Source organism: Pseudoalteromonas sp. PPB1 (genome assembly GCF_015356275.1).
In the GTDB taxonomy this organism is placed as follows: domain Bacteria; phylum Pseudomonadota; class Gammaproteobacteria; order Enterobacterales; family Alteromonadaceae; genus Pseudoalteromonas; species Pseudoalteromonas rubra_D.
This window is the reverse complement of record NZ_JACEQV010000005.1, coordinates 115343-173013: the sequence shown is the minus strand read 5'-3', so window position 1 is coordinate 173013 and position 57671 is coordinate 115343. Positions and strand designations below refer to the sequence as shown.

Here is a 57671-nt window from a genome sequence, read left to right as displayed (position 1 = left end):
GATTGCCAGTAAAGCGGAATATGATCAGGCACTAGCAAACGAACAAGTTGCCGAGTCAGCATTCAAAATAGCCCAAACCAACCTCGAAAATAGCGAGCTCAGAGCCCCATTCGACGGTACGATTGCCAAAGTTTTCGTGAAAAACTATGAAAACATAGTCGCAAAACAGAATATTTTACGCCTTGAGACACGAGACCGTATGGATGTGATCATCCAGGTGCCTGAAAAACTGGTTGCTCGGGTTAATAAAGATCTCGAATATCATCCAACCGTCATTTTTGATGGTTACCCGGATAAATCTTATCTGCTGAATATTAAAGAATGGGATACGCAAGCCGACCCTGCGACGCTGACCTACAAGGTTGTCTTCTCTCTGCCCATCCCAGAGGACTTTAATTTGCTCGCCGGGATGACAGGTCATGTCTATGTCGATCCCAGCAAGATCACCAACCACAACACATCGGAAATCATAGTACCGAATGAAGCGGTATTTTCCGAACAAACGCAAGCAGCGAAAGGCAACCATTACGTTTGGATATATGATCCTAAGACCCAACTGGTGTCTAAACGTGCTGTCCAGCCTGGTCAGTTGCGCCAGCAAGGTTTCGAAATCAAGAGTGGATTAAAACCTGGCGAGGTCATTGTCTCGGCCGGAGTCCATCACCTTAGGGAAGGCCTGAAAGTACGCCCATGGACCAAAGAGCGAGGCCTGTAAAATGAGTCTTGCCAAATGGTCTATTGAAAATAAGGTGATCAGTGCAATGTTCGCACTGCTGTTGCTTTTAGCAGGCACAGTTTCGTACTTTGGCCTGGGGCAACTGGAAGATCCGGAGTTTACACTCAAAAAAGCCATGGTGATCACAGTGTATCCAGGTGCATCACCGCAGCAAGTTGAGGAGGAAGTCACCTATCCCATAGAGAATGCCATCCAGAGCCTGCCTTATGTGGATTACGTTACCTCTATCTCATCACCGGGCCAATCGCAGATCACGGTGGAGATGAAAAGTACTTACCGAAAGGAAGACCTGAAACAAATTTGGGATGAGCTAAGACGTAAAATAAACGACTTAAAACCAGACCTGCCTCCTGGCGTATTCACGCCCAAAGTAATGGATGACTTTGCGGACGTATATGGCGTGTTATATGCGGTAACGGGCGATGGCTATTCTTATGAAGAGCTAAAAGAATACGTAGATTACCTGAAACGAGAACTGGTACTGGTGGATGGCGTCAGTAAAGTAACCATAGCAGGAGAACAGCAAGCGCAGGTGGTTGTTGAAATTTCAAGTCAGAAGCTGTCACAATTGGGGATATCCCACAACCGTATTTTTTCACTGCTGCAGACCCAAAACAGCGTGTCTAACGCGGGTAAAATCCGTGTTGGAGACGAATCTATCCGAATTCACCCCACAGGCGAGTTTAGTCAAGTTTCTGAACTCGAAGACTTACTGATCTCTAAGCCCGGTGCCAAAGAGTTGATCTACTTAGGCGACGTTGCCACCGTAAAACGCGAGTACGCTGAGATCCCAACGCATATTACCCGTTACAATCGCGATCAATCTTTGCTCCTGGGTATTTCCTTCAGCTCTGGTGTTAATGTGGTAGAAATCGGTAAGGCCATAGAGAAACACCTAACGTCAATGGAATATCAACGCCCTCATGGTATGTCAGTCCACACCGTTTACAACCAGCCAATGGAAGTGGAGAAGTCCGTAGACGGATTTATTGTCAGCTTGCTTGAAGCCGTTGCCATCGTCATTGTCGTGCTATTGATCTTTATGGGTGTTAAAAGTGGCATTCTTATTGGCGGTATCTTGCTTCTAACAGTGCTCGGCACCTTCATTTTCATGAAGATGTTCGCAATTGACTTACAACGTATATCACTTGGCGCTTTGATCATCGCGCTGGGTATGCTGGTCGATAACGCTATTGTGGTCACAGAAGGGATCCTAATCAACCTCAAACGTGGACAAAGCAAGATAAAAGCAGCGGTTAATATTGTAGAGCAAACCAAGTGGCCTTTGTTAGGTGCAACTGTGATTGGTATTACCGCTTTCGCCCCAATTGGGCTGAGCTCAGATGCCAGTGGAGAATTTGCTGGCTCGCTGTTTTGGGTACTCCTGATCTCGCTACTACTCAGCTGGGTTACTGCCATTACCCTGACCCCCTTTTTTGCCAACATGCTGTTCAAAGAAGACATTCAGCGAGGCAAAGAGACGGATGACCCTTATCAGGGTATGATTTTTACCGCATACAAGGCTCTACTTGGTGTGTGTTTGAGGTTCCGCTGGACCACTGTTATCGCGATGCTCGCGCTCCTTGGCTGTGCGATGGTTGGCTTTAAGTCAGTAAAGCAATCGTTCTTCCCTGCTTCCAATACGCCCATGTTTTATGTCGATTACTGGCACTATCAGGGCGCTGACATTCGAAGTACAGCAGATAATCTGGAAAAGCTGGAAGCATTTTTGCAATCCGACGAGCTGGTTGAGGAGATCACAACGACCATTGGTCAGGGTGCCCCCCGATTTATGCTGACTTACAGCCCGGAAAAGCAATATGCATCCTATGGTCAGCTGATCATTCGGGTGAGTGACAGAGAAGCCGTTGCGACTATGATAGCGAAAGTAAGAGAATTTTCTGCCCACAACGAGCTGGATGGAAAGCTTAAAATCAAACGCATGGAAATTGGCCCGTCTACAGATGCAAAAATCGAAGCGCGTTTCTCTGGTCCCGATCCTGTTGTACTACGCAGGCTAGCTGATCAAGCTAAAAACCGCCTGGCACAAGACGCCGGTGCATTTAATATTCGTGATAACTGGCGTCAGCGTTCTAAAGTACTTGAGCCAGTCTTTAATGAGCAAAAAGCGCGGCGACTGGGGATCAGTAAATCTGACCTGGACCAGCTGTTGCTGACAAGTGTGTCGGGCAACACAGTAGGTTTATATCGGGATGGCACTAAAATGCTACCGATTGTGGCCAGAGCACCCGAGGTTGAACGTCGCAACGTTGAAAACCTGGTCGACCTGCAAATTTTCAGCCCTGTGCTCAATGTATATGTGCCGCTGGGCCAGATCCTCGATGACGTTGAAGTCATTTGGGAAGACAGCCTGATCATGCGTCGGGATCGCAAACGCACAATTACCGTCATGGCAGATCATGATGTGATTGGCAATGAAACACCGGCTAAACTGTTTGCCCGGATCCGCGCCGACATTGAAGCAATCGAGTTACCGCAAGGCTATGAAATGCAGTGGGGTGGTGAGTTTGAGTCGTCCAGTAAAGCTCAGAAGGCCATTTTTGGCTCACTCCCGCTTGGATACTTATCCATGTTTATCATCACAGTGTTGCTATTTAACTCAGTGCGTAAACCATTGGTCATCTGGAGCACTGTGCCGCTGGCTATTATTGGCGTAACCGCGGGGCTGGTCATATTTCAGGCACCATTTAGCTTTATGGCACTGCTGGGACTGCTCAGTCTGTCTGGCATGTTAATTAAAAATGGCATTGTTTTGATGGATCAAATCAACCTGGAACTGGATAGCGGAAAAGCCCCCTATCAGGCGGTGTTTGATTCCGGGGTCAGTCGTGTACGGCCCGTATCGATGGCGGCCGTGACAACCATTTTAGGTATGATCCCGCTCCTATTCGATGTATTTTTTAAATCCATGGCAGTCACCATTATGTTTGGCCTAGGTTTTGCCACCGTGCTCACTTTGATAGTACTTCCCGTAATTTACTGTTTGTTCTTCAAAGTAACCGCACCAAAATAAAAAAGGGCCGCAGTGAGCGGCCCTTTTTTTAGTTATTTTTTGAGAGACAAAGTCCCTTTCACCCTGCCTTTTGGCTTAGCGCCCGAGCGACTTTTCGGTCTATCACGATTTGCTGTATTATCACCATGTGAATTGTCTGAGCGCTTACGCTTTTGCTCAGACGCAGACTTTCTGCTTTGCCCTCTGCTAGCTGTTTCACCATCTTGACGCGGTTTCGCAGTGTGACGCTGCGTACGTTTATACGTATCCACAGACGCCTCTTCGGTCTTCGATGAACCTTCAATTGAAGCATTAATCTCTGCCATTTCAGACTCGCTCAGGTGGCGCCACTGTCCAGGTCTTAAACCGTTGAGGTTCACATTCATGATCCGCACACGCTTCAGTGTTTGTACTTCAAAATCAAAGTATTCACACATACGTCGGATCTGACGATTCAGCCCCTGAGTTAAAACAATGGTAAACTGTCTGGCCCCGGTCTTTTTGACAAAACACTTTTTAGTCACAGTGCCAAGAATTGGCACGCCCGAGCGCATACCCTTTATAAACGCATCGGTGACAGGCTTATTGACGGTTACCACATATTCTTTTTCATGATTATTGCCAGCGCGCAATATTTTGTTGACGATATCGCCCTCATTGGTCAAAAAGATCAGCCCTTCTGAAGGCCGGTCTAAACGGCCAATAGGAAAAATACGCTCCGGATACTGAATGGCACTGACAATATTGCTTTTTATTTTTCGCTCTGTTGTGCAGGTCACACCAACGGGTTTATTGTAAGCGATGTACACCCGCTTCGGCTTGGCTTTGAGCGGTTTATTATCAACCAAAATGGTGTCTGCATCGCTGACTTTCAGACCCATTTCGGCAATCTGACCATTAACACTGACACGGCCGTCACTGATCAGGGTGTCCGCCTCTCTGCGGCTACAAAACCCGGTTTCGCTGATGTATTTATTTAGTCGCTTAGGTTCATTCATAAAGGGGCACTTTTCTTTTTCTGTGCAATGAGTCAATACTGTCCGATATCCGGCACATGGGCTCAGAGTCGGGGCTGCATGACCAACGGGCAGTTACGGGGGGCGCATGGTAACAAAATTTCATCGCCAGTAGAAATATTTCATCAGCTAGTGGCGGCTCTAACTTAGCTAACGTTATAACTTGCTCAGTCGCCAATGACGCCTGGGGCATTGTCTTTGGCTAAAAACGTCGGAGACACCAAGTAATTTGATTGTTTATTGTTAAGCAAGCTAAACCCGCTGAAGTCCACGCCTGTCCAGTCAATTTTCTCGGCCAGCCATATGTAGCGATGCACATTGTGTTCATTAATGACCACGAGAGGATAAGTAATCGATTGGTTGGTTTGCCAATAGGAATGGCCATGAAACTTATCATGCAGAGACAAAATAGCCAGCCCACCCATGATGAAGTGACCACCGACCGAGGCCTGCAATTCACCCTTTTCTATCAACCTGAGCGTGTCATTGAGCCAGTCAAATCCGCCTATGGCTACGAAGGTCTGCTCCTTCTCGCCGCGCTGCTTAACCGCACTTAGTGCCCCCATCGCCATCAGATCTGATGCACTCCAGATTATATTTGTATTGGGGTAACGTTTGAGTAAACGCTGCGTTTTTTCCATCGCCTGGGTTTTTGACCAGCTTGCATAAATGGATTGTTGCAAAGCAACGCCCTGGCTACCAAAAAAAGACTGCGCGCCTTGATTTCGGGCATCCGACTCACTGCCATAATGGCCATTGATTGCAAGAGCCTGAGGTTTAACTGAAGGCCTTTTCTCGCGCAATGACTCGGTCAAAGCCTGGGCCAGGTCCGCTCCTGCCCGGAAATTGTCAAAGTAAATCTCGCCCAACCAATTTTTATATCTTTGTCCGGGTTTGCCAACCTCCACCTGCTCAGGCCCATTAATGGTTTGTTCTAAGGTTAAGTACTGTATTCCGTACTTTTCCAGCAAATCCAGATGTTGCTCAGCATTGCCGGGGTATAGCATCAAAACAACAAAATCAGGTGTTGCTCGATATTCTAGGTATTTCTGTAGTTCTTCCAGCTGAATGTAGCGACTGCCATCACCGTAAATCACGTCCAGTTTTACATTCAGCTGCTTACTGGCGGCCTGAGCAATAGATTCGACTTTTTGCCAAAACGGCTCACCGGAAATAGAAGGGTTCACTAAAAGTACTGAAAAATCGGCCTTAGCCCAACTCAAAGGGGCAAAAAACAACCCCCAGCTCAATAAAATACACTGCAACAACTTCACAATAAACAGCCTTTTAAATGTTACATATCACTAAGGCGCCGCACGCAACGCTTCAATAAATACTCAGCAGGGCCAGTTTTCTTTGCCCTATCAAGCAGTATAGCTAAAATCACCTGAACCAGGGTCAGCGCCAGGAAAAACCCAAAATACTCGACGCGAGTAAAAGACACCCTGGTCGCAGGAAAAAGAAAATGAAATACCAAAATCCCAACCACTGATTGTAGCAAGTACAAAGACAGGGAATAACGCCCCACTATCGCAAATACCAAGCTAAGCTTGGGCCAAAGTTGGCGGATGGCTTGTAACAGCACCAAATAACATAAGGCCATAGGTATTGCAGCCAACCAGTTCAATGTTTCCAGCATGTGCCCCACAGTGGTTTCGTTATTTGACCAAAGTAGCAAGGATGCAAGCACACTTCCCCACCACCAAGTCCACATCATCTTACCAGAGACAAAACGCTGCCCTGAAAACCAACCTCGTTCAAAAAGTTCCATCCCTAAAAGCATCAAACCTAGTGTATTCCACAAAGTTGCCAACGGGATAAGAATGATCATCATGTTGAAATGGGTGATATTCTGGCTCAGCAACTGGGCATAACTTACCGGCAAAGAACTCAGTAAAGTTGCATACTCGGCACTTGATCTGTCAAAACCAGGTTCACCGACAAGGATGCTGAGTATCACCAGCAAAATAACCGGAAGGACTGTCAGTAGCGCCGCGCTTAGCAATCTATCTTTTGCATCCAGCCACATTAGCGCCAGCAACCCGGACAACGCATAATTCAGCAGAATGTCTCCGGGCCAGAGTAAGTAACCGTGTAGCACACCAAACAAGCCCAGCACACATAAACGGGATTTGATAACAAAGAGATTATCTTCCCCCTTGTTTTGCGCTTTATACTGAATCACTAAGGCTGCACCAAACACCAGGCAAAACAGCGTTCGAAAACGACCGTCGGCAAACAAAGTGGTTAAAAGCGACAAAGCAGATTCCATCCCGTCGCGTGTAACTGGGGGAACATAACCATAGGCAAAGTTTGCCATAAAGAATAAGTTTGTCAGGCTCAGCCCCAGTAATGCAAACCCTCTCAGGCTATCAAGGTATTGATTTCTCACATTAATAAACGTGGTCGCGATACATGTCAGCCCAGGTAACAGCAGATGCATGAAACTCTGGTAAGCTTTCATCTTCCATATTTAGCATCGCACAGGCTTCCTGTAATGCCCACCAGCTGCCGCTTTCATAAGCCCTGACTACATTTAAGATATAATACAAAGTGTTTGATTTACCCAGCAGCGCATCATGGATCATCTCTGGAAAAGGTAATCGGCCAACTAACAGCTCCATTGGCTTATCCAAAATAGCATCCAGTAAGGAGAACAACCCGGCCAGAAAGCTCATACCGGCTATGCCCGGCGCAATTTGCTGTGCGATGAGCTCACAAAAACGTGAACGAACGATGCTGAGACGAGTTAGCTCGGTTGGTTTATTCGTTGCTACATGAGCTGTCATAATCAGGTTCACAAACTTGAGTACACGTTCATTCCCCAGATACACCAAAGCCTGCTTGAGAGATTCAATGCGGCTCTTTATTGGAAAAACCCCTGAGTTGATCAACCGCAACAACTTGTAAGCCAGGGCCGTGTCCTGGGCAAACAGCTCCGAAATCCGCCCCAAATTCATATGTGGCTTCAATACCTCTGCGTAGATCAACATGACTATAGCATAGTTTATTTCAATGTCTTGTTGAGAAATCATCGTGGGCTTTGCAAAGAAGTAACCCTGGAAAAAGGTGAAACCCATCTTTTTTGCCTCGACGAACTCTTCTTCGGTTTCTACTTTTTCAGCCAATAATTTAAGGTTTTTGCGTGTTTTCAATTGCTCAACGAGCGGGCCGATTGTATCCAGTGGGCTTTCAACCAAATCAAACTTGATGAGGCGGACCAGTTTAAGAAAGGGCTCCCAGTCTTTAGAGTAGGTGAAATCATCCAATGCCAATCGGTAGTTATTGTGAAACAGCGACCTGACTCGTTCGTAATTGTCTTTTGTCGGGGGGATCGTCTCCAACAACTCCAGGATCACATCACTGCTGGGCAGAAAATGCGCGAGCTCTTGATTAAGCGACTCTTCTCCGATATTGATAAGTGCCTTTTTACCAGAAGTCAGATATCGAGTGCCCAGATTGAGCTGGTTGTCCATGATGAGCCGCGCTGTCGCGGCATCGTCAGCAATGTTGGGGAAGCAATTTTGTTTACCATCTCGAAACAGCAATTCATACGCAACCACCTGTTTCTTCCTGTTAAAGATGGCCTGCCTTGCCACAAACACTTTCAAATCACTGCTCCCAGCTATCTACTGCTCAATTAATAGCACTTTTGTTTTATTAGTTTGTCTTAATGGGGAATATTTTAACCCCATTTCATTAGAAAAAAAATCAAACTAAAACATTAATGTATTAGAATAGTCGATAGCAGAGCGAGCAGGCAAACGCCTACTCATACAATTTTTCGATATATTGACTGGCAATGGTATCCCAACTGAATCGTTGCGCTTTTGCATTGTCCTTAATATCACGGTACCTTTGCGGTTCATGCCTATGTATATCGAGCGCCTGCTTTAAGCCTTCAAGTAACTGCTCTGCCTGCTCAGACAGGTTACGTCCACCAAACAGAAAGCCTGTTTCTTCATGTGCAATGGTGTCTTTTAGCCCACCAACCTGATGGGCAAGACAAGGCTGCCCGGCACGCATAGCCAACATTTGACTGATCCCGCAGGGTTCAAACGAACTGGGCATCAGGAACAAGTCACCGAGGTCATACAGATGATCGCCCAATGCTTGTCCATATCCTTGTAAATACATAACATTACTGTGACGGGCCATGACCTGAGTAAACAGATACTCAAGATGCGGATCGCCTGAACCCAGAATAACCAATACACCGCCGTAATCATTTATCAAGGCTGCCACCTTATCCAGGATCAGTTGACCCTCTTTTGGTTGTCTGAGCAAAAGCGCCTTCTGATCCGTTAAACGTCCAACACTGGTGACCAATGGGCGACGAAATTGACCATGTTGACGCCACTGAATGACACGCTGGTGAGCAATGTAATGAGCAGGCATTAGTTCTGATCGCTTGGACATCCATACGAGCAGCGCCTGCTCCGCCAAATCACAGTAGTGGCTCAGCGAGATTTCTGCGCCCTGTTCAGTATCCTGAGAATAAATACACCCATTGAGAATGCCTGCCAGCCGACCTGCTCTGTCAGCAGCTTGCATATCATGCTCCAACCCTTCTCCCCCAAAGAAGCCACTTTCGTGATCGCTGCTTAGCTGTACTTCCTGGCAATAGGTTGGTGAGACCAAATGTACTTTATCTACCAGGTTTATTGCAGCGCGCATAGGATTAAAACAATGGGGGTAGATGTGATCACATATCCGACTACCATCATAGCTCAGAGTTGGAAACCAGGATTCCAGACTGGAGTCATCATGCTTAAAAGGCCGGATCCCCTGCAAAGCGAGATTATGCACCGTATAGACAGTTTTGATCTGTTTTAAATTCACAAAACGAGGGCTGAACGTTTTCAGGACTGCCACCACAGCGGCATGCCAATCGTGTAGATGCAGCACATCAACCGGCCCTATCATCTCATGCTCAAGCAGCTCGCTGACTGCGGCACAGAATAGTGCAAACTTATTGGCATCAGTTGCAAATGGCTGATCGCCATCGTTACAATAAATGGCTCCACCATGTTGTGAGAACAACGAATGTGACACAACATATTGCTCCACGCCTGAGTCACTTGCGACCCGCCAGAGTGTCGCGGTTTCTAAATGCTGTTTAAAAGGTACTGCAATATCTGCAACAAACTCCCGATTGAGTTCGAACTGGCCATAATCTGGCACGATAACAGAACAGCGAATTTGCTGCTCTGCCAATGCATAAGGAATGTCACGGATCACATCCGCAACACCCCCAACTTTACAACTCGGCAAGCGGTCATTTTCCGCTGCCACCATAACTACATGCATGATTGTCCTTTTACGCCGTTTCCTGGTTCTGACCTGCCAACAGCTGTTGCTTTTCTAGTGCAACAAGCATATCACGGGTCACCAGCACTATGCCGTTTTTAGAGACTCTGAAGCCATTTCTTTTATCTTGCTCCTGATCATAACCAATCTCCATGCCTTCCGGTATGTGGCAGCTGCGATCAATAATGGCATTTTTGATACGACAATGGCGCTCAATCACCACACCTGGCAGAACCACTGCGCCTTCTATTTCACAATACGAATGTACATGAACATTTGAAAACAATAGAGATTTTCGTACTCTGGATCCAGAAATAATACAGCCGCCAGATACCGTTGAATCCACAGCCATACCACGCCTTTCGTCGTCATCAAAAATAAACTTCGCCGGTGGTAACTGCTCCTGATACGTCCAAATTGGCCAGCTCGGGTCATACAAATCAAGCTGTGGTTGCGGAGATACCAGCTCCATATTCGCTTCCCAGAACGAATCTAGTGTGCCCACGTCACGCCAGTAAGGTTGACCCGGGTGGCTGGGATCACGAAATGGAAATGCAAATACATTATGCTCTTCGATAATGGCCGGAATGATATCATGACCAAAATCTCTGCCTGAACCTTCGCGCTCCGCGTCTTTCTTTAGCTGCTCAAACAGAAACTCCGTGTTGAACACGTAATTGCCCATTGAAGCTAAACAGACGCCAGGTTTACCCGGGATCTCACTTGGCGAAGCCGGCTTTTCATCAAAACGTCGGACTCGCTTGTTCTCATCAACTGTCATCACTCCAAAGGTATTGGCAGCATCCTCACACGGTACTTCTAGGCAACATACGGTCATATCGGCACCGGTTTCGACATGCTTTGCCAACAAAGCACCGTAATCCATTCTATAAACATGGTCGCCTGATAAAATCATCACATATTTAGGCAGCTCGTGACGAATAATGTCCATATTCTGGAATACGGCATCCGCTGTACCGCAGTACCACTCGTCACCATAACGCTGAGACGCCGGTAAAATCTCAACTGACTCTCCCAGCTCTTTCTTAAAGTGACCCCAAGCGCGGTTGACATGGCGGATCAAAGAGTGCGATTTATACTGTGTCGCTATGCCAACCCGGCGGATCCCCGAGTTAATGCAATTTGATAACGGAAAGTCTATTATTCTGTGTTTGCCTCCAAAATACACCGCGGGCTTTGCTCTCCAGTCGGTCAGCTCATGCAGCCTACTACCACGACCACCAGCCAGGATCAATGCATAAGTTTCTCTGGTCAGGTTACTAATATAACGGTTTGCATAACTGGGCATTCATTATCTCCATTAAAAAGTCTATCTACGATCTACTGCATTGGGGTTAAGCGCCAAATATCGTCACAATATTGTTGAATAGTGCGATCGCTAGAAAAACTGCCACTAGCGGCCGTGTTAAGTATGCTCATTCTCAGCCACTGCGACTGGTCCTGATAGGTTTCTGCTGCACGTTGTTGTGCATCCAGGTAGCTGTCAAAGTCGTGTGCAACCAACCAAGGATCGTGAGGGCTGCGGATCGCGGCAATGATGTCGTTGAAAATGCCGGGTTCAAATAAGTTGAAATGGCCACTTTCCAACAGCGCCATAGTATTACTTAGTGCCTGACTGGATTGAATGATGGCATTTGGGTCATAGTGCTGGCGCACTTCCTCTGCTTGTTGTGCGGTAGCACCAAACAAGAAAAAGTTATCTGCCCCCACTTGTTCTCTAATTTCAATATTTGCGCCATCCAGAGTGCCAATGGTGAGTGCACCATTCATCATAAACTTCATGTTCCCGGTGCCAGATGCTTCTTTGCCCGCCGTTGAAATTTGCTGTGACAAGTCCGTCGCGGCGCAAATTGTTTCCATGGCCGTTACATTATAATTTGGGAAAAATGCGACTCGAAGAAGTGATTTGGCCTTCGCATCTTTATTAACGACATTCGCAACATTATTGATTAGCTTAATTACCAACTTAGCCATTGCATAGCCAGGTGCAGCCTTACCACCAAACAACACGCAGCGGGGCACCATGCCTTGAGTATCGCCACGGCGAATGCGGTCATATAAAGAAATCACATGCAGAATATTCAGCAGTTGGCGTTTGTACTCATGAATGCGCTTAACCTGCACATCGAACATCATGCTGGCGTCAAATTCCACATCGCAACGTTCCTGCACCAACTTAGCAAGTTTTGCCTTATTACTTTGTTTAACCGATTGCCACTGACTCTGGAACGCTTTGTTATCGTAGTAACGACGCAATGACTTGATTTCAGCGTAGTCCGCCTGCCATTGTTCACCAATCTTGCTGGTAATTAATTCAGCCAACGCTGGGTTACAGTAAGCAAGCCAACGTCTGGGCGTTACACCGTTCGTTTTGTTATTAAATTTTGCAGGCCAGAGCTGATAAAAATCGTGAAATAAACCAGATTTAAGTAGCTCTGTGTGCAATGCAGCAACACCATTTACTGAAAAGCTTCCTACTATTGCCAGATAAGCCATGCGGATCTGCGGATGATCACCTTCTTCTATAAGTGACAACGCACGCTGCTTTTCCATATCTCCAGGCCACATCAGTGCCACTTCCGATAAAAAGCGCGCATTTATCTCATAAATAATCTCCAGCAGGCGGGGTAACAGACGAGCAAACAAGGACACAGACCACTTTTCTAATGCCTCCGGCAACAGAGTGTGGTTAGTATAGGCCATGGTTGAATTGGTGATTGACCATGCCTGCTCCCATTCGAGTTCATACTCATCAATCAGGAGCCTCATCAGCTCTGCGACTGCAATACTCGGATGGGTATCATTAAGCTGGAACACATGTAAGTCGGAAAATTCACTAAAATCAGTGCCGTGTTGCTCAACCCACTGATGCAAGATATCCTGTAAACTGGCACTCGACAGGAAATACTGCTGTCTAAGTCGAAGCTCTTTCCCATTTTCACTGCTGTCGTTCGGGTACAGCACCATAGTGATCTGCTCGGCGAGGTTTTTCTTGGCAACCGCCTCGGAATAGCTCCCGGCATTGAATTCCTTTAAGTTAAATTCATCCGTCGCTTCCGATTTCCATAGTCGTAAGGTGTTCACAACTCCATTTCGATATCCCGGAATAGGCACGTCATAAGGTACCGCCAGAACATCCTGAGTATTCACCCACATACGATGAGTACGACCCTGTTTATCCTGGTGTGCCTCAACGTGACCAAAAAACTTGATCACTCTGGCTTGCTCTGGTGCTGGCATTTCCCAAGGGTGGCCTTCACGTAACCAATTGTCTGGCTGCTCCATCTGAAACCCCTGCTCCATTGATTGGTTGAACATACCGTACTCATAACGGATCCCATAACCAATAACGGGGAGAGCTAGCGTCGCGCAACTATCCAAAAAACACGCGGCAAGACGACCCAGGCCACCATTACCCAGCCCGGCATCATGCTCTGCCTGCTCAACATATTCAAATTCGGTGCAATATTCTTTTAGCGCTTCGCGCGTTTGTTTCTCCAGATCCAGACTCAACACCGCGTTACCTAACGCTCTGCCCATCAAAAATTCCAATGACAAGTACGCTGCACGTTTACACTGGTTGTCGGCAAGGTATTGGTTAGTTGCTCTGCATCTTGCTACCAGCCTATCTCTGACTGTCAGCGCTAACGCCTGAAACAAATAATGTTTTGAATCTCCAACTTTGTCACGTCCCAGGGTATAGTAAAAATGCCGCATCAAATCATCAGCCAGCGTGCTTTCATCCAGTTTTGGGGCTTCCTGCCAATGCTTTACAACACACACATTTGACGTTTTCTTAGTCATTCTTGAGATCCTCATTATGAGATTGATATACCCAGGCACTGTGTGCACTCAGGGATTGAGTCTGTTGACTTTTTTCGATGGTTTCGGTGGGATGTACAGAGCTGAGTGAAAGCTGCCAGACAACGCCCGGAATAACCGGTAATTTAGCCTCAACGTCGTCACTGCCGGCATGTAATATCACCAATAAATTTTGCTTTCTGAGCGTATCCGTCAACATATAGATCAGCGTTTTGTTATTGCTGTCATGCCAGTCACCCTCAGACATTGGACGTGCATCCTTGTTGAACCAGCTAATGTTAAATCGTTCATCTTGAGTATGAATATAAAACGGGTGATGGAATATCGCATAACGACACCTGATTTCCTGAAGCTGAGCTATCAAGCACACAAGGCACTTTCCTGGCCATCATCCCAGTCTCTCTTTACACGTCGGCTGTGAGTCAGTCGCTCGGTAATGGTTTGCGGCCAGCTCAACCAGTTAATCTCATTGTCCTGACAATACGCGTTATTATTACCTTGCTGAGAATGCGCAATTTCCGACCCCGCGGCTAGCATCGGTACACCTTTTGACATCATTAGCGTAATCAGAGCGCTTTTTTGGATTTGATGTCTCAGTGCCAGTATGTGTGCTTGTTCCGTCTGGCCCTCTATGCCGCAATTAAACGAGATGTTCTCACTGTGACCATCTCGGTTCTCCTCGCCATTGGCAAAGTTGTGCTTTTGTTCATAACTCACCCAATCAGCGAGCGTAAACCCGTCATGACTGGTGATAAAATTAACAGAATTAAGCGGCCCGCGTTGGTTGTGTTCAAACAACTCATGAGAGCCATGCACACGTTTCGCAAGTTCCGACAGAGTACCGGCATCTCCACGCCAGAACCGTCTCACCGTATCTCGATATTTGTCGTTCCATTCACGCCACGGAGAGGGAAATCCACCTAATTGGTAGCCACCCGGGCCAACATCCCAGGGTTCGGCAATTAACTTAACTTTACTCAGCACAGGATCTTGTGCGATCGCCTGCAAAAAGCTGTGCTGCGAATTGAAGCCGTGCTCCGTGCGGGCCAATATCGTTGCCAAGTCAAATCTAAATCCATCGACCCCCATATACTCAACCCAGTACCTTAAGCTATCCATAACCAGCTTTAGCGTATAAGGATCATCGATATTAAGGGTATTTCCACAGCCGGTATCGTTGATATAATGGGCCTGCTCTCCCACCATCCGATAATACCCGGTGTTATTTAGTCCTTTGAGTGATAAGGTTGGTCCGTCTAGCCCGCCTTCTGCTGTGTGGTTGTATACAACGTCCAGGATCACCTCAATGCCTGCAAGGTGAAACTCGCGAACCATTTGCTGAAATTCGCTGATCTGTCCTTCTACCAAAAACGCTTTATGTGGCACAAAAAAGCTTAAAGAGTTGTAGCCCCAGTAGTTCTTCAGCCCCTTAGTCGTTAAAAACTGCTCAGAGATAAAGGCGTGACATGGCAACAGTTCCACCGTCGTGACCCCCAGACTGGCAAGATGAGCAATAAAGTTACTATGACTTAAGCCAAGGAACTTGCCACGCAAAGGCTTAGGCACAAACTCACAATGCTTAGTTGCTCCGCGTACATGACATTCATAGATAAGGGTTTTTGACCAGGGTACATTTGGTCTCTGACCATCGTATCGGGCAATGTCTGTGACACTGGATTTTGGCATATCTACCGCATTGTCACTTTCGTTAAGGGTGCCAACGGGCAAATGACAAAAGTGGCGCTCACTCCAAGTAAACTCCCCCTGAAAATCTTTGCAATATGGGTCTAACAATAATTTATGTTGATTAAACAGCTGGCCCTTTTCAGGCACATAAGCACCATCTGCACGATAGCCGTATAATGTTCCCGCACGCAGCGGAGAAACAAATACAGACCATAGCCCTCCCTCATGACGGTACATAATGACCTTAGCAATTTCACTATGGCCACTTTGATCAAACAGGCAAAGTTGCATCTGGGTAGCCGCCGGTGCATACACAGCAAAGTTGACCCCTTGTTCATGCAAAGTACTACCTAATGGAGAGGGTTGGCCCCTGTGCGACGTTAACATGGCGTAGCAGCACTCAAATATTGTAAATAGGTAGTGCTCAATGGGCCTATGGTGATTTCAATACTGTGTTCAAAGCCATGACTGGCAATGGCCTTGCTTTGTATCATTTGCTGTTGATGCGCAACTGGCGTGGTCCCACTCCCATACAGGCTACTGTCATCGGAGTTAAACACCACCTGATATATGCCACTTTTGGGGACACCAATCCGATAACTATGCAGCACCTGCGGCGTAAAGTGACTGACTACCACGACAAGATCAGCACTGGATTTACCGAACCGCGCGAAACTCAAAATTGACTGGTCACCATTATGACAATCTATCCACTGAAACCCACAAGGCGAATTGTCTAGCTCATACAAAGCTGGGGTGTTTTTATATAAATGATTGAGCGATTTGACGGTCTGATAAATCCCCTGGTGAGCGGATGATTCCAGCAATGACCAGTCCAGTGTCGTGTTATGATCCCATTCAGTGCGGGGTGCCAATTCGCTGCCCATAAACAACAGTTTTTTGCCCGGGTGAGCATACATAAAGCCATAATAGGCCCGCAAGTTAGCAAATTGCTGCCAATCGTCACCTGGCATTTTACTCAGCAATGCCCCTTTGCCATGTACGACTTCATCATGGCTAAGCGGTAAAATGTAATTTTCCGAGTACGCATACGCCATAGAAAAGGTCATTTCATGGTGGTGATACTTCCTGTGGATTGGGTCTCTTTGCATATAGCTCAGACTGTCGTTCATCCATCCCATGTTCCATTTAAAGCCGAATCCTAATCCATTGTGATCAACAGCTTGAGTGACTCCAGGCCAGGCCGTCGACTCCTCAGCCACCATCATGATATGTGGATGCCTGCCATAGCTGCGGGTGTTGACCGATTGAATGCAGTCGATCGCTCCAAGGTTTTCCCTGCCCCCAAACTGATTAGGGACCCACTCGCCATCATTGCGCGAATAATCGAGATACAACATGGAAGCAACAGCATCCACTCTGAGGCCATCCAGCTTAAAGACATCAAGCCAATAATTTGCATTAGAAAGCAAATAACTTTTTACTTCCGGACGTTCATAGTTGTAGATAAAAGTGTTCCAGTCGGGATGATAACCTTGACGACTATCTGCGTGTTCATATAAGTGCGTGCCGTCAAATCGGTGCAAACCGTGCGGATCCGATGGGAAGTGGCCCGGCACCCAATCAATCAATACTCCCAGCTCCAGCGCCGTACATTGAGTGATAAAATAGCGAAAATCGTCAAGGCTGCCGAAGCGGCTAGTTGGCGCAAAAAGCCCTACTGGCTGATAACCCCATGAACCATCAAATGGGTATTCACTAATAGGCATTAGCTGAACATGCGTAAAACCAAGCTCCTTAACGTAAGGCAATAAGTCGTCAGCCAGCTCACGATAAGTCAGATAACGGTTATTCTCTTCTACTCTGCGTTTCCAGGAGCCAAGGTGTACTTCATATATCGAAATCGGGGCATCAATGGCATTGCGCTTTCGGCGTTGTACCTTATCTGCATCACTCAGTATCATACACGGCTGAGCAGGCTGAATTACACTTGCGGTACCGGGCGCTTGCTGCATCTTAACAGCATACGGGTCTGCGCGTTCAGTCACCTCACCATCGACTCCGACGATGGCATATTTGTATCCCTGCTCGCCTGTGAGATGAGGTATGAAGAGATCCCACACTCCACTGGCAGGATGAAAACGCATAAAGTGCTGCGAAGGCTGCCAATGGTTAAACTCGCCAATGACAGAAACACTACGCGCATTGGGTGCCCAAACGCAAAATTGCGTACCATTACAGCCCTGATGGGTAATAGCCCTTGCACCGAAATGAAGGTAACCATGTTCTAGAGAACCTTCATTAAATAAATACATCGCGGACTCATCCAGCGCACTACTGAAGTCATAAGCGTCTCGGCTTGTAATCACCGTATCAATAAATTCAACTGTCAGGTGATACCCCGACGAAACGTCGCGGCTAAACTCAACGACAAACAGAGCAGATTGCCCGATGCGTTGCATGGCTGTGGTGTAGCGTCCATCATTTACTGATACGGCCAAAGCTCCAGGCATGTACACCCTTATAATTGAGCCTTGCCCGGTACTGTGTAAGCCCAGAAAAGAGAAGGCGTCACGAAAACACCCGGCATCTAATGCCGAGATTTGTGCTGCGTAGTCGAGGGTTACAATGGGCGATTTACTTGCTGAATTCATGCCTGCTCTCTAATCCTTTTTATCTCAGCCATTAAATGACTGTTCTGTTCTAAAGTCTGTTCAGCTGGTGTCGCCAGACGACGACGCCAATTGGGGTACTCACGATCGGTGCCGGGAATATTCACTGGCAATTGTTGTTGCTCAAGATCGTCAAGTTGGACAGCAAGCAACTTACTAGGACTGGCGGCGAGTTTTTTGAGGACTGCACCATATATGCTGTGAACATCCGAACCCTGCTGCGCAGCGGATATGTCATTTGCCCCCAACCAAGCCAATAACTTAGCCTTGTCGTCTTCTCTAGCCATCGACATTTGTGTGGCTTCTTGTTCGCTGCACAGCTGGTAATCTTTTCTGAGTAAAATATCATTATGCGTCCACCAGGCATTAAACGGCGCCACATCATGATTAGCAACCATTAATAACGTGTCAGCACGATACTGCTCAGAGGGCTTAAAATGACCCTGCTGATCTTTGGCAAAATACATCAAAATATTTCCGTATAGATTCGCGTCACTCATAGCTGATGACACCTCAGGCGGCACGATACCCAGGTCTTCTCCTATCACCATGGCCTGATTCAGATGAGACTCAATTTTTAAAATTGCTAAGAGGTACTCAAAGGGATAATACACATAACAACCGTCTGGTTTGCCCTGAGATTCAAAACACCACCATAACCGTCGAATAGCCATGACATGATCGATGCGAAGCGCGCCAAACGAAGCCATGTTGCTTCGCACCAGTGCACGAAAGTAAGCATAATTTTGTTGTTTTATTTTAATCGGGTTGAGCGCAGGTAACCCCCAATTCTGGCCTGTTACAGCCCAAGGGTCAGGCGGCGCGCCTACATCTGCACCGTAAGCAAAGAGTGACTCATTTTCAGCAAACTCATAACCTTCTTTAGCACAGCCAACCGCCAGGTCATTAATCAGGCCAATAGCCATACCCACTTGGGTAGCATGCTGCTGACAGGCTTGAAGCTGTTGATGTGCCAGCCATTGCACAAACCACTCACGCTCGGTCAGCGCGCTGACATTCAGGTCATGTATTTTATCGCTTTTAAATTTTCGCACCGCCTGCCCGATATCAGGCACACTGATGCATTCATTGTACAGTTCGGTCAGTGTGGCGTATTTCACTTCAGCCACCGCACTGTAATCTATGTACTGTGCCTGAGAATCGCAAGGTGCCGGGCAGCAAGCACTGCTCACGTTAACTTGATATTTCTCGCTAAGTATTTCAACAGCCCAGTCCAGTGCAATATACAAAGGATTAATCAAACAACGATGCGATGGACTGTAAGGGCTGGCACGCTCGGGCTGAGATTCGAACAGTAAATGTAGCGGGTTCAGTAAAACAAAATCGCAGTGCCTTGCTGCAGCGCTACAGAGTAGTTGATATAGATCACGGAAGTCTCCTACACCATGATTACGTAAACTCCGCAGTGTATAAAGCTGCAACGACAGACCCATTCGCTTAGACTGCTCATGCTCTATAGCATAGCAACGCTCAGGGACCGACCACAGCTCGGTCGTTTTAGTCTCAAACGGACCTTCTATTTGCGTTTTATAATAACCAACAGGCAGCTGCCCTATTTCGATTCTCACATCGAAATAAGTCTCACCATTATAGCGATAATCCCCAACAACTTCGGCGTCTGACAAAGCGCAGCAGTGATATATTGATAATTCAGGTATCTGAATGACTACGGATGCATTTCGAGCTGACTCGGGGATTTTTAGCGAGAACCCCCCTGACTGGGCATCAGCCACCAGCACTTCTCCAACAACGTCAAGCCAACACTTAATATCCAGCGCAAAGTTTAACTCAGCGATATCCGAGCTATCCTCAGTGTTTATGCCACAACAACGCAATGCGTTGACCCTAGTTGCATGATCGAAATAAACATGTTCACCATTATATTTGGTGTAATCAAAGCCTATTCCATGCAAGTAAAATAGCTGCTCCAGCCCTTGCATTACATTAAGCCAGCTTGTGAGTATCTACGACGCTGTTTTGCGTACCAAAGCCATTAGGCACATAGCCGTCTGCCTGGTCATCGTTGTCCCAATGCTCGCCATTGATCAAATACCTGAAATGATACTCTTGCCCTGTTGGTAAGCGGTGTTTTAGCTTAAATCGTTTGTCTTTTTTATTAAATTTCATCGTTAAAGGCTGCCAATCGTTAAACTCTGCAACGAGTTCCACCTTGATAGCTTCAGGATGAGTGATTTCAAACGTGACTTCTGCTTCGTTTTTTGTTTTGAAAAAACGCTTAGTTAACATTGTGGGCTCCAAAAAACCGCTAGGTTGTTTATCCTTGCCACAGTGCCGTGCCCGTTACAGCTAGACTAACGGTTGCTGTGAAACTACAAAGCATAATTGCTTATTGTCTGCGTACAGTGTGTACGCTTCATTACAGTGCAGTGACAGTCCAGCCTTGCACTAATATGGTGATTTTCACTTAGAAAGCTGGCACAACTGCCTGTATATTAGTATACGGGCAATAAACGCGCCAAAACTTGTTAAAAAGTTAGGTGAGAACTATTCTCGTGTAAAGTGAATTTAATTGATACTTGATCTTAAACACACCACAGCTGTATTAATTTATTAGAATATATGCGGGCACTGAGCTGCGATTGAAACCACCATCAATTAGGTGTAAAACATGTCATACTTAGGGCTTATTTATAGTATACTTACTGCTCCTGGCAGGGACGAATTTCTTTAGGTAGGTGGATACGCTCAATCATGCAAAGTGTTTTTAAAAATATAGCAACCTGTATTGTCTGTTTTGTTGTGATTGGCATTGTCGTTAGCTTGCTGTTTACAAAACACGTGGTCGACATCCAGACTGGTCGCACCACTATGGCGGTATATAATCAACCCACCAACTCCCAGTCAGAACATACGCCCTGGTATGCTTTCCTGTTTGCTGATCAGAGGTTTTTGTTGGTAAAAAACGAAACACATGTATTGCTGAAGCACGATCAATCAGCATTCACCTCAGCCCCCGTAAAGCAGGTCATGAAACGTGTATTTTCTTCCCCTGTCTTGCTACTGCTTGTTATGGTGATGCTGCTCTTAACACTAAACAGGCTGCGAGAGTTAAGACAACAGCATGCCCGAGCTAAAGCACTTACAGACATTGACCGGGATCTCAAAGACATAATTAGCGGCCTCGAAATTGATTACAAAGCCTTGCCGATCGGTGGCTCTGTTGCTCAGATCAGCCACGCTGTTCATACCATTGCAAGTAATATTCAACGTATCAAAATTAAAACCGACAGCCATGTCTTTCAGGACAAACTAACAAAGCTGATAGACCGCCATGCCTATATCGAACACATCAGTAACGAGTTAGCCATGGCAGAACAGCAGCAAAGTAAATGTGGTCTATTGTTTATCGACCTGGATGGTTTTAAGCAAGTTAATGATTCATTCGGGCATAGTTTTGGCGATGAAATACTCATACAGGTTGCCGAGCGTTTGTGCCAGGTTGTACGCCAATACCAATTGCAAGCACTGCATGCCGTGCATGGGCTCGATCAAAACCTGTCCAGACTCGGCGGAGACGAGTTTTCTATTTTTATCCCGGAACTCAAAGACACGGGCTTTTGCACTGAAGTAGCGCAAACCATACTTGGGGAAATTGAACGCGATTTTGTCCTTGGCAATAAACTTGTAAAAATCAGCGCCAGTATCGGTATTGCCGTATACCCCGACAGTGCAGCGACGCCGAATGCATTGCTACAAATGTCTGATGTCGCTATGTACCGAGCCAAAACAGATGGTCGCGGAATTTTCCGCGTTTACTCCCCGGAAATGGGCAATAAAATCCGCCGCTACCATTACCTGCTGGAAGAATTACGTCTGGCCATTGCTTCTCAGAATTTTCATCTATCATTCCAACCAATTGTGCATGTTGAAGATTGCTCCATTGACTACTTTGAAGCGCTCGCCAGATGGCACCACCCCATTGAAGGCCTGATCCCGCCGTCTGAGTTTATTCCCATTGCGGAAGAATCCAACCTGATTTTGGATCTGGGAGACTGGATCCTGCTAGAATCTTGCCGGCAAATGTCCGCCTGGCACAATGCAGGTATGAAGCGAGTGAGAATTTCAGTAAACGTCTCTGGGATTCAACTCAAGCATCGCGCTATTTTTGATTGGGTAATGGCTGCGTTAGAAAAAACAGGCTTACCACCCACTTCTTTGATGCTTGAAATCACCGAATCAACACTCATAACCGCCAGTAATGAGATCATTGCTCAGCTCGAGCGTTGTCGCTCTGCCGGTGTGACTATTGCTATCGATGACTTTGGCACCGGATTTAGTTCACTCAGCACGCTTGCCGATCTGCCAATAGACGTCATTAAAATTGACAAACTGTTTATTTCACAAGCCAAAGACAACCCTAAATACTACAAGATCCTTAATTCAATCAGTGAGCTGGGTGCACAACTTGACCTTAAAATTGTGGCTGAGGGTGTTGAACAGGTCGACCAATTTGAGTTGGTCAAGCAAATGGGGATCCGCTGCGTACAAGGATACCTGGTCAGCCGCCCGGAAACCTCCAGTCGCGTCGGCAACAAAGTACTGAAAAGCAATATGAACCACATTGCATCCACCGGCACTAGCGTATGGCTGCCGGAGTCCAGCTAACGATGTGGGCTCCCCTCAGCGCTTAAACTTAGTCTCTAAAATCACCGACGACGTTGTCCGCTCAACGCCTTCAAGGTTCCCTATGTCATCGAGCAACTGACTGAGTTGCTCCAGGCTTTGCGCCTCAACTTCTGCAATCATGTCGTATTCACCACTGATGGCATATAAAGCTGAAATGTTGTTAATTTGCTTCAGCGCATTATTTGTTTGCGCAGTCAACTTTTGTCGGACCTTAATAGAGACATGGGCCGCAACCTGAGATTCCTGATACTGCCTGCCCAATTCAACACTGTAACCCTGAATAACACCACTATGCTCTAGTTTTTGCAATCGACTTTGCACTGTGGTTCTGGACATATCCAGAATCCGTGCGAGCTCTGAGATGCTGGCACGGGCATTTTTCCTCAGCTCAGAAAGTAAACGTTCGTCTTGTGAATGGATCATTGTGAAAACTTAAATCGTCATTTTGACTGTTATTTTAATCATTTTATTTATTTTTGCACTGCAAATTGACAACACAACGCGTAATAATGACAAAAAAGCGGGGAAAGCGAGTTTGTCTGTTGCAGATGAGCGCTTAATTCAACCCTGAGATGTAAAGTTTTTTAAAGAGGAAGTCGTCATGCAAGTGAATCGCGAACTGTTTAACGAAGTAATGGTACCTAACTACAATCCGTCTGAAGTAATCCCAGTTAAAGGTAAGGGTTCACGTGTTTGGGACCAAAAAGGCGACGAGTACATCGATTTCGCTGGGGGTATCGCCGTAAACTGCCTTGGTCATTGTCACCCCGCACTCGTCAACGCGTTGAAAGAGCAAGGTGAGAAAATTTGGCACCTGTCTAACGTTATGACTAACGAACCAGCCCTTCGCCTGGCGAAAAAACTCACTGACGCAACCTTTGGTGAGCAAGTTTACTTTGCAAACTCAGGGGCCGAAGCAAACGAAGCAGCATTGAAGCTGGCACGTCGCTGGGCCATTGATAATTACTCAGAAGAAAAGACACAAATCATCGCCTTCAACAAAGGCTTCCATGGTCGTACCTTCTTTACTGTCACCGTAGGTGGCCAGGCAGCATACTCAGATGGTTTCGGTCCTAAGCCGCAAGATGTTACACACGTTGATTACAACGATCTTGAGACCTTCGCTAAGCTTATCTCTGATAAGACTTGTGCGGTTATGATGGAACCGCTGCAAGGTGAAGGCGGTATTATCCCACCAACGAGCGAGTTTATTCAAGGTGTCCGTGAACTGTGTGACAAGCACAACGCGTTGTTGATCTTTGACGAAGTACAAACAGGTGTTGGACGCACAGGTGATCTTTATGCCTACCAGGGTCTTAACGTCACTCCAGATATCCTGACCACAGCCAAAGCACTAGGTGGTGGTTTCCCAATTGGCGCAATGCTAACAACAAAGGAAATCGCTAAGCACCTGAAAATTGGTACTCATGGCTCAACGTATGGCGGCAACCCGTTGGCATGTGCTGTTGCAGAAGCAGCATTTGACACAGTCAACGACGTGCAGCTGCTGTCTGATGTAAAGCGTAAAGAACAACTATTCCGCGATGGTTTGGCTGCCATTAATGAAAAATACAATGTATTTAGCGAAGTACGCGGTAAAGGTTTGTTGCTTGGCGCTGTGTTGAATGACAAATTTAACGGCCGTGCCCGTGACTTCCTGGTTGCCAGCGGTAAACATGGCTTGATGGCACTGGTTGCAGGTACCAATGTTGTTCGCTTCACACCGTCTTTGGTCATCCCGGATGAAGATATCCAGGCTGGTCTGGCTCGCTTTGAGCTGGCTGTAGCGGATGTTGTAAACGGTTAATTATGAAGGGCGCCCCTGCGCCCTGTTCAAATTATGCAAGTACTCAGACCCATTTCAAACAAAGACTTTGCAGCTTTGAAAACCATTGCGATTGAATCTGGTCATGGATTCACGTCGCTGCCGGTAGACGATGATTTGCTGAGCAGTAAAATTGCACGCTCAGAGCAGAGCTTTGATAAAACAGTTAAGCAACCGCAGGACGAAGGCTATTTATTTGTCCTTGAAGACAGTGACACGGGTGAGATCCTGGGCACAACTGCAATAGAAGCCGCGGTTGGTATGCAAACACCTTTGTACCACTATCATTTGGGCAAAACAGTCCACCATTCACGCACTCTGAATGTTTACAACACAGTAGATATTCTGAGTATGTGTAATGATTATACTGGTGCATCCGAGATCTGTACGCTTTTCCTCAGGGAAGCGTTTCGTCAGGGTCTTGCTGGTCGTTTTTTATCTCGCTCTCGTTTTAACTTTATGGCATTACATGCCGACCGTTTCAGCGATACGGTGATTGCAGAGATGCGTGGTGTCAGCGATGAAGATGGACACTCTCCTTTCTGGCAATGGCTACAGGAACATTTCTTCAGCATCGAATTCCCGCAAGCGGACCACCTGGTTGGACTAGGAGACAAAGTATTCATCAGTGAACTGATGCCTAAATACCCAATTTATGCCAACTTGCTTAGCAAAAAAGCGCAAGCTGTCATCGGTCAGGTACACGAGAAAACTAAGCCTGCCCTGCGCCTGCTGGAAAAAGAAGGCTTTGAACATCGGGGCTACGTAGACCTGTTTGATGCTGGCCCTACCGTCGAGTCCAGATTACATAACATTAAAACAGTACGAGAAACCAAACGTGGCAAAGCACAAATTGTGGAGTCAGGTGAATTAGACACCGTGAATGGTGAAACCTGGTCAGTATCCAATTGTCGTTTAGCAGATTTTCGCGCCACCTTTGATACTCGCGTCAGCTGGTGTGCTGAAAGCAGCTCATTCAGGATCACTGCCGACATTGCATCTGCACTGAAGATTGTCGACGGTGAAGAGATCAGCGGATTCTTACTGTGAAATACTTTCGAGCGTCAGGGCAGTAAAACACATTTTGCACTAACCTGATGTTCCAACCGAATTAAACAATTGCGTCGTGCTTAGTCGTAATATTTAACGCGGCTAAGCCGCCTTTTTAAGGATTGTCATTATGCACAACAATGTAGATAGCTTATTTGAAAAACTATGGAATAACTACCTTGAAGTTACTCCATCAGCCGTAAAGGTCCATGAACTACTTGGCTCTACGCAACAAGATGATGTGATCAACGACCACATTGCTCTGCGTACCTTTAACCATGAGAAAATTGGTCTGGAAAAGCTGGCTGCGCATTTCAAAGCGGTGGGCTATACAGAATGCGGTGAATATCACTTCGAAGCCAAAAAGTTATACGCCAAACACTTTGAGCACAGCGATCCGACTAAACCAAAAGTATTCATTTCTGAGCTTCTGGTAGAAAAGTGTTCACCTGAGCTGCAAGCTATCGTTAACGAGCTGGTCGAACAAATCGATGAGCAAGCAGTTAGCGCTGAAAACTTCCTATATTCAGGCACGCATTGGCAAGTTAGCCATGAAACCTACAAACAACTTTTGGCTGAGTCTGAATATGCAGCATGGATGGCAGCCTGGGGCTACCGTGCAAACCACTTCACGGTGAGCATCAATCACCTGGCTAACTTTGAAACCATCGAGGCCGTTAACCAGGCTCTGAAAGATGCCAAATTTGAATTGAACGCATCAGGTGGCGAAATCAAAGGTTCACCAGAAGTGTTACTTGAGCAATCTTCTACGCTTGCTGACCAGCATGCGGTTGCTTTCAGCGACGGTGAATTCAGCATCCCAAGCTGTTTTTATGAATTTGCCCTGCGCTACAATAAACCAGATGGCGAGATCTACACAGGCTTTGTTGCAGCATCAGCTGACAAGATTTTTGAAAGTACTAACGCGCGTTAAGCGAGCTATCACAGTAACTTGTCAAAGCAGTCGTTCGACTGCTTTTTTTTGCCTGAGTCGTTCGACTGCTTTACTTATTATCTGAACAAGCTATTTCCTCTGTCAGATCAATCCCACGCATTAAAAACTATGTCAGTATACAGTAATACTCAGGTTGTCCAGGCACGCATTTCAGGCTACGTTTTTAGCTATCGTCCTACAACCTTAACGAAACTGTCATTTATGTAAGCTAGCGTAGATGTTGTGTAGCTGACAACGTATTGCGGTCATGACAGTGAAACTGCCAATGAGGTACAGCTGTGAATATTGAACCTAAGTTAAGTGTGCTGCTAAATCGCCAGATGTCGGTCAAAGCCCCCATGGAACATCCGGCATTGGATGACAAGAAAGCGTATCGACGAGCGCTAAAGTACTGGCAAAATGAGCTATTACATGTACAACAAGCCTATTACCATCAGGGTCGCCGCGCATTGATCGTGTTCGAAGGCTGGGACGCAGCCGGAAAAGGCGGCGCAATTCGTCGCATTACCGAACGACTTGATCCAAGAGGTTATCAAGTATTTCCCATCAGCGCGCCAAAACCAGAAGAACAAAGTAAACATTATCTCTATCGTTTTTACAATAAACTGCCAAAAGCAGGCACCCTGACCATTTTTGATCGCTCCTACTACGGCCGGGTATTAGTCGAACGCATTGAAGCGTTTGCCACCCGGAATGAATGGCAACGCGCCTATCAGGAAATTAATGAATTTGAGCGCCTTCTCTATGACGACAAGGTAAAAGTCGTTAAGTTGTTCTTGCATATCAGCGCCGAAGAACAGCTTAAGCGCTTTGAAGAACGTCTCAATAATCCTTACAAACGCTGGAAACTAACTGAAGAAGATATTCGCAACCGCAACAGGCGTGACGATTATGAGCAAGCCATAGATGACATGTTTGCCCAAACCGACACCCAACAGGCCCCCTGGCATCTGGTACTCGGAGAGCATAAATGGTATACCCGGGTGGAAGTATTGAAAACGCTTGTAAAAACACTTAGTGAAGGGGTAGATACAACTCCCCCACCGGTAGACCCGAATGTGGTCAGACTGGCAAAAGAGCATTTAGGTATCAAACACAAGAGGAAGGACTAATGGAAAGAGCAGATATACTCGGTCAGTACTTTGACCAGCATGATGGCACTCACCCTAACATGGCGTTGCCAAAGCACAGCAAAATGGCCGCCAGCGCATTTCGCTTTTTCCGCGGCAGTGCTCCGTTGATGTACCGGGATATGGCAAATGACGTCATTGCATTGCCTCAGTCGCTTTTTGAGCTTCCACTCACCAATGTGCTCGGTGATTGCCACGCCAGTAATTTTGGCTTTTTAAGTGAAGAAGGCTCACATGGCGAAACATTGGTTTTTTCACCTAACGACTTTGATGACGCCTGTGTTGGCCATGCAGTTTGGGACTTGTTTCGATTTCTTGTCAGCTTACCTCTGGCCCAGCAAGAAGGCGCCCTGCTACAGAGCACAAGCGAAGACCTAAAGCTCAGACAAAAACCCCTGGCAGATAAAGCGCAAGTGCTTCAGGCCCAGCACACCTTCATCGACAGCTATGTGGCCACCTGTGAAGCGTCGTTGCGCGGGGAAAACAATAATCAAAGCGCACTCACTGAGTTCAGTCAGGAGCACATTTTACATAAACGCTGGCAAAAAGGCTTACAGCGTCTGGTTGGAGGCGCAGCCTTCAACCTCAAAAGCAGCCTGGCGAAAGAGGTTGACTTAAACAATCCTCCGCTCAGATTTAAGGAAGCCGATGAAAAGTTTTCACGGCTACATGAAGATTTTCGCACTACACTGCTCGAATATTTCCGGCCTTATGTCGACGATGAGATTATCGACTGCGTTGAACGCCTGGACGCCGGAACAGGGTCAAACAACTTAAAACGTTATTACCTGCTCGTAGGCCCTAAATTTTGCTCATCTGCAGAGTTGTATCATATTGTCGAAGTCAAACAGCAACAACTTGCCGCACCATTGCACTATTACACCGATCTAAGTCCAACAAACCGGCTTAATCACGCTCACCTGACCGTTAACTGTCAACGCAAGATGCAACGTCGGCCTGACCTGGTTTTGGACGATGCTCTGTGGCAAGGTACTCACTGGCTGGTGCGCTCTCGTCATCATGCACGTGTTGGCATTGATCCCGAGCATATTGTGCTTGGCAAACGCGCAGCACAGAGAAACGGCTTAAGCCAATATGCTGAAGCCTGCGCTACAGCACTGGCTTACGCACATATGCGTGGCGATCGTCGCTCATTGATGTTTCAGCAAGTCGTCGCTGATATTTTACCCGTGGCCAAAGCCGAGCTACTTAACGCAGCAAACCTCTATGCCAATCAGGTAGAACAAGACTGGGGACTATTTTGCTCACTCAGAAAGTAATTGCTTTGGCATAGTCACAACCAAAAAGTCATCAGCCAGACGCAGCGTCCCCTGATAATGTGCTCTGGCTTCATGCTCTACGTCGTCGAGCATCCCTTCACCATGATAACGAACACTGAAATGGGTAAGTGTCAAAGCAGGTATATTGTGTTGTTGGGCAAACAACGCAACACGCTTGGCGTCACTGTGGCCGGTGTGTGTGCCAACTCTCATAAGGTCTGGGTGAGTAAATGTTGCCTCGTGAACCAGCATATCGATGTCGCCGCAATAGGGTGACAATAAAGTGGGCTTTTCGTTATCACCACAAATAATCACGACCCTTGGACGCCAACTAGGAAACGCATACGACGCAGCGGACAAATGTCGGCCTTTATAAATCACGTCCTCGCCTTTTTGTAACAAGTTATAGTGCGCCCCACTCGCTACACCTTCGAGCTGCAATTGTTTAACCCGAAGTTTTCGAGGGATCAGGGTTTCTTTAATCTTAAAACCAAAACTCGGTACCCGGTGCTTAAGGGGAATGATTTCGATATGGCAAAAACCGACAGTAATGGAATGATCGCTTTGCTCTATTGCCATCGTATGTAAGTCAAACGGCAGTGTGACCTGGGTAAGTGTCAGCGTCGACATGACAAACTGGATAACGGCCTGCGGTGCAATAAGGCAAACAGGTTCAACCCTGCCTGACATGGCCATCGACGCCAGTAACCCCGGCAAGCCATAGCAATGGTCACCATGGAGGTGACTAATACAAATCACACTCAAATGATAAGGAGACAAGGTCGATTTTAGAAGTTGGTGCTGAGTGGCTTCACCACAATCCACCAGCAACCAGGACTTGGTTTTCTCAAAACTGACGCCTGTTGCAGAGACATTTCTGCTCTGGCTCGGGCTGCCTGACGAGGTCCCTAAAAAATGTAATTGCAAAACTACTCCAAAAATATGAGCTTAGGCATTGATCCTGCCACAGCTTAAGTTAGAGTGAAACTAGTTCGGTTGACTTCATATTAACCGGTCAGTCAAACTTGGTTTGAGTATACTTGCACGCCAATGCACACAACAGGAGCGTAAGATGAAAAACGATTTAGACAGTCGCCAAATCCTGGCCGTTTACGAATACATCCAACAACACGGCGATGCCGATGAGAACGGCAAATTGTTCGAAGGGATCCGAGCATACTCAGACCCGGATGGTTACACAATATATTTAGAAGGCAGTGCGCTGCTACTCAGGTTTGGGTTTCACAATACCTATCACCTCGATTACCAGCACGAAAAAAACAAAGAAGATTTTATCAACAAACTTAACTTTATCTATCAAATGGCTAATGAGTCTAAAGAGTAACCTGTATTTGTCGGTACAAATGGCAGTTTTACTCATTTTGTCTCAGAATTTTTCAAAATTAACGCGTAGCTATAAAACAAATGCCCGATTGGTGGTAGAGTAACGGCATTTTTTATAATTGAGAAATTTGCTATGTCGAAGGCTGTAGAGACGTCAGCTGATCAATCCAACCCACAGCAAAAACAAGGCGGCCTGTTTAACCGCTTTTTAGCGACGGTTGAGTTCCTGGGTAACATGTTGCCCCACCCTATCACCCTGTTTGCCATGTTCTGTGTCGCCATTGTTATATTTAGTGGCATCGCCGACTGGATGGGCCTCAGTGCCATAGACCCACGCCCCGAGGGCGCTAAAGGTAGAGCACCAGATGGGGTGATTGAGGTCGTTAGCCTGATGAGTGCAGAAGGTCTACAGCGTATCGTCACTGGCCTAGTTACCAATTTCACTGGATTTGCGCCATTGGGCACAGTACTGGTTGCATTATTAGGTGTGAGTGTTGCCGAGCATTCAGGTATGCTTTCTGCTGCTATGCGTGGCATGGTAATGGGCGCATCCAAGCGTTTAGTCACTTTCATGGTCGTGTTTGCCGCCATTCTCTCTAATACTGCATCGGAGCTGGGTTATGTTGTTTTAATCCCACTTGCCGCCATGATCTTCCATAGCCTTGGTCGCCACCCGCTAGCCGGTCTCGCAGCTGCATTTGCCGGGGTCTCTGGTGGTTACAGCGCAAACTTACTGTTAGGCACCATAGATCCACTGCTTGCAGGGATCACAACTCCTGCTGCACAGATGATAGATCCAACTTACCAGGTTGGTCCGGAAGCAAACTGGTATTTCATGATGATCTCTGTATTCCTGATTGCTATCGTAGGTACCTGGGTAACAGAAGCGATTGTTGAGCCGCGTCTTGGTAAATACAACCCTGACGAGGCCAGTATTGATTTGTCCAGCAATAATATCGAGCACCTGACTGCAACAGAAAAATCTGGCCTGAAATGGGCTGGCGTCGCTTTGTTGGTTGTATCTGCCTTACTGGCGCTAACCATAGTGCCAGAAAATGGCATTCTACGTCATCCGGAAACAGGTGCTGTCGCCGGTTCACCTTTCCTAAAAGGCATCGTGGTCTTTATTTTTGTAACATTTGCAATTCCTGGCTTTGTCTATGGACGAGTAGTCGGTACCATGCGTAATGATCGTGACGTAATTGATGCTATGAGTAAAAGCATGAGCTCAATGGGCATGTATATTGTACTTGTATTTTTTGCTGCTCAATTTGTTGCTTTCTTTAAGTGGACAAACCTGGGCACGATTCTGGCGATTAATGGCGCAGCTATGCTGCAGGCGTTAAACCTCACCGGCCCGGAAGTCTTTGTACTGTTTATTTTGATGTGTGCCGTTGTGAACCTAAGCCTTGGGTCTTCTTCAGCACAATGGGCAGTGACCGCACCAATCTTCGTACCAATGCTTATGTTAGTTGGTTATGCACCTGAAACCATCCAGGCCGCCTACCGTATTGGTGACTCAGTAACAAACCTGATCACGCCAATGATGAGCTATTTTGGTTTGATACTGGCCGTGGCTACTAAATATAAAAAAGATATGGGAATAGGCACTCTGGTCGCGACTATGCTGCCTTACAGTATGTGTTTCTTTATCGGTTGGGTTGCACTTTTCTATATCTGGGTATTTGGTTTCGGCTTGCCAGTCGGGCCAAACTCTCCGATTTATTATCAGCCCTAACAAATTTATGCCAGCGCAAGCTGGCATTTTTTTTGGCGAATGTGCAAGGTTCTATTTGTTTAATAGTCGATGCTGTCCTACAGTCCTATAGGAATCGCCGAAAAGGAGTTTTAAACCTACGACATAAACTATTTAAGGCTAACCATGTATACACTGTTCTACTATCCACGCAATGCGAGTTTAGCACCCCATTTTGTTCTCGAAGCCCTCCAGGTCCCGTATCAGCTAGAACTTGTCGACCGAAAAAAAAATGTGCAAAGATCTGCGCAATATTTACGACTCAACCCCACTGGACGGATCCCAACATTGGTTGATGACGAGTTTGTATTGTTTGAAAGTGCCGCTATTTGCCTTTACCTCTGTGAAAAACATCCGGAAGGTCATTTAATTCCTACCGAAGCAAAACAAAAAGCAGAGTTTTATCAATGGCTGATGTACTTAACCACAACAGTACAGGCTGAGCTGATGATCTATTTTTACCCTGAACGTCACACGCAAAGTGCACTGATGTACGACGATATTGTCAGAACTCAGCAGTCTCGTGTTCAGGATATGCTGACTTTACTCGACAGACACCTGGCAGACAAAACCTATATGGTGGGTGAACAATTCACAGTCTGTGACTGCTATTTATTTATGCTTTGTATCTGGGCGGACGAACTAGCTAAACCGCCACTTCAGTTCGAGCATCTGGGTCGTTACTTAAGTGGTATTTCAAGGCACCCTGCCATTGAGGCCGTTTGTAAGAAGGAAGGGACGGAATTGGGAATGTATCGCTAAGCATGCATCGTCAGGTCTGGTTTATTAACCAGACCTGACGCGAGACATTACTTCTGTAACTTCAGCTGAGCGCCTTTCAGTCTCTGACGCACATTACTGATTTTGGAGCGATTTTTGGCTCGAGCTTCACCACTGGCCTGATTGCTCGGGCGGTTAGTTCGCGCTTTACGACGTTGGTGAGACGGCTTCCTGGCGAGATTTTCAATTAGATTTTCGCGACTAGCAACTTCGTAACCCGGCAAGTAATAACGCTGTATTTTTTGCCCAATCAAAGTTTCAATATGGATCAGGGTCTGCTCTTCTTCTCGTGCAACAAAAGAGATCGCCTGACCGGAATTTCCAGCGCGACCGGTTCGACCAATTCGGTGCACATAGTCTTCAGCAAGGTATGGTAAATCAAAATTAATTACGCGAGGCAGTCCATCTATATCGATGCCGCGAGCCGCTACCTCAGTAGCCACTAAGACTCTTACTTTTCCTTCCTTAAACTCACGTAATGCCCGGCGTCGTGCTCCCTGACTTTTATCACCATGACACACAGTGGCACTAATACCATCCAGTTCCAATTCTTTAACCAGCTGATCAGCATCATCTTTCATGTTCACAAAGACCAATACTTGCAGCCAGTTTTTCTTACCGATTAGTTCCGAAAGAAGCTCCTGCTTACGCTTCTGCTCAACTGGATAAACAACATGCCTGACCGTTTCCGCCGTGGTGTTTTCTTTCGCAGCCTGCACCAATTTAGGCTCGCGAAGTACTTGCTTTGCAAATTGTTTAACAGCTGTAGGGAAAGTAGCAGAGAAAAGCAATAACTGCCGCTCCTCACTAACCATGTCGATGACTTTTTGCATGTCCGCAACGAAACCCATATCCAGCATGCGGTCTGCTTCATCCAATACCAGATATTTAACCTGTGCCAGACTCACGGCACCAAGACGGATTAGATCCAGTAAACGCCCTGGTGTTGCAACCAGGATATCGACTCCCTGAGATAAACGTTGTGTCTGTCCTTCAATATTCACACCACCATATACGGCCTGAACAGTCAGCGAAGTATATTGACAGAAAGCCTGACAGTTGTTGGCGATTTGCTCCGCCAATTCACGCGTCGGTGCAAGAATAAGGGCGCGGGCAGAGTCCAAAGACTCCCCTTCTAGCAAACGGTGGATCACAGGCAGTGCAAACGCTGCGGTTTTACCTGTGCCGGTTTGAGCCGTGGCCAGTACGTCATGGCCGCGACGAACAACCGGAATAGCCGCTTGTTGTATCGGTGTCAGGGTATGGAAATTTAATTCATCAAGCGCCTGTAACAAGGCATCGGGAAAACTGAAAGACTTAAAATTCATAGCAAAAACCTGCGACCATAATGAAGGGCCGCAGATTATACGCTATTTACAGGCTTAGTGTCACCTGTGTGGGGTTAATATAGTTTCACATCAACAGGATTGATAACATCAGCGCTGCCGCCAACCACCATTTCAGTATCCAGCTGGTTGATCAATTCCATCCCTTGCCTTTGCTGGGTTTCACTCAATGGCACATAAGGCAGACGAAAAACAGGCATCGCTGCCCCAGTCATGGCGAGCGCAGTATTGATAGCAATCGGATTAGGCTCACAAAACAACCAACTCATCAATGGCTGCAGCTGAGTGTTCAGTGTTTCATTTGGGCTATCAATCAGCGTGCGGAACAGCTGCGGTACAAGGTTTGACGTGACTGAAATCACGCCATGTGACCGGTGCTGGTGACGACTGTCATGTGCCTGATCATCATTACCCGACCAGCAAGCAATCCCCTTTTGCTCGTAATGTGCGATCCGTTCATGTCCTGCACATTCTTTCATCCCAACAAAATTCGCATGCTTAGCAAGGGGCTCTATTAACTCAGGAGTCAGATCCTGTCCTGTGCGACCAGGAACGTTATAAATAAACGCCGGACCAATATCGAGTAAACGCGCAAAGTGTTCTGTCAGCCCTGCCTCAGAAGTACGACCATAATAAGGGTTGATCTGTAATGCGGCATCCATCCCTGAGGCGAAACCATACTCGGTTGCTTTAACGGCTTCACGCGTATTGTTGCTGCCGGTATTACCGACAATCACCAACTTGTCAGAGAACTTATTAACACTATGGGCAATCAGCATCAAATGCTCTTCCCAATTCATTAACTGTCCTTCACCAGTCGTGCCGCCAACGACAATTCCATCAACACCCGCTGCAATCTGAGCTGCTACAAGTTTGTCAAAGCATGCAAGGTCAATTTCACCTTGTGAATCGTAAGGAGTTTTAATTGCAGTAATTAAACTGGCTTTTTTTATCGTTTCTATGTTGCGCATACGGATATCGTTTAATTCATTATTTGGCGCTAAGTTTTATCATAAATGCCCCTCAGATCCGAGGGGGAAAATGGAAAATTTACAAAACAGCTTGCCTAACCTAATCAATTCAGCCAAAATGAAACCACTGTATATAAAACCAGTTATTTTATTTATGCGCCTGACTCACCATTTGAATACACATTTTTTCAGTGCAGAAGAGCTTTGCAGTACGCTTCGGATTACTGCTGAACAGCTAGTTCATTGGCAGGAAACCTGCATTTTCCCCAATGCCAGTTACAGTCTGGAAAATCAAATAAAGTGTAGCTCGTACCTTGGTCTCTATGAATGTGTTGAGCACACAGAATACTATCCAAGAGGCGCAGAGCAATGGGGCCAGCTATTACTTAAACATCAAGTTGAGCAATCTACACATGCATATGAGCTGTTTCAGCAAAAGTATATTCAAACTCTCACCAAGTGTGCACAACAGGGGCTGATAAGTCAGGACAGTCGCTTTAATGAAGACTTACCAGAGCACGTGCAACAAAGCTGGCAACAATTTCTGTGCAGCAAATACGGTGTTATCAGCCAAAATGGTCTGGTTGAAGAAGTTGTTTACATTGACTTAGGCCGGGCATTGGTCGACGCACTCACCGAAGAGCGCACTGCCGCACTTATCCCGGCTGAACACAGAACTGAACTGCTAGGTGCACTCAAGCTCTTAAATCGCGCGCTGAGTCATCACATGGAGCATGAGAAGCCCATGTCCATTCGTTACAAGTACATTGAGAGCCTGATCGCTAAATACGATTTATCTATTCGGTAATCCAGCATGCTCCCCCCAGGCGCTAACCGCAATCGGGGCACCTCTATCTAATGAGCCTGCTCATAGTGGGCTCTAAAGATTTCAAACGTCTTCAATACCGTTAGCTGATCCTGACAAAGTGCGTCATACCAGGCATCAAATTGACTATCGTCGTCTTGTTCACTCAAGGCAAGATATTGTGCCAGTAGCTCGATAATATCGCCATGGGTGCAACTTAGGTTGTCCAGCTGCTTTAATTGTTCTGAATGATCTTTATTTTGTAGTTCAGCGATGACGCCGTTATCCAATTGTTGTGTTTTGTCCATCGTGACGAATTCCTGTTTCTCAATCCATTGATAGTTATATCAGCCTAGTTTGGAATATCCAGTGCTTTATAGATCGTTCGCTCAATCTATCAACAATTTATTATAAAAAGTAATTCAAATTGCAGAGTATTGTCTCGATAACCCCAACTGTGAGGCACTTGATATCAATAAAAAAGGCGAGCCAGCATTAGCTGACCCGCCTTTTTCACGTCAAGTTTTACTTATTTACGTCTTCTGCGAAGCATTGCCAACGGCAAGCTCAGTAATGCTAGCCATGAGAACGAACCGGCATCGCCGTCATCGTTATCATCATCATTACCACGTAAATCTTTAATTTTCACATTAACAGTTGTGTGTTTAGACAGGTTACCGTATTTGTCTTCAGCCTGCACACCGAGTACAACAAGTTCCTGATATTCAAAATCCAGTTCTCTGGCAACGGTAATGTTACCCTCAGCATCGATATTGAACGAATCATCGCCATATACATGGAATGCTACCACTGGTGAAACATCTGCGTCCGGGTCACTGAATGCCAGCTGTCCAATCACTGTACCAACAGGAGTATTTTCGAATACCTCGAATCTCTGCTGCTGCTCAATTACCGGGGCACGGTCAGCAATATCAACCACAAAGCTAGTTGTTGTTTCTACTTCACCATCTGATGCAGTCAGTACTACGTCGCCACTAAACACTTCTTCAGCCTGGCCACTTAGTACACCATCTTTGAATATAAACCCAGGCACTTGTGACTCCATAGTCAACTTAATAGTTTCACTATCGGAATCCGATACCTTGCCATTGAAGTCCATAGTAAACTGCTCACCTAGCGTCAAGCGAATGTCCTCTATCGCTTCGAATACTGGTGCATCGTTCACAGCTTCAATGGTTAAGTCAACAACGACCTCTTCAGCAGCATCTGAACCTTGTGTTTTACCTGCTACCTTAAAGTGGTCTTCACCGTTGAAATCTGCGTTTGGCATATAGACAACTTTAGCAACGTCATCTCCCTCAACAACAGAACCAGTATCAAGTAATTGACCATCCATCATTAAGATACCAGACTCAGGCGTTTCAGTGATCTCAACCGTTACAAACGCGTTGTCTGTGAAACGACTTACCAGTGCTGAGGCAACGTTTAACTCAGTATCCTCTTGCGTGCTCAGCTCTACGTCACCAAAACTCGCCAGGGCAACTTTATATGCGCTGCGACCGTGAGTGAAAGCAAACACTTCATTATTGTGGAACGCGACTTTAGCGATGTTGGTGTTAGCCAGGCCTGAACCATCTGCAAACCAGTTTTCACCACCGTCAATAGAGATAAACACCCCTAAATCAGTACCGATAATAACGCGTTGTGCATTGTTTGGATCAACAGCAACAGAGGTAGCAGGAACGTTTGGAATATTTTTATCAATAGGCATCCAGTTCTTACCGCCATCTGTGGTTTTCCACACATGTGCCTGATCAAACGTAGATACGGTTGCATATGCAATCTGAGCATCTGTTGGGTCGAACGCGATGGCGCTGATCGTCGCACGCTCACCTTCTTCACCTATTTTGAAACTATGCCAAGCTTGCTCTGCATCTGCTTCACCTGCAGCGTAGTTGATGTAGATGTAACCTTCGCGTGTACCTGCAGCTACAATATTCTCATCCTGTGGAGCGATACCGATCGCATATACTGCACTGTCTAATACAGGGCTGCCTGCTGTCCAGCTTTCAGCCTGATTGGTTGTACGCCAAAGTTGGTTACCACCTATCCACAGAACTTGAGGGTTAGAAGGCGCCATTTCAAAGCGTGTAATGAATGGGAAGCCGTCACCAGTGATACCGTTAGTAGCTCTGTTGAAAGTCGCACCACCATCGAGCGACTTCTGAATAGACAAGCCTGTGAATTCTGAGAACAGAACGTTTGGATTTGTCGGGTCAACTGCAGTCCAACCACCGTCGCCACCGGAAATTTCGCGCCACTCGTTGAAGCCGCCGTCGTTACCAAGCAAAGTACCATTATCCTGAGTACCGCCAAAGTACGCAGTGCCATCAGGCATTACCGTGCCATGATAAAATTGCGTAACCGCATAACCATTATTAAGCGTTGTCCAATTCACTTTGCCTTCAGGGCCAGCCGCACCTTCCGCACCACAGATCTGAGCAAGGTCATAGCGCGCATCTAGGGCATTATCTGTGCGCTGAATACCACCATCGTTACCCACAAACATAGTTGTGTTGTTAACGCCATCATATGCTGGGTGGAATACCAGTGTGTGTTGGTCAGCGTGTGCATAGAGAGGGTGATCCATGTCGTACCACCAGATACTGGCTGGTACAAACGACTGTCCACCATCATCTGAACGGAATAGATCGATACCACCGGTCCACACTACGTCTGGATTAGATGGATCTACAGCGATGATATTGTCGTACCAACCCTGGTTGTAAAATTGAGGATCTGGTCCATATCCACACTGCGGGAACAAGCCGTAAACTGTATTACTAAGCAATAATTTGCTGTATGTATCTGCAGAGTCACGCGTCACAGTCGCATTCCACGTCAAACCCATGTCTTCGGATTTGTAAACCGCTTCCATACCATGGTCGCCGACATTCGCAAGCAACGCGTACATGATATTATTATCAGAAGGAGCAACAGCAATCGTTGAACGGCCTTGAGTCGGCAACTCTAGTACTGAAGACCAGCTATCACCACCATCAGCACTGCGATGCATTCCACCGGTTCTGAATGAACCACAAGCAGTAACCAACACGTCTGCGTCGCCACCATCAACCAGTGTCAGATCAGTACACCCTACCGCGGCAGCTTCAGCCACAAACACAGTTTCCCAGCTTGCACCACTATCTGTAGAGCGCTGTACACCACCACGAGTAGCAGCATATAAAGTCGCAGGGTCATTTTTGCTGAAGACAATCTTGTTGGTATACTGGAATAGCTCATTGCCTGCGGTTGACTCTAGCTGCTCCCAGGTCGCACCACCATCAGTCGATTTGAAAATACCATCACCACGAATAGCGTCAGCGTTGAAGAAGCCTTCGCCCGTTCCAGCATAGATTGTATTTGGATCATTCGGCGCAAATGTCAGCGTAGTTACTGCAAGGTTGGTCGCCAAATCGCTTAGAGGCTGCCATGATTGACCTGCATCTGTCGTTTTCCATACACCACCTGCAACACCAGCTGTATACATGATGTCATGCTCTGTCGGGTGGATAATCAACGTTCTAGTACGACCACCAATGTTACCTGGTCCTAACTCTTCCCATTCACCCAGTTCACGATTCACGCCATCTATCGAGTTCAAACGTGGTGCATAATCAAATACAACGCTGTTTTCTGCCAAAGAGAAACGCGTCATCGTTTTGATGTGCTCTAACGCTTTAGAATACTTTTCAGTAGGCAGTGTTTCAGCCCCTTTAGGCAAACGCTGCGAAATATAAAACTCTTGTGCCTCTTTGGGTTTGTCATAGCGTTTTGGTGAGTTGGCTTTTTTCTCCGCTTTGGCAGCCAGATAGTCCGCTTTTTGTTCGTAGATACTTGGTTGCGCATTTTGATACGCCAGATAGCTGGCACCACCCAGTGCGATTGCAACAGCCAGGCTCACAGGATGTAAGAGTTTCATATTTTTCCCTTGTAAGAGTAGTTATAGTTTTAATTGATTGTAAGTAAACAGATACGTCAGTTTAGCGTTGTACCGTTTACACCCCAAAACGTCAATAAAGTTAAGCACAAATGTAGAAAGTTACAAACAATGTGGTTTCACCGCATTTAACTTAACCCCGTTATCAATTAAGGGTACATTTGATTGTAACAATAACAGAATTTCATCAAATATGAATGATTTCTTAACGAGTCAAAGCAGTCAATTTAGGGTTAGCAGTACATGATCCAGGTTTTACTTTTATCTACGATCGCAGCGCAAGGCAGCGCCATTGAAACCATTGAAGTAATAGGCGGTAAAAATTTACTTGCATCAGAGCCATTTACAAACATTAACATTTCTCATGTCAGCAAGGAGGATTTGCATGGAGCAAGCAACACTATTGCAGATTGGGTAGTCCAGGTTCCGGGGGTGTCCCTGAATGGCCAGGGTGGACTTTATCAGAGCTATAGTATTAGGGGTCTAAGCCGCTGGCGAGTCAGAACTGAGGTGAATGGTATAGTCCTCCTGACCGACCGTCGCGCTGGTAACTCAGCTTCGTTTATTGATCCGGGCTTGCTGCAACTTGCTAGTGTGCAAAAAGGCCCGGCAGCCATGCTATATGGATCAGAAGCAATTGGCGGTGTTATCGCTATGAACTCTGTTCAGGGCGAGCAAGATACACTAGAGCTGGGCTATGAAGATACAGGTAATGGCCGCCGTATTCTGGCCATTACGGGTAAAGAAAACTACAACCTGGCCTTCGCATACAGAAAAAAAGAGCGAAGCCATGCTCCTAATGGCGACGAGCTCAATAATGGCTATGAGCAATTTTCATCCAGCTTCAGATATCGTCATGCGCTAACAGAAGACATTGAGCTGAATATGTCCTGGTTGCCCTCCGTCAGCAAAGACGTTGGGAAAAATGGTGTAGCCTATCCTGACAGCCAGATTGCCATGTATCCGGAAGATCTGCATAGTTTGGCACAAGTCTCTGTGAAATCAAAACAGTGGCTGGTCAATGTGTTCCATCACTACCAAAACTGGGATAGCGATGTGCTTCGCATTAGCAAACGGCACAATCTGACCTCATACCAATCTCATACTCTCGGCGCGAACCTATATCACGAGTTTGACTGGCACGAGCTGCCAATTAGAGCAGGCCTCGACTGGACTGCCAGACGGGGAGTTTCAATTACAGATCAGGAAACCAGTCTCAAAGCCACTGACGATATAACAACAAACACTTTGTTGGACGGCCAACAAGACAACATCGCGGCGTTTATCAACGGTATCTGGGATGAGCAAAGCTGGCGAGTAGACTTTGGTGCACGATTTGATCACTTTGCTGCCAATAACTTCGGTGTCAGTAAGTCTGATAATCACCTAAGCCATAGCCTGGGCGTAACCAGAAAGTGGCAATCACACAGCGTGTCGCTCAATTATGCCAACGCATTTCGTTTCCCGACGCTGACAGAGCTTTACTTTAACGGCATCACTCCCAGAGGGAATACAATTGGTAACCCGCAACTTGACCCTGAAACCAGCCAGGGGCTTGAGTTGAGTTATCGCCACGACCACAAAATTGCCAAGACAACCCTGAACCTCTTTCATACCCGCCTGGACGATTATATAGAACGAATAAAGCTGGAGTCAGGAGACAGAACCTATCTCAATCTGGATCAGGCCAGTATTTCGGGGGCGGAAATATTAACTCAAGTCGAAGTTAACGACACACTGTCATATACACTGGGATACACACATCAAAAAGGAAAGAGTGATAAAGGTGATTACCTGTCAGATATCGCACCTCGCAAACTGAGTATATCCGGTCAGTATGCATGGGACTCATTCGAGTTTAAGCCCGCGTTAACCTATCAACTGGCAAAAAATCAGCCAGGGTCAGGTGAAGCCGAACTGGACAAAAGCTTGGTCTTAGATCTGAACCTAAATTGGTACATAGATGAAAGCTGGACACTGCGTGCTGGTGTGCTAAACCTCTTCAACCGCCTTCATAGAACAACCGCGGACGAAGATGCGCCATTTCATGCCGAGCGTACTGTTAAATTTGATATCAGTTGGCAGATTTAACTAAGTGGGAAGTGGCCGATATTGGCACTTCCCCTACCTCCTGAAAACGCCCCTACTCAGGGTTACTTCCCGAATAATAATTCCCAGAACCCAGGTGGCTCATGCAATTCGTGATACTCCTTTCGCAACCCGTCAATCTGTCTGAGTAAATCTTTGGCTTGTTGCATTTTCGCCTGAGCCAGCAACCCTTGCGCCGTCTGGATAACATTTGACACCTTATCCAGTCCCTGAAGGGATTGCACTTTTACATCAGCTTTGAAATTGTGCTGCTTACTTTGTTGGATCAAAAGCAGCATAGTTTCGAGATGCTTGTTGATCTCTTCCGCTTGTTGAGCCTCCATCGCCTGCTTGTAAGCATGTCCCATATTCTTCATCGTCTGATTCAAATCCTGACTTTGCTGTGCCACAACTGACGGCACAAAAAGCGCAGAACAAAGAAAGATTATCAACAGCTTCATTTTTCCCCCTTAATCAAGAATGGGCTAGTATATAAGTAAAAGCGCGGCAAACAAACTGTCGCACTGGCATCGAGGTGCACAATGAAAGTGTTAATTATGTCTGTTGTGCTACTGTTCGTGGCTTTTTCCCCCTGTGCACAAACAATCACTGTGACTTTCGTCAATCCAGGCCATAAACATACCAATCCAACTGGCGCATTCTGGCAAAATGTCACAAGAATCATGGAAGCCGCAGCACAAGATTTGGATATAGAACTCAGGACGTTGTACGCCGAGAGGAATCATATTCATATGAAGAAACTCGCACAGGACGCACTCAGTGGTAAAACCGACTATCTTATTCTCGTTGATGAAAAAGGCGTTATTACGGACGCACTGCTTACCGTACCAGGTGAGCATAAACGCGTCGCATTTTTACTGAATAGCCCGGATAAACTGGCACTAAAGCGCATCGCAGCCAAAGGCATTGGCGTACTTGGTTCCGTTACACCTGACAACTATCAGGCAGGTCGACTGCTAGCCAAACTGCTCCATGATGCTTTACCCAACAGAACAAAGCAATCAAGCGAGCGCTACGTAATGCTTGCTTTACTGGGTGATGTTGCCACAAATGCCGCAATTGAACGCGAACAAGGCTTGCTTGGCTACACTAATCGTACTTATGGAGTAAACCTGGTTGAGCGTATTGATGCACAATGGTCTGAACAAAACGCCTACGAGCTGGCATTTGGGCTGCTGCAACGGTTTCCAGATACCCGCCTTATCTGGTGTGCAAATGATGCCATTGCTCGCGGCGCTGCGCGGGCTGCATCTGAGCTCAATATGAGAGAGAATGTTAAGGTTGGGGGCATAAATTGGGATTTAGGTCATGAAAACGTCATCGATGTGTCACTGGGTGGGCATGTATTATTAGGCGGCTACTTGTTAACAGAGATTAGAAAATTCCATGACCGCAAGATTAGCGCTATTGGAGAGCAAAAAATTGCAATCTTTAGGCCATATTCAGAAAAATTTAGCCCTTTGTATCGCGCTATACACAGTGCTGATTTGAATGACATTGACTTTAAACAGTTCACCACAGGTGGTCAAAGTTACAATATTAAGACACTGAATCAGCAATTAAAATTTTAATTTTTTTATTCGAAATATAAAAAATAAAATGCCACACAAGTTGCATTTGCAACAAATTTCAATCTACGAACCATCCACAAAAAGTATAAAATTTCCTCAGCAAAATTTTCCTCATTTTTTCATTATTGACAGCGCTGGCATTCCCTGTTTTAGTTATAAGGGTTAACAACATGTAATATAGGTAAACTTATGAAAACCAAAGTTCTAACAAGCGTAAAATACTCTTTGCTAGCATTGGGTGTCACAGCAGCACTCGGCACAGCACAGGCGTCTGAAACACAACGTGTCATTGTCACTGTTAAAGATTCTGCAGTAGCCAACACGCTTCCATTGCGTGTATCTGGTGCCGAACTTGCTCAATTCAAAGCACAAGGTCTTGCTAGCATAGCTACACAAGCCAACGCCGAAGCAATTGAGACATTGACAAGCGTAAATGCGGTGGTCATGGAACTAACTCCAGAGCAATTATCAGCTCTTGAAGCGAGCGGTAACGTTGCGTCAATTGAAGTTGACCCTAAGCGTTATCTGCCACAGGTCACTGAGGGCTCTATAGTTCCACTTGCTGAATCTGTCCCATATGGTATCACCATGGTTCAGGCGAACCAGGTAAGTGACAGCAGTGCGGGTAACAAAAAAGTCTGTATCATGGACACAGGTTATACACGTGGCCACCCAGATCTGCCAAATACAGGTGTGACTGGCAATGACGGTCACGGTTCATATAATACAGGTAACTGGTATCAGGACGGCAACGGCCACGGTACGCACGTAGCCGGTACTATTGCTGCGCTTGGCGGCAATGGACAGGGTGTGGTAGGTGTTAACCCATCAGGTCAGCTTGGTTTACATATCGTTAAGGTCTTCAATGACCAAGGTCGCTGGGCATATGGCTCTGACCTAATCAAAGCGATTGAGCAGTGTGAAGCAGCAGGAGCAAATGTTACCAGCATGAGCTTAGGCGGCAGCGGCAGCTCGACTGCTGAGCGTAATGCTTTCGCATCAAGTGCACAGCGCGGCATGCTACATATTGCGGCTGCAGGTAACGGTTCAAACAGCTCATTTAGCTATCCAGCATCATATGATGCAGTCGTCTCGGTCGCAGCCGTCGACAGCTCTGAGCGCGTTGCGTCTTTCTCACAATATAACAGCCAGGTAGAAATTGCAGGCCCAGGCGTGAGCGTAAATTCAACGTGGAATGACCAAGGCTACAAGAGCATCAGTGGTACTTCAATGGCTACACCACACGTATCTGGCGTAGCAGCGCTGGTATGGAGTAACTTCCCTCAGTGTAGCGCGGACCAAATCCGCTCGGCGCTTAATGCAACAGCCAAAGACAAAGGTTCTGCCGGACGTGACAACTACTACGGTCACGGTATCGTACAGGCTAAAGCCGCCTATGATTATCTGGTAAATGCGGGATGTGGCGGTCAGCCAGTTTTGGTTGCGGATTTCAACGCGACATCAAACGGCCTGAGTGTTCAATTTAGCAACAAATCAAGCGCTGGAACTTACAGCTGGAGCTTTGGTGATGGTAACTCCAGCACACAAACCAGCCCAAGCCATACTTACGCACAAGCAGGTACTTACAACGTCACATTGACGGTTAAAGGCGCGAACAATAAGACCGCGTCGAAGAGCCTGAATGTAACAGTAACTGACGGTAGTAACGGCGGTGGTTGTAGTGGCGTTGAGGCGTGGAATGCCGGAACTTACTATAACACTGGCGACAAAGTATCGTACAGCGGCTACGAATATCAGGCAACCTGGTGGTCACTAGGTGCACGCCCTGACATTTTCAGCAATGTATGGCGCAAAGGCGCACAATGTAAGTAAATCAATAAAAGGCAGCGCTCATGGATGAGGTTGTCGCTCCTGGAGCAAGCAAAATAGCTTGCTCCTCAATTACAAAGAGACCGTGCCGACCAAAATCACGGCGATACTTAACCATTGATAGTGCCTCAGTGTTTCCTTATAGAAGTACACCCCGAGCAATGCTGCGCTGGTGATACCAATAGCACGTTTAATTGCCTCCATCACGCCTGGCTGTAGCTGTTGCAAAGCCACCAACTGACACAACACAGCAAAGGCAAAGACTAATGCAGCTCCTCCCCATTGCCATTTATACTTCAATAACACGCCAGCACCTAACTCAGGTCTGAAAATCATCCCATTGATTAGCGCCACAGAAGCAGTAAGGAAAATCAAATGAAAACTCACCTCAGCATGTTGCAGGGCCTGTTTATCGAACACGATGCACATCCCCCAACACAAGGCTGTTATCAGGACATACCCGGCGCCCGGTTCACGGATCGCAAACCTCCCACCTTGCAGTATGAAAGAACCAAGTGTAATTGCACCTAAGGCCAGAACCTGAGCCTCAACGAGCGGTTCACCCAACCAAATCCAAGCAAACGCACCAGACACGACAGGTGTTACAGAAAGCATCGGCAACATCACAGCAATTTTGCCAACTGCCAGACCACGAATAAAACACACACTCCCAATCGCCGCGAGCAAACCACTTATCGTACCCGGAACGAAGTACTCGACTTCTGGTAAAGGTGCTTGCAACCAACCCCAGTAAATGAGGTAGCCAGGCAGTACCAGCAAACTGAAGATCACTGACATCAAAGGTGCACTGACCTGCTGAGCCAGTTGCTTTCGTAAAAAGTCAAAACAGGCCCAGCAAATTGCACTTATTAACGCACTCAGCATCACGCCTCACCAAGTTGCGCAAGGCATAATTCGCTCTGAGAAAACATGTAAGCGGTCAGTTTTTGATGATCGGGCTTCCAACCCATTAAAAAGCGTTGGAAATCAGCCCAGACATATGGCCATAACGCCCGCCAGCTTTTCTCTAGTTCGGCAATTTGCTCGGTCGACCAAACCCCGGACAAAGCACGGCCTAATTGCTCAAAATAGCTATCCAAACTCGCCAGTGATTGCATTTCGAGCTCTCGGCCACTGTATAAACTGGTCAAGAGTAACATTACATCAGCTACCCCAACTCCCAGACCAACATGCTGAAAGTCATAACCCAATGCCTGCTTTGAGCTAAAAGCAAAGTTGGCTGGCTTCGCATCGCCATGAATTAAAGTTTGATAAGGACAATCAAGCAACCTTTGGTTGATTACTTGTGCATTATTTTTAAGCTTGCCGGAAACCATACGTTCGAATTCATCCGGACGCGTGTCCAGATGCCAGTAGTTTCCTCGCGCAACCCCTGCCACTGCATCAGGATGGACAAGCCCAACCGCATGAAAGCGTGCGAGCCACGTAAGCATGTGATCAAGATGGACACGAGACGCAGCGGTTATATTGTGATACCCCTGCGCTTCAAAATCACTAAGCACCAGAACAAAAACCTCGTTCTGATGTGCCAACGCTTTAACCTCAGGCAATGCGCAAACTGCGATATAATGCTGCGCTGTGTGTCGATAGAAGTTCAATTCCTTCTCATAAGATTGATATTTTCGACGCAAAGAATGGGCGCTCTGGGTAATATGGCGATGCGCCAGTTGTGCTGGTACAGTGGCCACTTTGGCAACGAGCAACTCACCCTGATAAGTAAATTTATGAATGTAACCACAGCCACTCCATAATGCCTGGGCTTGCTGTGTGTCAGGAAGCATGGTCATAACATGCGAGACAAGTGCGGAGGTTGACATGGCGTTCCTTGAGATTCTTGTGACGTTTACCCGTTAACTTTCATAAACAGTGTAACACGTCTGCCCTGCTCTCCCCAGACACAGTGCCGCTGCGCAGTCACAAAAAAGCCCCGAATAAACGGGGCTTGAAAGAGACAAACTAATAAATTAATTTATTGATTTACCGCCGATTTTACTACACTTGATGAATCAGCCTCGTCAATCAAGTTTAGGTCAAAATCAAACTCATCAACCCGAATGGCTTTTTCACGCTTACGATTATAATCAATCAACTGAGCGTACTCTGTTTCATTAATGACTTTGGCTATCAATGCATTGTCCAGTGTTTCGTAAAAACGAACCCCAGCTTTGATCTCACGCTTTTTGAGTGCTCGCTTAACTTTACTCAACAGGTCCAGGCATGCAATTTTAGCCTTATAAGCCTGCTCGTTAATGTCGTGGCCGTCACCAGCTTGCGGCTTAACTAAATGCGTTAACTGAGCCTTAAATGCGGTATCCAATTGCGCAGCCGTCGCCAGTTCACGTATCATGTCGTCGTTGATACGCGGCATAGAATGACCGAACTGCATAGTCAGCACCCGCATGAACTTTCGTGTACCAGGTGCCGGAAAGTTATCCAGGAACTTATGCAGTGCCTGCTCGGCTTCGACCAACGCGTAACGTGTTGCATAATGGAAATATGGTGCAGCAGCCTCACGGTCTGTCACTGCTACTTTCTGCTCGTAATACTTGATAGAAGCCATGGCAGCATATAGGTAGCTCATTACGTCACCCAGACGAGCAGATAGCATTTCAGCTTGCTTAAGCTTGCCACCCAGAACCAGCAAAGAGAAATCGGCATACACAGCCAGCTTGGCTGACAAACGCTGTGCCGCTTTTTCGTATGCCTGTACTTCTGGCAAACTCGAGTTACTACTCGCTGTAAATGGCAGTAGCCCTAGCTTGAATGCTCGTAAACTATTCGCAACACTATACCCTACTGTCTTACGCAATATCTTGTTAAAGGTTTTGTCTGCATCCGCTTCTTCACTGTGAATTGCCTCAACCATTGATTGCAGATAAGGGTGACAACGCATAACCCCTTGACCGAAAATCATTAGGTTTCGAGTAAGGATGTTGGCTCCTTCTACGGTAATCGCGATAGGCTGTGCGACATAACCACTGGCCAGCGTATTTTGCGGACCATTCTGTATGGCCTTACCGGCCAAAATATCCATGGCTGAATCCAAAACATCCCGACCCGTTTCTGTCATGTGGTATTTGGCAATAGCAGTTACCACTGACGGCTTCAGACCCATACCCAGACCTTCCGTTGTCAGTACACGCATCGCTTCTTGAAGATAAGTTTTGCCAGCGATGTCCGCAAGCTTTTCCTGGATCCCCTCAAACTGACCGATTGCCAGCCCGAATTGCTCACGTACCGCCGCATACTCTGACGCCGACTTCAACGCAACCTGACTGGTAGAAACGCCCAGCGCTGGCAAAGAAATACCACGCCCGGCACCCAGACAGCTAACTAACATCTGCCATCCGCGACCAATATTTTGCTGACCACCGATAATGAAGTCCATTGGGATAAACACTTTTTCGCCGCGCGTAGTACCGTTGTAGAAACGGATGCCCATTGGATCGTGGCGGTTGCCCAGCTCAACACCCGGATGCGATTTGGGGATCAACGCACAGGTTATTCCCAAAGACTCTTTGCCACCGAGTAAGCCTTGCGGATCTAGTACTTTAAATGCTAATCCCAGTACTGTCGCAATAGGCGCGAGTGTGATGTAACGTTTGTCCCAGGTTATTTCCAGACCAAGCACTTCTTCACCGTTATATTGGCCTTTAGTGACAATACCCTGATCCGGAATGCCACCGGCGTCAGAACCTGCCTCAGGGCTGGTCAATGCGAAACAAGGAATATCAGTACCATTAGCAAGCCGAGGCAGATAATGTGCCTGCTGCTCTTTGGTTCCGTAATGCATTAGCAACTCACCAGGCCCCAAAGAGTTTGGAACCATGACAGTAACGGCAACCGCAGACGATTTTGTCGCTATGGTGCCTACAATGGTTGAGTTCGCATACGGGCTAAACTCTCTGCCACCATACTCTTTAGGAATAATCAAAGAGAAGAAGCGCTCTTTTTTCAAAAATTCTAAAATGTGCTCTGGCAAATGCTTCTCGTTCTGGATCACAGAATCATCGATCATCGCCATTAATTCTTGCACGGGACCGTCCAAAAACGCTTGCTCTTCGCTGTTTAATTTGGCTTCCGGCACCGCACGCAATGCGTCAAAGTCTGGTTTCCCGCGATAGATTGAGCCTTCAAGCCATACATCACCCGCATCGAGTGCTTCTTGTTCAGTCACCGAAATGCTTGGCAATATTTTTCTTAATTGTGTTCTTAAACTCATAATAAACTCATCCGACCAGATTGATATAGTTACATTACGGCATAAAATTCCGTTTAGATCAATTACTCTATGCTATTTTTTAACGGCTTTTTTACTGAAAGGTCTGAGTTGTTTAAAAAAATTCTAAATAATTAATAGCTTACAAGTGTTCGCTGAAACCAGCCCTCTGACTGTTTTTTATTCAAAAAAGAGGGGGAAGAAAAACACTATTTTGTTCATTAGAAAGCAGTCAAAGGTAAGATAAGAGTAGATGGCTTAAAAATCAGCAACCTGGGCTAAGCACAGCGTTTTAAGTGCTGTCGGACTAAGCGCCAGCTCTAAACCTCGTCGTCCCCCACTAACATAGATCGTGTCATAGTTGAGTGCAGAGTTGTGCAAAATCACTGGCAAGCGTTTTTTGTGTGCAAAGGGGCTGATACCGCCCAGTTGGTACCCTGTCGCATTCTCGGCTTGTTGTTGCGTTGCAAGTTGTGCTTTTTTGCCTTTGCAGCTTTTAGCAAACGCTTTTAGGTCAACCATTTGAGTAGCAGGTGTGACAGCAACACTTAACCTGCCATCGACACTGATAACCAGCGTTTTAAACACTTTATGCGGCTCCAGCGCCAATGCCTGAGTCGCTTCGAGTGCAAACTCCGTGATACCCGGATCGTGCTCGAACTTAAGCACCTCAAAGCTGATCTTATGCTTGTTAAGTAACTGAATAGCGGGTGTCATATAAGTGTTTCCTGCCCCTTATCATAAAAATTCTATAGTACCTCACCAACAGCAGTCTGCGTTAGGAAGAATAGTCGAGCACATTATGACGAGAAAATTGCGACCTTTTTGCCATAAACTTCAGTACCAGCTCAAGTTTTGTTAAGCTGCTGATACAAGTTTAGTCGCTTCAGTCAGACATAATCCTCCGCAGGTTACTTTTAACCCTATCTTAAGGTAGACAAAACGCCAAATTAGACTAAAGTCTTATTAACTCTATACGCACTGTATTATTGCGCGGGAGAGTCGTTATGAACAAAGGTCTTGTTCGTATCGCAGCCGTATGTGCGGTTAGCTACTTTGCTTTGTCTTTCTTAACCAACGAATATTATTTTTGGGAAAGCAGTGTGGCCTGTGCGTCCAAGTGTAAGCGACTAGGCTGTACCGATGGGCTTCTTTTAACAGGACACAGTCGAACAGTACTGGCTTGTAAGTGTACTGGAGATATGGATTATCTCATGCTGTTAAACTGAGAGAAAACGGCGCCATAAAGCGCCGTTTTGTTTTTCTGATATGCCTGTCAGCTCAGAGGTAAACCTCTGACATTATTTCGTCAGGTCATCAAAGAACTTTTTTACGCCGTCAAAGAAGCCTTGCGCCTTCGGACGATTTTTTCCTGCATCACTGCCCATGCTCTCTTCAAGCTCTTTAAGCAACTCTTTTTGTCTCTCATTAAGATTGACAGGCGTTTCGATCACGACTTTACAAATTAAGTCGCCCACAGCACCACTGCGTACCGACTTCACACCTTTACCGCGCATACGGAACATCTTACCAGTCTGGCTCTCTGAAGGTACTTTAAGGTTTGCACGACCATCCAGAGTCGGAACTTCAATCTCACCGCCCAAAGCCGCTGTGGTATAACTAATCGGTACTTCACAGTAAAGATTGTTACCATCCCGAACAAAGATGGGGTGTTCTCTCACGCTCACCTGAACATACAAGTCACCTGCAGGTGCACCGTGCATGCCAGCCTCACCTTCTCCAGACAACCTGATACGATCGCCCGTATCAACACCCGCAGGGATTTTAACTGACAATGTTTTGGTTTTCTCCACGCGGCCCTGACCATGACAGCTATCACATGGATCCGAAATAACCTGTCCGCTTCCCTGACACGTAGGACAAGTTTGCTGCACTGCGAAGAAACCTTGTCTCATCTGGACCTGACCGGCACCATGACAGGTAGGACATGTTTTTGGTTTAGACCCAGACTTTGCGCCACTGCCATCACAAGGTTTGCAAGAGACCCAAGTCGGAACCTGGATTTCGACTTCTTTGCCGCGTACTGCATCTTCCAGGCTCAGATCTAAACTATATCGCAGATCTGCACCGCGCTGCTGGCGTGACTGACGTCTTCCGCCACCAAAAATATCACCGAATACGTCCCCGAAAATATCACCAAAATCAGCACCGCCGCCAAATCCACCATGGCCTGCACCACCGTTTTGTTCAAAGGCAGCATGGCCGTATTGATCATACATCTGGCGTTTTTGACTATCTGATAAGACTTCGTAGGCTTCTTTTACTTCCTTAAACTTTGCTTCCAATTCAGCGTCGCCCGCAGTTCTGTCTGGGTGATACTTCATTGCAAGTCGTTTATAGGCCTTTTTAATGTCACGTTCACCGGCGTCTTTTGATACCCCAAGAACGTCGTAATAGTCTTGTTTTGACATAGTTCTCACACAATTCTTACTGAGCGATCAGCCATTGTGATGACCGCCTGGCGAATACTTGTTTGATTGCGCAGCTTACGAGACTTGCCAGCTCCGTTCACAATCTACTTATCGCCTAAATTTAAATACGTCAGAGCCTGCTTACCTCTGCCATTCGTTAGAACTTGAAGGATAAACAGGCCCTGTTTAGCACCGCAGGCTAAGCCTGTGGGCACTGATAAGTCAACAATTACTTGTCGTCTTTCACTTCTTCAAACTCGGCATCTACTACATCGTCGTCAGCCTTGTTTGCTTGCTGCGCACCTGCGTCACCGCCAGCTTGTTGCGCCTGAGCTTTCGCCTGAGCAATTTCCATCAGCTTCTGAGACTTTTCTGCAAGTGCCTGAGTCTTAGCATCGATTTCTTCTTTGCTTTCACCCTTAATGGCTGTTTCCAGCTCAGACAGTGCGGCTTCGATGGCTGTTTTGTCATCAGCTGGTAGATCATCACCTGCTTCTTCAACTTGTTTGCGAGTCGCGTGAACCATAGCATCAGCCTGGTTGCGAGCGCCAACCAACTCTTCGAACTTCTTGTCTTCTTCAGCATTCGCTTCGGCATCACGAACCATGTTTTCAATTTCATCGTCGCTCAGACCTGAAGATGCCTGAATAGTAATCTTCTGCTCTTTACCTGTGTCTTTGTCTTTCGCAGATACATGCAAGATACCATCCGCGTCAACGTCAAAGGTTACTTCAATCTGAGGTACACCGCGCTGTGCAGGGCGAATACCTTCCAGGTTGAACTGGCCAAGAGACTTGTTGTCACTTGAACGCTTACGCTCACCTTGCAGTACATGAATTGTTACGGCAGACTGATTGTCTTCTGCTGTTGAGAAAGTTTGAGACTTTTTAGTAGGAATAGTCGTGTTTTTCTCAATAAGCGCAGTCATGACTTGACCCATAGTCTCAATACCCAGAGACAGAGGACAAACGTCAAGCAGAAGTACGTCTTTCACGTCACCGGCAAGTACACCACCTTGAACCGCAGCACCAACCGCTACCGCTTCATCAGGGTTTACGTCCTTACGAGGCTCTTTGCCAAAGAACTCTGCTACTTGCTTCTGCACTAGTGGCATACGTGTCTGACCACCCACCAGGATGATATCATTTACGTCGCTTACAGACAGATCTGCATCAGCGAGTGCACGCTTTAGCGGCTCGATAGACTGTGCAACCAGGTCTTCAACCAGAGACTCAAGTTTTGCACGAGTCAACTTCACGTTCATGTGCTTAGGACCTGTTGCGTCAGCAGTTACGTAAGGCAGGTTTACCTCAGTTTGCTGTGCAGATGAAAGCTCGATTTTCGCTTTTTCTGCAGCTTCCTTCACACGCTGCATTGCCAGCGGGTCAGTTTTCAGGTCAATGCCCTGGTCTTTCTTGAACTCAGCAACCAGGTAGTTGATTACGCGGTTATCGAAGTCTTCACCACCAAGGTGTGTATCACCATTAGTCGCCAATACTTCAAACGTGTGCTCACCTTCTACTTCGTCGATTTCGATGATCGAAATGTCGAATGTACCACCGCCCAGGTCATAAACAGCAACCACATTGTCGCCTTGTTTCTTGTCCATACCGTAGGCAAGTGCCGCAGCTGTTGGCTCGTTGATAATACGTTTTACGTCCAGACCAGCAATACGACCTGCGTCTTTTGTCGCTTGACGCTGTGAATCGTTGAAGTATGCAGGAACAGTAATAACGGCTTCTGTTACTTCCTCACCAAGGAAATCCTCGGCTGTCTTTTTCATCTTTTTCAGGACTTCAGCAGAGATCTGAGGTGCAGCACGCTTTTCGCCACGTACTTCAACCCAGGCATCACCGTTGTCTGCTTTAGCAATCTTAAATGGCATAATGCTGATGTCACGCTGAACTTCTTCATCTTCAAAACGACGGCCAATCAGACGCTTGATTGCATACAATGTGTTTTGAGGGTTAGTCACAGCCTGACGTTTTGCCGGTTGACCTACTAACGTTTCGCCCTCTTCGGTAAATGCAATAACCGATGGCGTTGTGCGATCCCCTTCAGCGTTTTCGATAACGCGTGTCTTATCACCATCAAGTACCGCTACGCAAGAGTTAGTAGTACCTAAATCGATTCCAATAATTTTACCCATGTGAATCTTCTCCGACTTCAAAAATTCGTTGTTCTGTTAGATGACTTGATAAATAGGGGCGGCAATTTGTAATTCAAGCGTCTCAACAAAAAAAAAGTGGTTTTTTTTGAAATTTTTTTGCCATGCCGTTTTTTTCATCAAAAATCAGCGAAATTTGACTTTTAACTTCTGGTATGACCAGATAAGAGACACTAAAGACCAATCAAAAGTAAATGCAATGACATTTGACCAACTCATCTCCCTGCCTGAGCTAAAACACGCTCAGGCGCAACTTCCATCATTACCTGCAAGCTGGGGACAAGGTAGAACCGTATTTGGCGGCCTTTCAGCTGCTTTGATGTTACAAAGCATGTTAAATCAACTTGACGATCAAAATAGACGTCTGCTTTCTTTCAATTGCAATTTTGTCGGCCCACTTTTGAGCGAAACGCCATTTGAACTCAATACTCAGCTATTGCGTGCCGGTAAGAATGCAACTCAGATGCAAACCACCATTACTCAGAATGACCAGGTTTGCCTTGTTGCACTCGCCTGCTTTGGCAAACCGCGCACATCTGCTATCACAGTCCGTGCACAAGACGAAAGTACACTGAAAGAAATTAATAACAAACAAACGCTGCCATATATTGAAGGTGTAATGCCGGCTTTTATTCAACACATCGATCTGAATCTGCAACAAGGTGCCTTGCCGTTTAGTAATGCCAGTTCCAGTCATATAGGTGGTTGGATGAAATTCAAAGCGCCTGCACAGCCGCATTTGTCTGTACTCCACCTACTTGCACTTGCAGATGCCTGGCCTCCGACTCTGCTGCAACTATGCAAAGGCCCAACACCCGCAAGCAGTATGTCCTGGTACGTTGAGTTCTTAGATGATGTTGAATTACCGGGCACTGAATGGTTCGCAATGGAGGCTGTTACGCATCAGGCAGAACATGGCTATGCCATAGAAGATGCTAAGTTATTCTCACAAGATGGAAAGTTACTGGCATTGAGCAGACAGACGGTAGCGGTATTTGACAGTTGATTAAAGCCACTAAGTCACTCACACTATATGTAGGAGTTAACATAAGTATTGGTTAAACTGTGATAGTCGCCTGTCAGCATTGTGATTTTTTAGTGTCCATTCAAGATCTGGGCGAACAGCAAAGGGCTGTTTGCCCGCATTGCGGTAATGTACTGGCAACCACCCAGCGCAACTACGCACAATGGATAGCTGCATTTAGTCTTTCCTCAATTATCTTTCTGTTATTAAGCCTGCAACCACATTTTATTTCCTATGCGCAACATGGCCTAAAGCAAACCATTAGCTTAATGGCAGCGATCATGCAGCTTGCCGAACACTATAGTGTGTTCCTTGCGGTGCTGCTGAGCACCAGCATCGTTATTTTGCCATTCATTGCCAGCACGCTTATTCTTTTGGTGCATACGCCTTTATGGCAAAAAATGAACCCGCATAATGCCCGAGTCATTGCAAAATTTATTATGGCGCTAAGGCCACTCAATTTGGCCGATATCTTTTTGGTTGCTGTATTAATTAGTGCATTTAAGCTTACTGCGTTCGCAGAAATTGAAGTTGGACTTGGTTTTTGGGCGTATATTCTATTCGTATTATGTTTTATTGAGACTTTGTCTTTATTGAGCCAACATCAACTCTGGCAACTTCAGCAAGCACATTTTACCCCTTCAATTGAGCATTGTGCCAAACGTGCTAGTACACAAAGCCTCAAACAATGCCATGTCTGTCAGCAGATCAGTCGCAGTGCTCACTGCCCGCGCTGCATGGCAAAATTACGGTACCGTAAAGACAATTCTGTCGCGCGTAGCGCAGCCTGGATGATTACTTCACTGATATTTATGGTACCAGCCTTATCCTTCCCAATTATGGACACGATTAATCTGGGATTACATACACCGGCAACCATTTATGGTGGTGTAGAGGTACTTTGGAAAAATGGCTCATATCCAATCGCTATTGTGATTTTCATAGCAAGTATCTGTATACCACTGATAAAGGCAGGTACATTGTTCTATTTACTCTACCGCGTTAGCTACCCGACTAACCCAAAAGTGGCAGCTAAATTCTACCGGGCCCTCGAAGCGGTTGGTAAATGGTCAATGATAGACGTTTTCGTCGTGATCCTCTTGGTTTCTCTCGTACAGCTTGGTACTGTACTGAGCGTGGAGCCACAGCCAGGCATCGTCTTTTTTACCGCCATGGTTATTTGCCAAATCTTTGCTGTGAACAATTTTGACCCTCGTTTACTTTGGGACTCTTTAAATAAACATGAATAAAGAAGCGCATATCGAGCCCAAGCCCAGGCTTTCCGTTATCTGGGTAGTCCCCTTGCTGGCTGTTTTGATAACGGGCTGGATGCTTTATCAGCATCAACAAAACAAAGGCCATCAAATTTACATCAAGATGAAAAGTGCCGATGGTATCATTGCTGGCAAGACTGAGATAAGAGTCCGCAGTGTTAAAGTTGGTGTGGTTGAATCACTTCGTCTGCAAGTAGAGCAGAAAGCCGTTGTTGCCACTGTGCGTATCGAAAAGCATTATGATAATTTGCTGACAGAAGACGCTAAGTTTTGGATAGTGAAACCACGTATTGATCAATCTGGAATAAGCGGACTTAACACCTTATTATCTGGTGTATATATCGAGTTATTGCCGGGAGAAAGTAAGCAGCGCACCAGTCTATATACGCTCCAGGAGCAGCCGGCTCTTATCTCGACAGACATAGAAGGCGTGCGTTTCCAGCTCAGCTCAACCAGTGGCGAAGTGCTGGATGTGGGCACCGGGATCTTTTTCCGTAATTATCATGTGGGGCAGATTGAGAGCTCAGTGTTTAATACCGACTCTTTACAAATGGAGTACGGGGTGTTCATTCACTCTCCCTACGACCGCCTAATCACTCATAATGCGATTTTCTGGATCAATTCAGGGGTAGAGCTTTCGCTGACTAGTGAGGGCATTAACCTCAATACAGGTTCACTCGCAAAGATGATTAAAGGTGGAATATCTGTAGATTATCCACCCGGGCAAGACGGCACAGAGGTTGCTAAGGAAGGCAGAGCATTTACGCTGCATCAAAATTTCGCGGTTGCATTGGAGCGTCGCTTTGATTTGTTTGATCACTATTTGGTTGAATTTGAACAATCAATTCGGGGATTAAAACCGGTGCACCGGTTGAGTATCGGGGTATGCGTATCGGGACCGTTGAGCAAGTCCCAG

General features: G+C 46.5%; 40 protein-coding genes and 2 pseudogenes (2 of these 42 running past the window's edge). 18 read left to right on the top strand and 24 right to left on the bottom strand.

Features of this window, described 5'->3' with window-relative positions:
* Positions 1–715, top strand: the 3' portion of a protein-coding gene (locus IY568_RS07050) for an efflux RND transporter periplasmic adaptor subunit (RefSeq protein WP_416365159.1). It extends 371 nt beyond the left edge of the window; the window shows 715 of its 1086 coding nt (coding positions 372–1086); its start codon lies off the left edge, out of view; its stop codon occupies positions 713–715.
* Between the two features lies 1 nt (position 716).
* Positions 717–3770: an efflux RND transporter permease subunit gene (locus IY568_RS07045; RefSeq protein WP_194867174.1), complete on the top strand. Its 3054-nt coding sequence runs from the start codon at positions 717–719 to the stop codon at positions 3768–3770.
* Positions 3771–3802: 32 nt separating this feature from the next.
* Here IY568_RS07045 and rluF read toward each other — a convergent pair whose 3' ends face one another.
* From rluF to IY568_RS06990, 11 genes and pseudogenes are all read right to left on the bottom strand, one after another.
* Positions 3803–4747 carry a 23S rRNA pseudouridine(2604) synthase RluF gene (gene rluF / locus IY568_RS07040; protein WP_194867173.1) on the bottom strand — a complete coding sequence of 315 codons (945 nt, stop codon included), beginning with the start codon at positions 4745–4747 and terminating at the stop codon, positions 3803–3805.
* 185 nt (positions 4748–4932) lie between these two features.
* Entirely contained in the window at positions 4933–6039 is a 1107-nt protein-coding gene (locus tag IY568_RS07035; RefSeq protein ID WP_194867172.1) for an ABC transporter substrate-binding protein, read from the bottom strand.
* 20 nt (positions 6040–6059) lie between these two features.
* Positions 6060–7157, bottom strand: coding sequence for a DUF418 domain-containing protein (locus IY568_RS25275; RefSeq protein ID WP_194867171.1), 1098 nt, complete (start codon positions 7155–7157; stop codon positions 6060–6062).
* Between the two features lies 1 nt (position 7158).
* Positions 7159–8376, bottom strand: a complete 1218-nt coding sequence (locus IY568_RS07025) for an EAL and HDOD domain-containing protein (protein WP_125557057.1) — start codon at positions 8374–8376, stop codon at positions 7159–7161.
* Positions 8377–8533: 157 nt separating this feature from the next.
* Positions 8534–10075: a glycogen synthase gene (locus tag IY568_RS07020; RefSeq protein ID WP_194867170.1), complete on the bottom strand. Its 1542-nt coding sequence runs from the start codon at positions 10073–10075 to the stop codon at positions 8534–8536.
* 10 nt (positions 10076–10085) lie between these two features.
* Positions 10086–11384, bottom strand: a complete 1299-nt coding sequence (glgC, locus tag IY568_RS07015; RefSeq protein ID WP_125557062.1) for a glucose-1-phosphate adenylyltransferase — start codon at positions 11382–11384, stop codon at positions 10086–10088.
* A gap of 32 nt (positions 11385–11416) precedes the next feature.
* On the bottom strand, positions 11417–13900 hold the full coding sequence (locus IY568_RS07010) for a glycogen/starch/alpha-glucan phosphorylase (RefSeq protein WP_125557064.1): 2484 nt from the start codon (positions 13898–13900) through the stop codon (positions 11417–11419).
* Positions 13893–15991: pseudogene (gene glgX / locus IY568_RS07005) on the bottom strand (glycogen debranching protein GlgX). Before glgX ends, IY568_RS07010 begins: the two are co-directional and overlap by 8 nt.
* A complete protein-coding gene (glgB, locus tag IY568_RS07000; protein ID WP_194867169.1) occupies positions 15985–18219 on the bottom strand; it encodes a 1,4-alpha-glucan branching protein GlgB in 2235 nt (744 codons plus the stop codon). The pseudogene glgX and the gene glgB overlap by 7 nt, the downstream one beginning before the upstream one ends.
* Positions 18216–20198, bottom strand: coding sequence for a 4-alpha-glucanotransferase (malQ, locus tag IY568_RS06995; protein ID WP_125557070.1), 1983 nt, complete (start codon positions 20196–20198; stop codon positions 18216–18218). The genes glgB and malQ overlap by 4 nt, the downstream gene beginning before the upstream one ends.
* Before the next feature lie 4 nt (positions 20199–20202).
* Positions 20203–20505, bottom strand: a complete 303-nt coding sequence (locus IY568_RS06990) for an isoamylase early set domain-containing protein (RefSeq protein WP_010381125.1) — start codon at positions 20503–20505, stop codon at positions 20203–20205.
* 465 nt (positions 20506–20970) lie between these two features.
* Here IY568_RS06990 and IY568_RS06985 point away from each other — a divergent pair, with 465 nt between their 5' ends.
* A complete protein-coding gene (locus IY568_RS06985; RefSeq protein ID WP_125557072.1) occupies positions 20971–22884 on the top strand; it encodes a putative bifunctional diguanylate cyclase/phosphodiesterase in 1914 nt (637 codons plus the stop codon).
* A gap of 15 nt (positions 22885–22899) precedes the next feature.
* On the opposite strand, the gene IY568_RS06980 is transcribed toward IY568_RS06985, so the two are convergent.
* Complete coding sequence (locus IY568_RS06980; RefSeq protein WP_010381122.1) at positions 22900–23328, bottom strand: Lrp/AsnC family transcriptional regulator; 429 nt, start codon at positions 23326–23328, stop codon at positions 22900–22902.
* A gap of 178 nt (positions 23329–23506) precedes the next feature.
* Here IY568_RS06980 and IY568_RS06975 point away from each other — a divergent pair, with 178 nt between their 5' ends.
* The 5 genes from IY568_RS06975 to IY568_RS06955 all read left to right on the top strand — a co-directional run bounded on the left by IY568_RS06975 (position 23507) and on the right by IY568_RS06955 (position 29145).
* Positions 23507–24712, top strand: coding sequence for an aspartate aminotransferase family protein (locus IY568_RS06975; RefSeq protein WP_125557074.1), 1206 nt, complete (start codon positions 23507–23509; stop codon positions 24710–24712).
* A gap of 33 nt (positions 24713–24745) precedes the next feature.
* Complete coding sequence (astA, locus tag IY568_RS06970) at positions 24746–25780, top strand: arginine N-succinyltransferase (RefSeq protein ID WP_194867168.1); 1035 nt, start codon at positions 24746–24748, stop codon at positions 25778–25780.
* 130 nt (positions 25781–25910) lie between these two features.
* The gene (locus IY568_RS06965) at positions 25911–26714 is read left to right on the top strand and encodes a DUF1338 domain-containing protein (RefSeq protein WP_125557078.1); all 804 of its coding nucleotides are present in this window, start codon (positions 25911–25913) and stop codon (positions 26712–26714) included.
* Between the two features lie 341 nt (positions 26715–27055).
* Positions 27056–27847 (top strand): polyphosphate kinase 2 family protein, encoded by a 792-nt coding sequence (locus IY568_RS06960; protein WP_138538023.1) that lies wholly within the window; start codon positions 27056–27058, stop codon positions 27845–27847.
* Positions 27847–29145, top strand: a complete 1299-nt coding sequence (locus IY568_RS06955) for a DUF2252 family protein (protein ID WP_194867167.1) — start codon at positions 27847–27849, stop codon at positions 29143–29145. Before IY568_RS06960 ends, IY568_RS06955 begins: the two co-directional genes overlap by 1 nt.
* Here IY568_RS06955 and IY568_RS06950 read toward each other — a convergent pair.
* On the bottom strand, positions 29131–30072 hold the full coding sequence (locus tag IY568_RS06950; RefSeq protein ID WP_194867166.1) for a ribonuclease Z: 942 nt from the start codon (positions 30070–30072) through the stop codon (positions 29131–29133). The genes IY568_RS06955 and IY568_RS06950 overlap by 15 nt on opposite strands.
* A 145-nt stretch (positions 30073–30217) precedes the next feature.
* Here IY568_RS06950 and IY568_RS06945 point away from each other — a divergent pair, with 145 nt between their 5' ends.
* From IY568_RS06945 to IY568_RS06935, 3 genes are all read left to right on the top strand, one after another.
* Entirely contained in the window at positions 30218–30490 is a 273-nt protein-coding gene (locus tag IY568_RS06945; RefSeq protein ID WP_125557084.1) for a DUF3081 domain-containing protein, read from the top strand.
* Positions 30491–30622: 132 nt separating this feature from the next.
* A complete protein-coding gene (locus IY568_RS06940) occupies positions 30623–32227 on the top strand; it encodes an AbgT family transporter (protein WP_010381107.1) in 1605 nt (534 codons plus the stop codon).
* A 144-nt stretch (positions 32228–32371) separates the two neighbouring features.
* The gene (locus IY568_RS06935) at positions 32372–33007 is read left to right on the top strand and encodes a glutathione S-transferase family protein (RefSeq protein WP_010381105.1); all 636 of its coding nucleotides are present in this window, start codon (positions 32372–32374) and stop codon (positions 33005–33007) included.
* Between the two features lie 47 nt (positions 33008–33054).
* On the opposite strand, the gene IY568_RS06930 is transcribed toward IY568_RS06935, so the two are convergent.
* Positions 33055–34353: a DEAD/DEAH box helicase gene (locus IY568_RS06930; RefSeq protein ID WP_194867165.1), complete on the bottom strand. Its 1299-nt coding sequence runs from the start codon at positions 34351–34353 to the stop codon at positions 33055–33057.
* A 74-nt stretch (positions 34354–34427) separates the two neighbouring features.
* Positions 34428–35342 (bottom strand): 4-hydroxy-tetrahydrodipicolinate synthase, encoded by a 915-nt coding sequence (dapA, locus tag IY568_RS06925; RefSeq protein WP_194867164.1) that lies wholly within the window; start codon positions 35340–35342, stop codon positions 34428–34430.
* Between the two features lie 154 nt (positions 35343–35496).
* Here dapA and IY568_RS06920 point away from each other — a divergent pair, with 154 nt between their 5' ends.
* Positions 35497–36150: a DUF6058 family natural product biosynthesis protein gene (locus IY568_RS06920; protein ID WP_125557880.1), complete on the top strand. Its 654-nt coding sequence runs from the start codon at positions 35497–35499 to the stop codon at positions 36148–36150.
* A gap of 47 nt (positions 36151–36197) precedes the next feature.
* Here the strand turns inward: IY568_RS06920 and IY568_RS06915 are convergent, their stop codons facing one another.
* Together IY568_RS06915 and IY568_RS06910 are read right to left on the bottom strand one after the other, a co-directional pair.
* Positions 36198–36455 carry a hypothetical protein gene (locus tag IY568_RS06915; protein WP_010381100.1) on the bottom strand — a complete coding sequence of 86 codons (258 nt, stop codon included), beginning with the start codon at positions 36453–36455 and terminating at the stop codon, positions 36198–36200.
* 221 nt (positions 36456–36676) lie between these two features.
* Positions 36677–40090, bottom strand: coding sequence for a rhombosortase-dependent cadherin domain-containing protein (locus IY568_RS06910; RefSeq protein WP_194867163.1), 3414 nt, complete (start codon positions 40088–40090; stop codon positions 36677–36679).
* Positions 40091–40351: 261 nt separating this feature from the next.
* On the opposite strand from IY568_RS06910, the gene IY568_RS06905 reads away from it, so the two are divergent.
* Positions 40352–42199, top strand: a complete 1848-nt coding sequence (locus IY568_RS06905) for a TonB-dependent receptor (protein ID WP_194867162.1) — start codon at positions 40352–40354, stop codon at positions 42197–42199.
* Positions 42200–42261: 62 nt separating this feature from the next.
* On the opposite strand, the gene IY568_RS06900 is transcribed toward IY568_RS06905, so the two are convergent.
* The gene (locus IY568_RS06900) at positions 42262–42657 is read right to left on the bottom strand and encodes a cytochrome b562 (protein WP_125557092.1); all 396 of its coding nucleotides are present in this window, start codon (positions 42655–42657) and stop codon (positions 42262–42264) included.
* An 81-nt stretch (positions 42658–42738) separates the two neighbouring features.
* Between IY568_RS06900 and IY568_RS06895 the strand changes: the two genes are divergently transcribed.
* Both IY568_RS06895 and IY568_RS06890 read left to right on the top strand, forming a co-directional pair.
* Positions 42739–43788: an ABC transporter substrate-binding protein gene (locus IY568_RS06895; protein ID WP_194867161.1), complete on the top strand. Its 1050-nt coding sequence runs from the start codon at positions 42739–42741 to the stop codon at positions 43786–43788.
* A 189-nt stretch (positions 43789–43977) separates the two neighbouring features.
* The gene (locus IY568_RS06890) at positions 43978–45621 is read left to right on the top strand and encodes a S8 family serine peptidase (RefSeq protein ID WP_125557096.1); all 1644 of its coding nucleotides are present in this window, start codon (positions 43978–43980) and stop codon (positions 45619–45621) included.
* Between the two features lie 69 nt (positions 45622–45690).
* Here the strand turns inward: IY568_RS06890 and IY568_RS06885 are convergent, their stop codons facing one another.
* The 6 genes from IY568_RS06885 to dnaK form a co-directional block, all read right to left on the bottom strand.
* Positions 45691–46503, bottom strand: coding sequence for a DMT family transporter (locus tag IY568_RS06885; protein ID WP_194867160.1), 813 nt, complete (start codon positions 46501–46503; stop codon positions 45691–45693).
* Positions 46503–47456, bottom strand: coding sequence for a phosphotransferase (locus IY568_RS06880; RefSeq protein WP_194867159.1), 954 nt, complete (start codon positions 47454–47456; stop codon positions 46503–46505). The genes IY568_RS06885 and IY568_RS06880 overlap by 1 nt, the downstream gene beginning before the upstream one ends.
* A gap of 152 nt (positions 47457–47608) precedes the next feature.
* Positions 47609–49861, bottom strand: coding sequence for an acyl-CoA dehydrogenase (locus IY568_RS06875; protein ID WP_125557102.1), 2253 nt, complete (start codon positions 49859–49861; stop codon positions 47609–47611).
* 255 nt (positions 49862–50116) lie between these two features.
* Entirely contained in the window at positions 50117–50575 is a 459-nt protein-coding gene (ybaK, locus tag IY568_RS06870; protein WP_194867158.1) for a Cys-tRNA(Pro) deacylase, read from the bottom strand.
* A 584-nt stretch (positions 50576–51159) separates the two neighbouring features.
* A complete protein-coding gene (dnaJ, locus tag IY568_RS06865) occupies positions 51160–52290 on the bottom strand; it encodes a molecular chaperone DnaJ (RefSeq protein WP_010381085.1) in 1131 nt (376 codons plus the stop codon).
* A gap of 229 nt (positions 52291–52519) precedes the next feature.
* Positions 52520–54460: a molecular chaperone DnaK gene (gene dnaK, locus IY568_RS06860; RefSeq protein ID WP_323744728.1), complete on the bottom strand. Its 1941-nt coding sequence runs from the start codon at positions 54458–54460 to the stop codon at positions 52520–52522.
* Positions 54461–54656: 196 nt separating this feature from the next.
* On the opposite strand from dnaK, the gene IY568_RS06855 reads away from it, so the two are divergent.
* From IY568_RS06855 to pqiB, 3 genes and pseudogenes are all read left to right on the top strand, one after another.
* Entirely contained in the window at positions 54657–55463 is an 807-nt protein-coding gene (locus tag IY568_RS06855) for an acyl-CoA thioesterase (protein ID WP_194867157.1), read from the top strand.
* 59 nt (positions 55464–55522) lie between these two features.
* Complete coding sequence (locus tag IY568_RS06850) at positions 55523–56731, top strand: paraquat-inducible protein A (protein ID WP_125557110.1); 1209 nt, start codon at positions 55523–55525, stop codon at positions 56729–56731.
* Positions 56724–57671, top strand: a pseudogene (pqiB, locus tag IY568_RS06845) (intermembrane transport protein PqiB) (it continues 710 nt past the right edge of the window). Before IY568_RS06850 ends, pqiB begins: the two are co-directional and overlap by 8 nt.

Bases quoted from the DNA above. Each gene is read 5' to 3' on its own strand.
- IY568_RS06955 (WP_194867167.1), top strand. From the start codon at position 27,847: ATGGAAAGAGCAGATATACTCGGTCAGTACTTTGACCAGCATGATGGC.
- astA (WP_194867168.1), top strand. From the start codon at position 24,746: ATGCAAGTACTCAGACCCATTTCAAACAAAGACTTTGCAGCTTTGAAA.
- IY568_RS06920 (WP_125557880.1), top strand. From the start codon at position 35,497: ATGCGCCTGACTCACCATTTGAATACACATTTTTTCAGTGCAGAAGAG.
- IY568_RS07020 (WP_194867170.1), bottom strand. From the start codon at position 10,075: ATGCATGTAGTTATGGTGGCAGCGGAAAATGACCGCTTGCCGAGTTGT.
- IY568_RS06930 (WP_194867165.1), bottom strand. From the start codon at position 34,353: ATGAATTTTAAGTCTTTCAGTTTTCCCGATGCCTTGTTACAGGCGCTT.
- IY568_RS06890 (WP_125557096.1), top strand. From the start codon at position 43,978: ATGAAAACCAAAGTTCTAACAAGCGTAAAATACTCTTTGCTAGCATTG.
- IY568_RS06905 (WP_194867162.1), top strand. From the start codon at position 40,352: ATGATCCAGGTTTTACTTTTATCTACGATCGCAGCGCAAGGCAGCGCC.
- IY568_RS06915 (WP_010381100.1), bottom strand. From the start codon at position 36,455: ATGGACAAAACACAACAATTGGATAACGGCGTCATCGCTGAACTACAA.
- ybaK (WP_194867158.1), bottom strand. From the start codon at position 50,575: ATGACACCCGCTATTCAGTTACTTAACAAGCATAAGATCAGCTTTGAG.
- glgC (WP_125557062.1), bottom strand. From the start codon at position 11,384: ATGCCCAGTTATGCAAACCGTTATATTAGTAACCTGACCAGAGAAACT.
- glgB (WP_194867169.1), bottom strand. From the start codon at position 18,219: ATGAATTCAGCAAGTAAATCGCCCATTGTAACCCTCGACTACGCAGCA.
- IY568_RS06875 (WP_125557102.1), bottom strand. From the start codon at position 49,861: ATGAGTTTAAGAACACAATTAAGAAAAATATTGCCAAGCATTTCGGTG.
- IY568_RS06940 (WP_010381107.1), top strand. From the start codon at position 30,623: ATGTCGAAGGCTGTAGAGACGTCAGCTGATCAATCCAACCCACAGCAA.
- IY568_RS06885 (WP_194867160.1), bottom strand. From the start codon at position 46,503: ATGCTGAGTGCGTTAATAAGTGCAATTTGCTGGGCCTGTTTTGACTTT.
- IY568_RS06960 (WP_138538023.1), top strand. From the start codon at position 27,056: ATGTCGGTCAAAGCCCCCATGGAACATCCGGCATTGGATGACAAGAAA.
- IY568_RS06975 (WP_125557074.1), top strand. From the start codon at position 23,507: ATGCAAGTGAATCGCGAACTGTTTAACGAAGTAATGGTACCTAACTAC.
- IY568_RS06895 (WP_194867161.1), top strand. From the start codon at position 42,739: ATGAAAGTGTTAATTATGTCTGTTGTGCTACTGTTCGTGGCTTTTTCC.
- IY568_RS06965 (WP_125557078.1), top strand. From the start codon at position 25,911: ATGCACAACAATGTAGATAGCTTATTTGAAAAACTATGGAATAACTAC.
- IY568_RS06985 (WP_125557072.1), top strand. From the start codon at position 20,971: ATGCAAAGTGTTTTTAAAAATATAGCAACCTGTATTGTCTGTTTTGTT.
- IY568_RS06980 (WP_010381122.1), bottom strand. From the start codon at position 23,328: ATGATCCATTCACAAGACGAACGTTTACTTTCTGAGCTGAGGAAAAAT.
- IY568_RS06910 (WP_194867163.1), bottom strand. From the start codon at position 40,090: ATGAAACTCTTACATCCTGTGAGCCTGGCTGTTGCAATCGCACTGGGT.
- dnaJ (WP_010381085.1), bottom strand. From the start codon at position 52,290: ATGTCAAAACAAGACTATTACGACGTTCTTGGGGTATCAAAAGACGCC.
- IY568_RS06990 (WP_010381125.1), bottom strand. From the start codon at position 20,505: ATGTTAACTAAGCGTTTTTTCAAAACAAAAAACGAAGCAGAAGTCACG.
- rluF (WP_194867173.1), bottom strand. From the start codon at position 4,747: ATGAATGAACCTAAGCGACTAAATAAATACATCAGCGAAACCGGGTTT.
- malQ (WP_125557070.1), bottom strand. From the start codon at position 20,198: ATGCAAGGGCTGGAGCAGCTATTTTACTTGCATGGAATAGGCTTTGAT.
- IY568_RS07045 (WP_194867174.1), top strand. From the start codon at position 717: ATGAGTCTTGCCAAATGGTCTATTGAAAATAAGGTGATCAGTGCAATG.
- IY568_RS07010 (WP_125557064.1), bottom strand. From the start codon at position 13,900: ATGACTAAGAAAACGTCAAATGTGTGTGTTGTAAAGCATTGGCAGGAA.
- IY568_RS06945 (WP_125557084.1), top strand. From the start codon at position 30,218: ATGAAAAACGATTTAGACAGTCGCCAAATCCTGGCCGTTTACGAATAC.
- IY568_RS06880 (WP_194867159.1), bottom strand. From the start codon at position 47,456: ATGTCAACCTCCGCACTTGTCTCGCATGTTATGACCATGCTTCCTGAC.
- IY568_RS06900 (WP_125557092.1), bottom strand. From the start codon at position 42,657: ATGAAGCTGTTGATAATCTTTCTTTGTTCTGCGCTTTTTGTGCCGTCA.
- IY568_RS06935 (WP_010381105.1), top strand. From the start codon at position 32,372: ATGTATACACTGTTCTACTATCCACGCAATGCGAGTTTAGCACCCCAT.
- dapA (WP_194867164.1), bottom strand. From the start codon at position 35,342: ATGCGCAACATAGAAACGATAAAAAAAGCCAGTTTAATTACTGCAATT.
- IY568_RS06855 (WP_194867157.1), top strand. From the start codon at position 54,657: ATGACATTTGACCAACTCATCTCCCTGCCTGAGCTAAAACACGCTCAG.